At 62.7% G+C, this 55,420-nt stretch carries 55 protein-coding genes and 2 pseudogenes (2 of these 57 running past the window's edge); 18 read left to right on the top strand and 39 right to left on the bottom strand.

The window, feature by feature from the left end; translation table 11 throughout:
- A protein-coding gene (locus tag ACMZPQ_RS04520; RefSeq protein WP_197580594.1) for an HD-GYP domain-containing protein crosses the window boundary here: on the top strand, window positions 1-297 show its 3' end. It extends 321 nt beyond the left edge of the window; 297 of the gene's 618 nt are visible here — the last part of the coding sequence; its start codon lies off the left edge, out of view; its stop codon occupies window positions 295-297.
- A 187-nt stretch (window positions 298-484) separates the two neighbouring features.
- Here ACMZPQ_RS04520 and ACMZPQ_RS04515 read toward each other — a convergent pair whose 3' ends face one another.
- On the bottom strand, window positions 485-2,584 hold the full coding sequence (locus tag ACMZPQ_RS04515) for a M13 family metallopeptidase (RefSeq protein WP_197580593.1): 2,100 nt from the start codon (window positions 2,582-2,584) through the stop codon (window positions 485-487).
- A gap of 208 nt (window positions 2,585-2,792) precedes the next feature.
- Complete coding sequence (gpmA, locus tag ACMZPQ_RS04510) at window positions 2,793-3,542, bottom strand: 2,3-diphosphoglycerate-dependent phosphoglycerate mutase (protein WP_111112082.1); 750 nt, start codon at window positions 3,540-3,542, stop codon at window positions 2,793-2,795.
- Window positions 3,543-3,636: 94 nt separating this feature from the next.
- On the opposite strand from gpmA, the gene nfi reads away from it, so the two are divergent.
- Entirely contained in the window at window positions 3,637-4,311 is a 675-nt protein-coding gene (gene nfi, locus ACMZPQ_RS04505) for a deoxyribonuclease V (RefSeq protein WP_197580592.1), read from the top strand.
- Between the two features lie 36 nt (window positions 4,312-4,347).
- Here nfi and ACMZPQ_RS04500 read toward each other — a convergent pair whose 3' ends face one another.
- Window positions 4,348-5,328, bottom strand: coding sequence for a cation diffusion facilitator family transporter (locus ACMZPQ_RS04500; protein WP_197580591.1), 981 nt, complete (start codon window positions 5,326-5,328; stop codon window positions 4,348-4,350).
- A gap of 218 nt (window positions 5,329-5,546) precedes the next feature.
- Here ACMZPQ_RS04500 and ACMZPQ_RS04495 point away from each other — a divergent pair, with 218 nt between their 5' ends.
- Entirely contained in the window at window positions 5,547-6,473 is a 927-nt protein-coding gene (locus tag ACMZPQ_RS04495; protein WP_197580590.1) for a hypothetical protein, read from the top strand.
- A 45-nt stretch (window positions 6,474-6,518) separates the two neighbouring features.
- On the opposite strand, the pseudogene ACMZPQ_RS04490 reads toward ACMZPQ_RS04495, so the two are convergent.
- Window positions 6,519-7,955, bottom strand: a pseudogene (locus tag ACMZPQ_RS04490) (FepA family TonB-dependent siderophore receptor); the annotation flags it as partial.
- Here ACMZPQ_RS04490 and ACMZPQ_RS04485 point away from each other — a divergent pair.
- From ACMZPQ_RS04485 to ACMZPQ_RS04475, 3 genes and pseudogenes are all read left to right on the top strand, one after another.
- A pseudogene (locus ACMZPQ_RS04485) lies at window positions 7,936-8,259 on the top strand (HlyD family secretion protein); the annotation flags it as partial. The pseudogenes ACMZPQ_RS04490 and ACMZPQ_RS04485 sit on opposite strands and share 20 nt — an antisense overlap.
- The gene (locus ACMZPQ_RS04480; protein WP_312647882.1) at window positions 8,244-9,431 is read left to right on the top strand and encodes an ABC transporter permease; all 1,188 of its coding nucleotides are present in this window, start codon (window positions 8,244-8,246) and stop codon (window positions 9,429-9,431) included. The pseudogene ACMZPQ_RS04485 and the gene ACMZPQ_RS04480, both read left to right, overlap by 16 nt.
- Window positions 9,428-10,555 carry an ABC transporter permease gene (locus tag ACMZPQ_RS04475; RefSeq protein ID WP_414486145.1) on the top strand — a complete coding sequence of 376 codons (1,128 nt, stop codon included), beginning with the start codon at window positions 9,428-9,430 and terminating at the stop codon, window positions 10,553-10,555. Before ACMZPQ_RS04480 ends, ACMZPQ_RS04475 begins: the two co-directional genes overlap by 4 nt.
- A gap of 118 nt (window positions 10,556-10,673) precedes the next feature.
- Here the strand turns inward: ACMZPQ_RS04475 and ACMZPQ_RS04470 are convergent, their stop codons facing one another.
- Both ACMZPQ_RS04470 and ACMZPQ_RS04465 read right to left on the bottom strand, forming a co-directional pair.
- Window positions 10,674-11,042: a glycine zipper 2TM domain-containing protein gene (locus tag ACMZPQ_RS04470; protein ID WP_049462359.1), complete on the bottom strand. Its 369-nt coding sequence runs from the start codon at window positions 11,040-11,042 to the stop codon at window positions 10,674-10,676.
- A 165-nt stretch (window positions 11,043-11,207) separates the two neighbouring features.
- Window positions 11,208-13,430 carry a methyl-accepting chemotaxis protein gene (locus ACMZPQ_RS04465; RefSeq protein WP_414486150.1) on the bottom strand — a complete coding sequence of 741 codons (2,223 nt, stop codon included), beginning with the start codon at window positions 13,428-13,430 and terminating at the stop codon, window positions 11,208-11,210.
- A gap of 182 nt (window positions 13,431-13,612) precedes the next feature.
- Between ACMZPQ_RS04465 and ACMZPQ_RS04460 the strand changes: the two genes are divergently transcribed.
- On the top strand, window positions 13,613-14,005 hold the full coding sequence (locus ACMZPQ_RS04460) for a barstar family protein (protein WP_414486146.1): 393 nt from the start codon (window positions 13,613-13,615) through the stop codon (window positions 14,003-14,005).
- 20 nt (window positions 14,006-14,025) lie between these two features.
- Here ACMZPQ_RS04460 and ACMZPQ_RS04455 read toward each other — a convergent pair whose 3' ends face one another.
- On the bottom strand, window positions 14,026-14,283 hold the full coding sequence (locus ACMZPQ_RS04455) for a hypothetical protein (RefSeq protein WP_414486147.1): 258 nt from the start codon (window positions 14,281-14,283) through the stop codon (window positions 14,026-14,028).
- Window positions 14,284-15,112: 829 nt separating this feature from the next.
- Between ACMZPQ_RS04455 and ACMZPQ_RS04450 the strand changes: the two genes are divergently transcribed.
- From ACMZPQ_RS04450 to ACMZPQ_RS04440, 3 genes are all read left to right on the top strand, one after another.
- Entirely contained in the window at window positions 15,113-15,868 is a 756-nt protein-coding gene (locus ACMZPQ_RS04450) for a M15 family metallopeptidase (protein ID WP_197570732.1), read from the top strand.
- 65 nt (window positions 15,869-15,933) lie between these two features.
- Window positions 15,934-17,625 (top strand): YadA-like family protein, encoded by a 1,692-nt coding sequence (locus ACMZPQ_RS04445; RefSeq protein ID WP_197570731.1) that lies wholly within the window; start codon window positions 15,934-15,936, stop codon window positions 17,623-17,625.
- A gap of 131 nt (window positions 17,626-17,756) precedes the next feature.
- A complete protein-coding gene (locus ACMZPQ_RS04440) occupies window positions 17,757-18,203 on the top strand; it encodes a GIY-YIG nuclease family protein (protein WP_197570730.1) in 447 nt (148 codons plus the stop codon).
- 210 nt (window positions 18,204-18,413) lie between these two features.
- Here ACMZPQ_RS04440 and mobF read toward each other — a convergent pair whose 3' ends face one another.
- The 10 genes from mobF to ACMZPQ_RS04390 all read right to left on the bottom strand — a co-directional run bounded on the left by mobF (window position 18,414) and on the right by ACMZPQ_RS04390 (window position 31,397).
- Entirely contained in the window at window positions 18,414-21,404 is a 2,991-nt protein-coding gene (gene mobF / locus ACMZPQ_RS04435; protein ID WP_197570729.1) for a MobF family relaxase, read from the bottom strand.
- A gap of 62 nt (window positions 21,405-21,466) precedes the next feature.
- Entirely contained in the window at window positions 21,467-23,377 is a 1,911-nt protein-coding gene (locus tag ACMZPQ_RS04430) for a type IV secretion system DNA-binding domain-containing protein (RefSeq protein ID WP_197570728.1), read from the bottom strand.
- Window positions 23,355-24,380, bottom strand: a complete 1,026-nt coding sequence (locus tag ACMZPQ_RS04425; RefSeq protein ID WP_197570727.1) for an ankyrin repeat domain-containing protein — start codon at window positions 24,378-24,380, stop codon at window positions 23,355-23,357. The genes ACMZPQ_RS04430 and ACMZPQ_RS04425 overlap by 23 nt, the downstream gene beginning before the upstream one ends.
- Window positions 24,381-24,575: 195 nt before the next feature.
- Window positions 24,576-24,698 (bottom strand): hypothetical protein, encoded by a 123-nt coding sequence (locus ACMZPQ_RS04420; RefSeq protein ID WP_255211731.1) that lies wholly within the window; start codon window positions 24,696-24,698, stop codon window positions 24,576-24,578.
- 269 nt (window positions 24,699-24,967) lie between these two features.
- Window positions 24,968-25,498 (bottom strand): hypothetical protein, encoded by a 531-nt coding sequence (locus ACMZPQ_RS04415; protein ID WP_049441887.1) that lies wholly within the window; start codon window positions 25,496-25,498, stop codon window positions 24,968-24,970.
- A gap of 85 nt (window positions 25,499-25,583) precedes the next feature.
- Complete coding sequence (locus ACMZPQ_RS04410) at window positions 25,584-28,607, bottom strand: TraM recognition domain-containing protein (RefSeq protein ID WP_197570726.1); 3,024 nt, start codon at window positions 28,605-28,607, stop codon at window positions 25,584-25,586.
- Window positions 28,608-28,609: 2 nt separating this feature from the next.
- A complete protein-coding gene (locus tag ACMZPQ_RS04405; RefSeq protein ID WP_414486260.1) occupies window positions 28,610-29,104 on the bottom strand; it encodes a hypothetical protein in 495 nt (164 codons plus the stop codon).
- Between the two features lie 64 nt (window positions 29,105-29,168).
- Window positions 29,169-30,173 carry a hypothetical protein gene (locus ACMZPQ_RS04400; protein WP_495495824.1) on the bottom strand — a complete coding sequence of 335 codons (1,005 nt, stop codon included), beginning with the start codon at window positions 30,171-30,173 and terminating at the stop codon, window positions 29,169-29,171.
- Window positions 30,174-30,361: 188 nt separating this feature from the next.
- Entirely contained in the window at window positions 30,362-31,030 is a 669-nt protein-coding gene (locus ACMZPQ_RS04395; protein ID WP_099470577.1) for a hypothetical protein, read from the bottom strand.
- A gap of 34 nt (window positions 31,031-31,064) precedes the next feature.
- Window positions 31,065-31,397, bottom strand: a complete 333-nt coding sequence (locus tag ACMZPQ_RS04390) for a hypothetical protein (protein WP_130519073.1) — start codon at window positions 31,395-31,397, stop codon at window positions 31,065-31,067.
- A gap of 1,085 nt (window positions 31,398-32,482) precedes the next feature.
- Between ACMZPQ_RS04390 and ACMZPQ_RS04385 the strand changes: the two genes are divergently transcribed.
- Entirely contained in the window at window positions 32,483-33,520 is a 1,038-nt protein-coding gene (locus tag ACMZPQ_RS04385) for a hypothetical protein (protein ID WP_024957694.1), read from the top strand.
- 88 nt (window positions 33,521-33,608) lie between these two features.
- Window positions 33,609-35,162, top strand: coding sequence for an ATP-dependent nuclease (locus ACMZPQ_RS04380; protein ID WP_024957695.1), 1,554 nt, complete (start codon window positions 33,609-33,611; stop codon window positions 35,160-35,162).
- Window positions 35,163-35,195: 33 nt separating this feature from the next.
- Here the strand turns inward: ACMZPQ_RS04380 and ACMZPQ_RS04375 are convergent, their stop codons facing one another.
- The 9 genes from ACMZPQ_RS04375 to ACMZPQ_RS04335 form a co-directional block, all read right to left on the bottom strand.
- Window positions 35,196-35,555, bottom strand: a complete 360-nt coding sequence (locus ACMZPQ_RS04375) for a hypothetical protein (RefSeq protein WP_024957696.1) — start codon at window positions 35,553-35,555, stop codon at window positions 35,196-35,198.
- Window positions 35,545-35,760, bottom strand: a complete 216-nt coding sequence (locus tag ACMZPQ_RS04370; RefSeq protein WP_024957697.1) for a hypothetical protein — start codon at window positions 35,758-35,760, stop codon at window positions 35,545-35,547. The genes ACMZPQ_RS04375 and ACMZPQ_RS04370 overlap by 11 nt, the downstream gene beginning before the upstream one ends.
- Window positions 35,747-35,965, bottom strand: a complete 219-nt coding sequence (locus tag ACMZPQ_RS04365; RefSeq protein ID WP_024957698.1) for a hypothetical protein — start codon at window positions 35,963-35,965, stop codon at window positions 35,747-35,749. The genes ACMZPQ_RS04370 and ACMZPQ_RS04365 overlap by 14 nt, the downstream gene beginning before the upstream one ends.
- 337 nt (window positions 35,966-36,302) lie before the next feature.
- Window positions 36,303-36,527 carry a hypothetical protein gene (locus ACMZPQ_RS04360; RefSeq protein ID WP_024957699.1) on the bottom strand — a complete coding sequence of 75 codons (225 nt, stop codon included), beginning with the start codon at window positions 36,525-36,527 and terminating at the stop codon, window positions 36,303-36,305.
- Between the two features lie 322 nt (window positions 36,528-36,849).
- Window positions 36,850-37,404 (bottom strand): hypothetical protein, encoded by a 555-nt coding sequence (locus ACMZPQ_RS04355; protein ID WP_024957700.1) that lies wholly within the window; start codon window positions 37,402-37,404, stop codon window positions 36,850-36,852.
- A gap of 11 nt (window positions 37,405-37,415) precedes the next feature.
- Window positions 37,416-38,003, bottom strand: coding sequence for a ParA family protein (locus tag ACMZPQ_RS04350; protein WP_024957701.1), 588 nt, complete (start codon window positions 38,001-38,003; stop codon window positions 37,416-37,418).
- 196 nt (window positions 38,004-38,199) lie between these two features.
- Window positions 38,200-38,673 (bottom strand): hypothetical protein, encoded by a 474-nt coding sequence (locus ACMZPQ_RS04345; RefSeq protein WP_024957702.1) that lies wholly within the window; start codon window positions 38,671-38,673, stop codon window positions 38,200-38,202.
- The gene (locus ACMZPQ_RS04340) at window positions 38,670-38,915 is read right to left on the bottom strand and encodes a hypothetical protein (protein WP_024957703.1); all 246 of its coding nucleotides are present in this window, start codon (window positions 38,913-38,915) and stop codon (window positions 38,670-38,672) included. Before ACMZPQ_RS04340 ends, ACMZPQ_RS04345 begins: the two co-directional genes overlap by 4 nt.
- Window positions 38,912-39,139, bottom strand: coding sequence for a hypothetical protein (locus tag ACMZPQ_RS04335; protein ID WP_143568540.1), 228 nt, complete (start codon window positions 39,137-39,139; stop codon window positions 38,912-38,914). The genes ACMZPQ_RS04340 and ACMZPQ_RS04335 overlap by 4 nt, the downstream gene beginning before the upstream one ends.
- 133 nt (window positions 39,140-39,272) lie before the next feature.
- Here ACMZPQ_RS04335 and ACMZPQ_RS04330 point away from each other — a divergent pair, with 133 nt between their 5' ends.
- A complete protein-coding gene (locus ACMZPQ_RS04330; protein ID WP_197570724.1) occupies window positions 39,273-41,189 on the top strand; it encodes a type 4 pilus major pilin in 1,917 nt (638 codons plus the stop codon).
- Between the two features lie 39 nt (window positions 41,190-41,228).
- Here ACMZPQ_RS04330 and ACMZPQ_RS04325 read toward each other — a convergent pair whose 3' ends face one another.
- The 4 genes from ACMZPQ_RS04325 to ACMZPQ_RS04310 all read right to left on the bottom strand — a co-directional run bounded on the left by ACMZPQ_RS04325 (window position 41,229) and on the right by ACMZPQ_RS04310 (window position 45,073).
- A complete protein-coding gene (locus ACMZPQ_RS04325; RefSeq protein ID WP_197570723.1) occupies window positions 41,229-43,181 on the bottom strand; it encodes an ATP-binding protein in 1,953 nt (650 codons plus the stop codon).
- A gap of 119 nt (window positions 43,182-43,300) precedes the next feature.
- Window positions 43,301-43,795, bottom strand: coding sequence for a hypothetical protein (locus tag ACMZPQ_RS04320; protein ID WP_235645986.1), 495 nt, complete (start codon window positions 43,793-43,795; stop codon window positions 43,301-43,303).
- Window positions 43,796-43,869: 74 nt separating this feature from the next.
- A complete protein-coding gene (locus tag ACMZPQ_RS04315) occupies window positions 43,870-44,253 on the bottom strand; it encodes a hypothetical protein (protein WP_114618597.1) in 384 nt (127 codons plus the stop codon).
- Between the two features lies 1 nt (window position 44,254).
- Entirely contained in the window at window positions 44,255-45,073 is an 819-nt protein-coding gene (locus ACMZPQ_RS04310; RefSeq protein ID WP_114618596.1) for a hypothetical protein, read from the bottom strand.
- A 106-nt stretch (window positions 45,074-45,179) separates the two neighbouring features.
- Between ACMZPQ_RS04310 and ACMZPQ_RS04305 the strand changes: the two genes are divergently transcribed.
- The 3 genes from ACMZPQ_RS04305 to ACMZPQ_RS04295 all read left to right on the top strand — a co-directional run bounded on the left by ACMZPQ_RS04305 (window position 45,180) and on the right by ACMZPQ_RS04295 (window position 48,613).
- The gene (locus ACMZPQ_RS04305; protein WP_024958708.1) at window positions 45,180-45,566 is read left to right on the top strand and encodes a helix-turn-helix domain-containing protein; all 387 of its coding nucleotides are present in this window, start codon (window positions 45,180-45,182) and stop codon (window positions 45,564-45,566) included.
- Window positions 45,560-45,871: a hypothetical protein gene (locus ACMZPQ_RS04300; RefSeq protein ID WP_197570722.1), complete on the top strand. Its 312-nt coding sequence runs from the start codon at window positions 45,560-45,562 to the stop codon at window positions 45,869-45,871. The genes ACMZPQ_RS04305 and ACMZPQ_RS04300 overlap by 7 nt, the downstream gene beginning before the upstream one ends.
- 135 nt (window positions 45,872-46,006) lie before the next feature.
- Window positions 46,007-48,613, top strand: a complete 2,607-nt coding sequence (locus tag ACMZPQ_RS04295; RefSeq protein ID WP_414486243.1) for an AAA family ATPase — start codon at window positions 46,007-46,009, stop codon at window positions 48,611-48,613.
- Between the two features lie 33 nt (window positions 48,614-48,646).
- Here ACMZPQ_RS04295 and ACMZPQ_RS04290 read toward each other — a convergent pair whose 3' ends face one another.
- From ACMZPQ_RS04290 to ACMZPQ_RS04260, 7 genes are all read right to left on the bottom strand, one after another.
- Window positions 48,647-48,955, bottom strand: a complete 309-nt coding sequence (locus ACMZPQ_RS04290; protein WP_032960290.1) for a hypothetical protein — start codon at window positions 48,953-48,955, stop codon at window positions 48,647-48,649.
- Entirely contained in the window at window positions 48,955-49,140 is a 186-nt protein-coding gene (locus ACMZPQ_RS04285; protein ID WP_032960292.1) for a hypothetical protein, read from the bottom strand. The genes ACMZPQ_RS04290 and ACMZPQ_RS04285 overlap by 1 nt, the downstream gene beginning before the upstream one ends.
- A gap of 36 nt (window positions 49,141-49,176) precedes the next feature.
- The gene (locus ACMZPQ_RS04280) at window positions 49,177-49,428 is read right to left on the bottom strand and encodes a hypothetical protein (protein WP_049419319.1); all 252 of its coding nucleotides are present in this window, start codon (window positions 49,426-49,428) and stop codon (window positions 49,177-49,179) included.
- 455 nt (window positions 49,429-49,883) lie between these two features.
- Entirely contained in the window at window positions 49,884-50,255 is a 372-nt protein-coding gene (locus tag ACMZPQ_RS04275) for a hypothetical protein (protein WP_146033387.1), read from the bottom strand.
- On the bottom strand, window positions 50,252-50,491 hold the full coding sequence (locus ACMZPQ_RS04270) for a hypothetical protein (RefSeq protein WP_040008402.1): 240 nt from the start codon (window positions 50,489-50,491) through the stop codon (window positions 50,252-50,254). The genes ACMZPQ_RS04275 and ACMZPQ_RS04270 overlap by 4 nt, the downstream gene beginning before the upstream one ends.
- 1,040 nt (window positions 50,492-51,531) lie before the next feature.
- Complete coding sequence (locus ACMZPQ_RS04265) at window positions 51,532-51,918, bottom strand: H-NS family nucleoid-associated regulatory protein (protein WP_102944364.1); 387 nt, start codon at window positions 51,916-51,918, stop codon at window positions 51,532-51,534.
- A 361-nt stretch (window positions 51,919-52,279) separates the two neighbouring features.
- Window positions 52,280-52,843, bottom strand: a complete 564-nt coding sequence (locus ACMZPQ_RS04260) for a hypothetical protein (protein ID WP_139726863.1) — start codon at window positions 52,841-52,843, stop codon at window positions 52,280-52,282.
- A gap of 311 nt (window positions 52,844-53,154) precedes the next feature.
- Between ACMZPQ_RS04260 and ACMZPQ_RS04255 the strand changes: the two genes are divergently transcribed.
- Both ACMZPQ_RS04255 and ACMZPQ_RS04250 read left to right on the top strand, forming a co-directional pair.
- Entirely contained in the window at window positions 53,155-53,409 is a 255-nt protein-coding gene (locus ACMZPQ_RS04255; RefSeq protein WP_099470351.1) for a cyclase, read from the top strand.
- A 6-nt stretch (window positions 53,410-53,415) separates the two neighbouring features.
- On the top strand, window positions 53,416-53,694 hold the full coding sequence (locus tag ACMZPQ_RS04250) for a hypothetical protein (RefSeq protein WP_139726861.1): 279 nt from the start codon (window positions 53,416-53,418) through the stop codon (window positions 53,692-53,694).
- Window positions 53,695-54,348: 654 nt separating this feature from the next.
- Here ACMZPQ_RS04250 and ACMZPQ_RS04245 read toward each other — a convergent pair.
- Together ACMZPQ_RS04245 and ligD are read right to left on the bottom strand one after the other, a co-directional pair.
- On the bottom strand, window positions 54,349-54,918 hold the full coding sequence (locus ACMZPQ_RS04245) for a DUF488 domain-containing protein (protein ID WP_080473117.1): 570 nt from the start codon (window positions 54,916-54,918) through the stop codon (window positions 54,349-54,351).
- 106 nt (window positions 54,919-55,024) lie between these two features.
- Window positions 55,025-55,420 carry the final stretch of a DNA ligase D gene (gene ligD / locus ACMZPQ_RS04240; RefSeq protein ID WP_197570721.1) on the bottom strand. 2,151 nt of this gene lie beyond the right edge of the window, so 396 of the gene's 2,547 nt are visible here — the last part of the coding sequence; the start codon falls outside the window, past its right edge; it ends in the stop codon at window positions 55,025-55,027.

Here is a 55,420-nt window from a genome sequence, read left to right as displayed (position 1 = left end):
CTGGCCACCGGCCGCAGTGATGCCGTACCGGTCGCACGCCTGATACGCGCCCACCACGAAGCCTTCGATGGCAGCGGCTATCCCGATGGCTTGCGCCGCGAATCCATTCCGCTGGGCGCGCGTATCGTCACCATCGCCGATGCCTACGATGCGATGACCAGCGTGCGCCCCTATCGTGCCGCGATGGCACCGGGAGCGGCGCTGGGCATCATCGAGAACCAGTCCGGTGGCCTGGTCGATCCGTACGTTCTGCAGCGCTTCCACCGCATGTTGGCGCAGGAGCCGCAGCTGGCCTGATCGGCGGGCGCCGCACCTGTAGAGTCGACCGCTGGTCGACTGCTCTTCCTCCAGACCGCGAAAATCCCGCGCTACGCGCGATAGTCGACCGGCGGTCGACTCTACCAGGCCGCCCTCGCCACTGGGCCGGCAAACAAAAGGCCCGGCTTTCGCCGGGCCTTCTGCATCACGCGTCACGTACGATCGATTACCAGATCACCACGCGCTTGTCGTCGGCACGCACCATCGCGTCGCCGGCCTTGCACTGGAACGCGGCAGCGAAGGACGGCATGTTCGACGGCGCGCCGTTGGCACGGAAGTTCGCCGGGGCGTGCGGGTCGGTGTTCAAACGCACGCGCAGCTCACCGTCGGTGAAGTTGCGGCGCCACACGGTGGCCCAGTTCATGAAGAAGCGCTGGTCCTGGCTGTGGCCATCGACGTCGACGTTCGCCTTCGGGTCTTCCTTCAGCGCCATCTGCAGCGCGTCGTAGGCCACGGTCAGGCCACCGAGGTCGCCGATGTTCTCGCCCAGGGTCAGCTTGCCCTTCACGAACACGCCCGGCACCGATTCATAGCCGTCGAACTGCGCGACCAGCTGGTCGGTGCGCTGGGTGAAGGCCTTGCGGTCGGCGTCGGTCCACCAGTTGTCGAAGTTGCCGTTGGCGGCGAACTGGCTGCCCGAGTCATCGTAGCCGTGCATCATCTCGTGGCCGATGACCGCACCGATGCCGCCGTAGTTCAGCGCCGGATCGGCCTTGGCGTCGAAGAACGGCGCCTGCAGGATCGCGGCCGGGAACACGATCTCGTTCTTGGTGGCGTTGTAGTAGGCGTTGACCGTCTGCGGGGTCATGCCCCACTCGGTCTTGTCCACCGGCTTGCCGATCTTGTCCAGCATGTAGCGGTAGTTGAACGCGCGCGCGGCCTGCATGTTGCCCAGGTAGCTGTCGCCGTTGGTCTGCAGGCCCGCCCAGTCACGCCACTTGTCCGGGTAACCGATCTTGGGGGTGAAGCTGGCCCACTTCTCCAGTGCCTTCTTCTTGGTCTCTTCGCCCATCCACGGCAGCTGCTCAAGGCGCGCCTTCAGTGCTACCGACAGATTCTCCACCAGGTGCTGCATGGCCACCTTCGACTCGGCCGGGAACACGGCGTCGACGTACAGCTGGCCCAGCGCTTCACCCATGCCGCCGTTGACCGACTCCAGTACGCGCTTCCAGCGCGGCTGCATTTCCTTCTGGCCACGCAGGGTGGTGCCATAGAAATCGAAGTTGGCCTTCTCGAACTGGCTGCTCAGGTACGGCGAAGCATCATCGATGGTGTGGAAGCGCAGGTAGGCCTGCCAGGTGCTGGCCGGCACGTCGGCGAGCATCTTGTCCATTTCACCGAAGAAGCCCGGCTGCGCCAGCGAGAACTTCTGCGCGGCCGGCACCTTCAGGGTGTCGAACAGCGCGGTCCAGCTGAAGTTCGGGGTCAGCTTGTCGGCGTCGGCAGCGCTGAGCGGGTTGTAGCGCTTGGCCGGGTCACGCATTTCGATGCGCGACATCGAGGCCTTGGCCAGGCGGGTTTCGAAGGCCATCACGGCCTTGGCCTGCTCGGCGGCCTGTGCAGCATCCACGCCGGACAGGGTCAGCACCTGTGCGATGTAGGCCACGTAGGCGTCGCGGATCTTGGCCTGCGCATCGTCGAAGTAGTAGCCCTTCTCCGGCAGGCCGAGGCCACCCTGGCCGACGTAGGCGATGACGTTGGCCGAATCTTTGTAGTCGGCATTGGCGAACAGCGAGAACAGCACGCCCTTGCCCTCGGCCTGGCTGTCGCGCAGGTACCGGGTGATGGCGGCGGTGTCGTTCAGCGCAGTGATCTTGTCCAGCTGCGGCTGCAGCGGCGCTAGGCCAGCGGCCTCGATCTTGGCTTCGTCGTTGCCGGTCTTCCAGATGTCACCGATCTTGGCTTCCACCGAACCGGCCTTGGCCTGGCTGGCGGCGGCCTGCTGTACCAGCGTGTGCTGCACTTCCAGCGAGCGCTCGCGCAGGATCTCGAAGCTGCCCCAGGTGGTCTGGTCACCCGGCACCGGGTTGGCCTTCAGCCACTTGCTGTTGACGAAGCCATTGAGGTCGGTACAGGCCGAGATGGACGGGTCCAGATCGGCGCTGTTGAGCGAGATCAGCGGCGTCTTGATCTGCGACAGGTCGAAGGCCGGCTTGGCATCGGTGCCGGCGGTGGCGGCCGGCGCGGATTCATTCTTGCCACAGGCAGCCAGCGAGGCGGCAATGGCGATGGTCAGGCCCAGCGGGGCCAGGTTGCGGAAGTTCATGAGGCTCTCCTGCGGGTAATTTCACAGGGTAGCCGGGAAGGCCCGCGGCAGGGACCGGCCAAAGGTCACAGGGCACCGCCTCTGTAGCGTCGAGCCATGTTCGACTGCTCTCTGTTCCGGATTCATGCTCCCTGCGGCAAAGGCCAAAAGCAGTCGAGCATGGCTCGACGCTACAAAAGGAAAGGCCGGCTTGCGCCGGCCTTCTTCTTTACTTCGCCTTGCCCTGGTTGGCCACGGCTTCAGCGGCCTTGCGCGCCGCTTCCGGGTCGCCCAGGTAGCGGAACGACTTCACCGTCAGGTCGTCGTTCAGTTCGAACAGCAGCGGGATGCCAGTCGGAATGTTCAGCTCGAGGATTTCCTCGCGCGAGACGTTGTTGAGGTACTTGTACAGCGCGCGCAGCGAGTTGCCGTGGGCGGTGACCAGCACGGTCTTGCCGTCCTTCAGCTGCGGCGCGATGGCGTCGTGCCAGTACGGCAGCACGCGGTCCAGGGTGGTTGCCAGCGATTCGGTGCCCGGCAGCGCGTTGCGGTCCAGGCCCGCGTAGCGGCGGTCATGGATCGGGTGGCCCGGATCTTCCAGCTCCATCGGCGGCGGCGGGATGTCGTACGAACGACGCCACACCTTGACCTGCTCCTCGCCGTGCTTGGCTGCGGTCTCGGCCTTGTCCAGGCCCTGCAGGCCGCCGTAGTGGCGCTCATTGAGGCGCCAGGACTTGTTCACCGGCAGCCAGTCCTGTTCCAGCTCGGCCAGTGCACCCTGGAGGGTGTGGATGGCACGCTTGAGCACGGAGGTGTGGGCGACATCGAACTGCAGGCCTTCCTCGCGCATCAGGCGGCCGGCGGCGGCCGCTTCCCGGCGCCCCTGCTCGGTGAGGTCGACATCGACCCAGCCGGTGAAGCGGTTGTCCAGGTTCCACTGGCTCTGGCCATGGCGCAACAGTACGAGTTTACGGGTCACTGCAGGGTCTCCAATGCGAGGAAAGGCAGGCGCCCATTGTAGCCCCGGGCGCTGCTCACCGGACCGTGGCGCCGCGCATGCGATGCTGCGGCCAATGAATACGATGATCGATCCCGGGCGCTGGGAAGGCAGCGTCAGTGCCGCCCGCGCGCAGCAGCTTCAGCTGGCCGGCCGGGTGGAACGCCAAGACCGGCTGCCCCGCAACGTGCGCTGGCTGGCCGGGCTGGATGTCGGCTTCGAGGATGACGGCGCCACCACCCGCGCCGCCGCGGTACTGCTGGACGCAACGACGCTACGGCCTGTCGCGCAGGAAATCGCGCGCATTCCCACGGTGATGCCCTACATCCCCGGCCTGCTCAGCTTCCGCGAACTGCCGGCGCTGCTGGCGGCGTTGGCCTTGCTGCCGCGCACACCTGATCTGGTGTTCGTCGATGGTCACGGCATCAGCCATCCACGCCGGCTGGGCGTCGCCGCGCACCTGGGCGTAGTCACCGACCTGCCGAGCATCGGCGTGGCCAAGTCGAAACTGGTGGGCCGCTTTGAGGAACCGGCACCGGAACCCGGCGCGCATACGCTGCTTCTGGACGGCAATGAACAACTGGGTTGGGTACTGCGCAGCAAGGTGCGCTGCAAGCCGTTGTTCGTGGCCGGAGGCCATCGGGTCAGCGCGGACACCGCGCTGGACTGGGTGCAACGCACGCTGCGCGGCTACCGCCTGCCGGAGCCGACCCGGCTGGCGGATCGGCTGGCCTCGCGCCGGGACGAATGACCGCGCCGGGCATCCCGGCGCCGCCTTCGATTTCGATCAACGATGCACGTGGCCGCGATGGCCCTGTGCGTCCTCGCCGTGGTCGTGGCCTTCATGACCCTCGTGCTCGCTACGCTTGGCCGGCGCCGGCTCACCACAGGCTTCGCCGCAGTGGTCCGCTTCGATCTGCAGTGTCACGTGCTCGATGCCGAAGTCATCGTGCAGGCGCCCCCCCAGTTCACGGCGCAGCGCATCGGCATCGGTGCCGTCGCGCATCACGATGTGCGCGGTCAGTGCCGGCGTGCTGGAGGCCAGCGCCCACACGTGCAGGTCATGCACATCCAGCACCGCGGCATGGCCGGACAGGCTGTCGCGCACCTTGGCCACGTCCATGCCCTTGGGCACGCCTTCCAGCAGCACGTTGATCGCCTCGCGCATCAGCACCCAGGTGCGTGGCAGTACCCACAGGCCGATCAGTACCGCCAGGATCGGGTCGATCGGCTTCCAGCCAGTGACCTGGATCAAGATCGCACCGGCGATCACTGCCACCGAGCCGAGCATGTCGGCCCACACTTCCAGGTAGGCGCCCTTCACGTTGAGGCTCTCGCCGCTGCCGGCCTGCAGCAGGCGCATCGAGATCAGGTTGATGACCAGGCCAACCGAAGCGATCACCAGCATGCCGGTAGAGGCGATCTCCTGCGGTTTGCTGAAGCGCCCGACGGCTTCCCACAGGATGTACGCGGCAACCACGAACAGCATCGCGCCGTTGATCATCGCGCCCAGTGCTTCCAGGCGTGCATAGCCGTAGGTGCGCCGCGCATCCGGCGGGCGCCGGCTCAGCCGCACCGCCACCAGCGCGATCATCAGTGCCAGCGCATCGGTGGCCATGTGCGCGGCGTCTGACAGCAGCGCCAGGCTGTTGGTCCAGAACGCACCCACCACTTCGACGACGAGGAAGGTGGAGGTCAGCCCGAGCGCCCACCACAAGGGCTTCTCGTGGCGGATCTCGGATGGCAGGTGATCGTGGTCGTGGCCCATGGCAACAGCTCCTTTGCGATGGACGCAGGCTACGCTGGCGGCCGTGGGGAAACTATCACGGTGTTTATAACATTGCAGAATCCGCGCGGTTGGCTGCGGCTTGCACCCGCGCCGGGCAGCACTATGATGGCCGCATCCCCTCTGGACGGGGAACGGGCAGACGGATCGCTCCAGCGTTGCTGCCCGCAATGGACACCCACGCACAAGGAATCCGGATCATGTGGACCACCAAGACCCCCTGGGTCGCGCTCACCGTGGCCTGCGCATTGGGCATGGCCGCAAGCGCCTCGGCCAAGACCTGCCAGCAGAACTTCCGCTCGGTGGGCGACCCGCGCAATGGCCAGTTCTTCACCTCCGAGGTCACCCTTCCCGGCCTGAAGCCCCGCAGTGCATTGGGCCAGCTGCGCAAGGCGGCGCTGGACGAGGGCAACAACTTCGTCAGCGGTGATGTCATCACCGAGACCGAAGGCCAGATGTACGTCCTGCAGACCGACACGAAGATGCCGCTGGTCAGCATCATCACCGCCTCCAATGGCGGCACCGTGGTGGTCGGCACCAAGCTGTCACGCGGGCAGACCGCCAAGGAAGAGGACGCACGCAGCGCGCTGTGTGGTTGGCTGGACAAGCTCAGGACCGGCCCCGAGGGCGAGGCGATCGCCGAAGCCGTGCGGGTCTCCAGTGGCTTCGACAAGCCGATCCAGGCCACCGCGGTCGGCATGTCCACCCAGATGGGCAAGGACGCCAAGCGGCTGCAGCGGGAAATCAACACCGCGCCGCTGAAGTCATTGTTCTCCGGCAGCAGCACCCCGCCGGACACCGAAGCGATGTACCAGCCGTTGCTCGTCAAGTATTTCGGCCGCCGTTTCATCATCGATGGCCAGGTCTACACCGCCCAGGCCAACCGTTTTACCAAGACCGTTGAAGTGGGCTATCTGGTCACCAAGATGAAGGGCATCGGTGGCATCGGTGGACGCCAGTCGAACGACGACAACAACGCCAACTTCACCGTGCACTGTGCGCTGGCCCCGGATCAGATGGCGCTGGCCGCCACCCTGCGCGAGAACGACTGGGTGAAGCTGGAAGGCGTGGTCGACAAGATGGACACCGGTGGCGTCCATCTGCGCGATTGCCGCCAGGTGAAGTAGATTCCCAGGCTGCGCCGGGACTGACCCGGCGCAGCCCTCATCGGATCAGAACCCGAAGCGCAGGCTGGCCCAGTAGGCGCGGCCCGGCTCGTTGTAGGTCGCCGCACCGGCATCGCTGCTGTTGGCCTCGCGGAACAGGCGCTTGTCGGCCAGGTTGTTGACGCCGAAGCCGAAGCTGACCGTCTCGGTCACCCGGTAGCGCGCGCTCACGCCCCAGATGTTGTATGCCCCGCGGTCCTGCAGTGCCACCGACGGATCGCAGGTACCAGTGCAGCGCGGATCATTGTTGATGTTGGTGGTGGCCGGTTCCTGCTTGCCATAGAACGTGCCGGTCAGCAGCAGCGACAGCTTGTCGGTGGCCTGCCAGTCCAGCATGGTGTTGATCGTGTACTTGGGGATCACCGACAGCGGCTGGCGCGTGGTCTTGTTCTCGTTCTCCACCATGTAGGTGAAGTTGTTGCTCCACTTCAGGCGGCTGCCCTGCTCGCCCAGCAGCGGGATCACCAGGTTGCCTTCCAGCCCCTGCACGATCGCCTTCGGTGCGTTCTCCCAGCGGAAGATGCGGCCGCGGCCATCGGCGGTCAGGCCGATCTGGTCGTAGCCGGCCTGGATCTTGTCCTTGTAGTCGTTGTGGAAGTAGGTCAGCGACGCCTGCCAGCCACTCTGCGGCGCCCACTCCACACCCAGTTCCTTGTTCAGGCTGGTTTCCGCCTTCAGGTCCGCATTGCCGCGCATGTAGCAGCCGGCCCCCAGGCTAGGCAACGCATTCGGGCAACCATTGCCGCGGGTGTAGTACAGATAGTCCGGATTCGACTGGTAAAGGTTCGGTGCCTTGAAGGCACGCGCGATGCCGCCCTTCACCACCCAGTCGCTGTTGATGCGGAACTGCGCGTTGAGGCTGGGGCTGGTGTTGTTGCCGAACTGGCTGTGGTGGTCGAAGCGCAGGCCCGGGGTGACGATCCAGCGCTCGCCGAGGTAGATGTTGTCTTCCACGAACACGGCGGTGGTCTGCGCGTCGGACTTGCCGCGTGCGCGATCGGCCGACAGCCCCGGGATGCCGCCGCCGCTGCTGCTGGACTGGCTCATCGAGTACGGATCGGTCAGGCGGCTGTCCAGGTATTCAAAGCCCAGCGTCCAGATGTTCTCGGCACCACCCAGCATGGTCGGGAAGCTCACTTCGCCATCCAGCTGGTAGTTGCGCAGGCGCGAGGTCGACCAGTCGGTGCCGTTGAAGCTGCCTTCCGGGCCACCGGCCAGGCCTTCATTGATGCGCGAGTTGTTGACCGCCTCGACCGCGGCCGTGACCCGCGAGGTCACGTCGCCCCAACGGCCACGATGGGTGATCGCGCCGGTGTTGCGGTACATGCGGTTGGTTTCGGCCTTGCCGTCGGCCAGTGCGGCCAGGTCGACGCCGGTCGAGGTTCCGGTGGTGCTGACCGCGCGGTCGCCGGCGTAGATGTTGCCCTGGCGGCTGGTGCCGGCCGGCTATCCGGTGTTCACCCTGGTCGACATCGACCGCATGTGGGTGGCGATGAACCTGCGTGAATCGCAGATGCAGGGCCTGAAGGTCGGCAGCAAGCTGCAGGGCAGCGTGCCGGCACTCGGCGTGGACAGCGAATTCGTGGTCTACTTCATCAACCCTGCCGGCGACTATGCAACCTGGCGTACCACCCGCCAGTCGTCCGGCTACGACGTCCGCAGCTTCGAGGTGCGGGTGCGCCCGGTACGCCGCATCGAGGGCTTCCGCCCTGGCATGAGCGTGCTGTTCGCATGGCCCCAGCACTGAGCCCGGATAGCGGCGGTTTCGGCGCCTCGTGGCGGCGCGAGCTGTATGCGCTGCGCAGCAACCGCGCCGACCTGATGCTGGTTACCCTGCTGCCCCTGCTGATGCTGGTGGTAATGGGGTGGATGTTCACGCCTTCAGTGATGCGCGACATCCCGATCGCCGTGGTCGACCTCGACCACAGCAGTGACAGCCGCCTGCTGCTGCGCATGCTCGATGCCAGCCCCGGCGTGCGCATCGCCAGCCAGCCTGCAGACATGGAAGATGCGCGCTCGCAGCTGCGCCGCCTGGACGTGTTCGCCATCGTGCTGGTGCCGCGCGATGTCACCCGGCAAGCGTTGCGCGGGCGCCAGGGCACGGTGTTCGCCTATTACAACGCCACCTACATGACCACCGGCCAGTCCGCCGCGCGCGATATCGGCGATGCGGTCTCGGCCTGGAACGCACGACTGCTGCGCGAGCGCATCGGCCTGCAGGTCGGCCCGGGCAAGCTGCGGGCAGCGCCGATCGCGGTGCAGTCGGACATCCTCTACAACCCGGCACGCAGCTACGAGCTGTTCCTGCTGCCGCTGATCTTCCCGGCGGTGCTGTCGCTTGTGCTCGCGCTTGCCGTGGCCGGCAGCCTGGGGCGGGAGATCCGCGATGGCACCCTGGCCGACTGGCTGGGCCGCACGCCATGGACCGCCGCCGCCGGCAAGGTTGCACCGTACATCCTGCTGTTCTCGCTGTACGGTGCACTCGGGCTGGGTTACCTGGCCTGGCTGCGCGGCGATGGCGTGGCCGGCAGCGTGCTCCTGCTGCTGATTGCGCAGCCGCTGTTCTACCTGGCCACCGCGGCCTATGCCCTGTTCTTCGTCGGCGTCACCCGCGACATGGGCACCGCGCTGTCCGCGGTGGGACTGAGCATCGGCACCGCGCTGGCATTCTCCAGTGCCACCTTCCCGGTGCTGGACGGCCCCTTGTTCACCCGCGTCTGGCACCAGCTGCTACCGCTCAGCGCCTACATCAAGCTGCAGACCCAGCAGCAGTTCATCGGATCGCCACTGCTGGTTTCGCTGTGGCCACTGGCGACGCTGCTGCTGATGTCGGTGGTGGCTGGCGGCATCGGCGGCCTGCGCCTTATTGCCTTCGCGCGTACACCCGCGGCCGCGCGGCCGGCGGGAGCCGACGCATGAGCACGCTTTGGCGCAGCCTGCGGCAGACCCTGATGGCGGTGCTCTGCGACCGCTATGCGATCGTGGTGATGGTCGGCGCGGTGATCCTGTACTCGTTCTTCTACCCGGCGGCGTACCGTCACCAGGTGGCCGGCAATCTGCCGGTGCTGGTGGTGGACGAAGACCACAGCGCCACCAGCCGCGAGCTGCTGCGCAAGCTGGACGCGCTGCGAGTGGCTCGCGTGGTCGGGCAACCGGCCGACATCGACAGTGCGCGCCAGCAGCTGGAGGCCGGCCACGCCGAAGGCATCGTGCTGATCCCGGCCAACCTGGAGCGCGACATCCTGCGCGGCCATCCGGCCAAGCTGGTGCTGCTCGGCAACGGCGCCTACCTCGGCCGCGCCAGCTGGGTGCTGGGCAGCGTGGCCGATGCACTGGGTGCGTTCGGGCGAGAGGCGGCGGTCGGCCAGGCCGCCTTCATGGGCGCGCCGCAGGCCCCCCCGGTTACGCTGGTGCAGCGTCCGCTGTACAACACCCAGGAAGGCTACGGCAGCGCCATCGTGCCCGGCGTGGCCGAACTGATCGTGCACCAGACCCTGCTGATGGGCATCGGCGTGCTGCTTGGCGGCCGCCGCCTCGCGCTGGGCCGCCGCCTGCGCTTCGACCTGCCGACGCTGACGGGCATGGCGCTGGGCTTCGGCCTGATCGGCCTGTTCGGGCTGTTCTACTACGCCGGCTTCACTGCCTGGGTGCAGGACTACCCGCGCGGCGGCAATCCGCTGGGGCAGCTGCTGGGCGGCACCCTGTTCATCGCCGCCACGGTGGCGTTCGGGCTGTTCGTCGGCAGCTTCTTCGGCACCCGCGAACGTGCCTTCCAGTACATCATCGCCACCTCGATCCCGCTGTTCTTCCTGGCCAACCTGTCGTGGCCGGCGGTGATGACACCGCAACCGCTGGTGTGGCTGGCGCAACTGCTGCCGACCACCTCGGGCATCAACCTGATGGTGCGCCTGAACCAGATGGACGCGAGCCTGGCCGAAGTCAGCCACGAACTGATCACCCTCACCACCCTGCTGCTGCTCTACGGCAGCCTCGCCACCTGGCGCCTCCTCGAAAAAAAGGGGACGGAGGGGATTAAGTCGTAGACGGTCGGATCGGGGGATTACGACTTGATCCCCTCCGTCCCCTTTTCCAGAACGAAGAACGCCGGCGTGGGGCCGGCGTCCGTCGTAGTGCGATGTGGAAGGGTAACGGGTCGATCGATCAGCGATAAACGCGCTCACAGCGGCGTTCGACCACGCGATCGCCGTTCTTCTGCTGGCTGTTGCCCTGGATCTGGCGTCCCGCCGCGCCACCGGCCACGGCACCGGCCACCGTGGCCAGCTTCTTGCCATTGCCGCCGCCCACCTGGTTGCCGAGCAGGCCACCGATCACGGCACCCGTGGCTGTACCGGCAATGCGGTTCGGATCGCGCGAGTTGCGCTGTACTTCCACGTTCTTGCAGACCACACGGCTACCGTCGTTGAACTTGCGTCCTTCATCGCGCGGCCCGTAGGTCTGTGCACCCGCAACGGACGAAGCCGCCAGCAGCGTGCCCAGCACAAACAGTCGGGTCGAGGTCTTCATGGCCATCTCCTGAGGTCCGGTATGGCGCAAGTTTCCTCCCGTTGTTGGCAACCCCAAGTGAAATACGCGTATCGGCGGCCTCAACGGCCATCGCGCGTTCAGGAACAAAGCTGCGCCCACCGCGATCAGCCATCGCGATGGGCGCCGTCCCCCTGCCGGCATCCGATAACGCTAGAACTCTTCCCAGCCGCCCGCGTTGGCGGCCAGCGTCTGTTCGATGCGAGGCGACAGCATCGGCGGCCGTCGTGCCGGTGCCACGGAGGCCGCCACTGCGGCAAGCGCTCGCGGAACCGATACGGCGGCCGCGGCCGCGCCGGTGCGGAATACCGATACCGCCTCGGTCAGCAGGTTGGCCTGCTCCTCCATCGAACGCGCTGCGGCGCTGGCCTCTTCCACCAGCGCGGCGTTCTGCTGGGTGGTTTCGTCCATCTGCACTACAGCCTGGTTGACCTGCTCGATGCCTGAGCTCTGCTCCTGCGATGCGGCGGAAATGTCGGCCATGATGTCGGTCACGCGCTGCACCGAGGCCACGATCTCGCCCATCGTGGTGCCGGCCTGGCGCACCAGCGCCGAGCCGTCGGACACCTTGCCGACCGAATCCTCGATCAGGCCCTTGATCTCCTTCGCGGCACCCGCCGAGCGCTGCGCCAGCGTGCGCACCTCACTGGCGACCACCGCAAAACCCCTGCCCTGCTCGCCGGCGCGCGCCGCTTCCACCGCCGCATTAAGTGCGAGGATGTTGGTCTGGAAGGCGATGCCGTCGATGACCGAGATGATCTCGGCAATTTTCTTCGACGACACCTCGATAGCCGACATGGTGGTCACCACCTGGCCGACCACGTCGCCGCCCTGCGAGGCTACGCCATGTGCACCGATCGCCAGCTGGTTGGCCTGGCGCGCATGCTCGGCGTTCTGCTTGACCGTGGAAGTCAGTTCCTCCATCGACGCCGCCGTCTCTTCCAAGTTCGCTGCCTGCTGTTCGGTACGCCGCGACAGATCGGTGTTGCCCGATGCGATCTCGCCCGCCGCCAGGGTGATGCTGGACGCGCTGGCCTGGATGCGGCCGACGATCTCCTTGAGCTGATCGACCGTGGCGTTGCAGTCGTCGCGCATGCGGGCGAACACCCCGTGGAAGTCGCCGTGCATGCGCACGGTCAGGTCACCGCGCGAGATCGCCTGCAGCAGGGTCGAAACCTGCACCAGATTCTCGTCGGTGGTCTGCATCAGGCGGTTGAGCCCGGCCACCATGTCGCGGAAATCGTAGGCGAAGCGATCCTCATCGCCGCGCAGGCTGAAGTCGCCGGCCGCTGCGGCCGTCGCCAATCGGCGGATCTCGTTGTTGATCGCCGACAGGCTGGACTTGGTCTCGTCCATGGCCTGGGTGATCGCCGCCTTTTCGCCCGGCAGCGGATCCATGTCCACCGACAGGTCACCGCGCGCGTAGTGCTTCATCACTTCGATCAGGCGGTTCTGGACCTGCACGTGCGAACCGACCAGCGTATTGGTGTCATGCACCATGCGCCCGTAGTCGCCGGGGAAGGCACTCTCATCCATGCGGTAGCTTAGGCTGCCGGCATCATGCTGGCGGGCCAGCTCGCCCTGCGCGGCCATCACCGACTGCAACTGCGCCTGCATGCGCTGCATCGACCGCAGCAACTGGGTCACTTCATCGTTGCCGGACGCATCGATGGTGCTGTCGAGCCGTCCGCTGGCGATACCGTCGGCCAGCTTCACCGCCCCTGCCAGTGGACGGGTCAGGCTGCGGGTGATCGCCCACGCCGCCAGCGAACCCAGCACCAGGCTGAGTACCCCAAACACGATCGACAGCGTGCCGGTCCAGGATTCGGTTGCACGGTATTCTTCGCGGCTGCGCGCGGTCAGCGCTTCCTGATGCCGCAGCAACGCGGAGATGGATTCGTTCCAGGCGGTTGCCAGGCCGTGTTCGGCCAGCAGCTCCTGGGTCGCGCCGTCGAAATCACCGGCCTTCATCCGCTCATCCAGCTGCTGGGTAGAGGCATCGGTGGCCTTGCGTGCCGCGGCGATCTTCGCCACCAGCGCATCGCCGGTGGCATCACGCGGAATCTTGATGTACTTGGCCCAGATGCCGTCGTAGGTCTGCGAGAGTTCCTCTGCGCGCTGGTAATCCTTGTCGAAATCCTCGCCGCGCTTGATCACCATCAGCCGCCGGTGCATCAACACCGCGTTGTTGGTATCAAGCATGTCATTCAACAGCCGCATCTTCACCATGTTGACGTCCACCACCTTCTCGAACTGGGCGGACTTCAGCTGGTTTCCATACAGCACCAGGCCGACAATGGCCACGATGAACAGGAGCAGCAGACCAAACCCGGCACCCAGCCGGGATCCGACACGGAGGTTGCGTAAGGCGAGCATCTCAATTCCCTTGATCATGGCCGTACGATCGGTGGCGGCGCGATCCAGATAATCTTTAAGAGCTTTTCGGCATATACCTGAAGGAATATAGGGAACTGTGCATACAGGATTGTAAAATGCCCCTGAAACCCGCATTCATGGTTTAGATGAATACCTCGAACATTCCAACCCCGGAACCGCCCATGCCGCTGACCCTGCAGTTGGAAGGTAGCGCCATCCACGGCATTGACAGTTTCTTCACCGAACTCAACCGGGTGTTCATGGCCAACGAGAGCTGGCAACTGGGGCCCAGCCTGGATGCCCTCGATGACCTTCTGTATGGCGGCTATGGCGCACTGGCCGGGCACGCAGCGGCCACCGTGATCTGGCGCGACATCGAGCACAGTCGCGCCGCGTTGGGCCGGCAGGCCACCGCGCGCTGGCTTCAGGCAAAGCTTGAGCGACCGGATCATTTCAACAGCACCGCCCTCACCCGGCAGCTGGCCGAGCTGCAACGCGGTGATGGCCAGACCTACTTCGAGATCGTGATGGAGATCTTCGCCAGCCATCGGCAGATCACCCTGGTTCCGGCGTGATTGCGCGCGCTGTTGTGCCGCTAGAAGATCATCCGGATCAGAACCACTATTGCAGCCAGTGCCAGCAACAGGTCGAGCCAGGCCAGTGATCCGACCAGGGCCATGACGGCATACAGCAGGCTGTAGCTGGCAAGGATGAAGGCGGGAACCGTGAGCTTGCCGCCAACGGCCGCTGCACCCAGGGACAGCAACAGTGATGCCCAGGCGATGCCGCGAAGCAGCCATTGAAGGCCGCCCGTTGCAGTGCCTTGCGTGGACGCGGATCGATTGCCTTTCACTGCAGACTCCATAGCAGTCACGCGTCAGGTTGCGGCCGATTTGCCACTGGCAAACCACTCGCCCAAGCCACGCACCCTATTGGGAGACGGGGCCTGAAGCAATCAGATGCATCCTATAGTCTCCGCCAGGATCAGAACATGCCCGGCAACGCGGGCGGATTGGCAGCTTTTCCGGCAGCTCAGCTTAAACTTGGATGGCAGCGCGACGCCGGGCAGCCGCCCGCGCCGCAATCCCGTATCCATGGTCGGTCCGCCGCAGCCGCAGCGCACCGTGACACCCCGCCACGCCCCGTCAGTGGCCCGGACCGACCGCTACAACCCGTAGGAAGCTCTCTTGCAAACCACTGATTCAAAAGTGAAATCGTCGTCGACCAAGGCCAGTGCCGAACACACGCCGCTGATGAAGCATCATTAGCGTCTGTTCATTTTCGAGCGCGAAAGCCTTGCTGGGCAAGGCCCGGACAGCCAGGCCAATACTCTGACCTGACCGCCGCAACACTATCGCAACAACTCTTCCCTCTTACTTACGCGCTGTGCGGCCACCCGTCATCCCCAGGCCCAGTCACCGGCATCCGCCTTGACCGCCCAATGCCACGCGCCTTCTGCCCCTGTCACGCGATCGGCAATCGGTTTGACTTCTTGCCCTTGTGTGTGCTATGGCTTGCAACGGGGCAGGGTTTCTTACTCTTTTTCCCTGCCTCATTAAGCCCCCGAGCTGCAGGCCTCCTCCCCCGGTTGTTCGGGGGCTTTTTTTTGTTTTCGCCCGCTTGCGCTTTCCCGAAAATCTACTACCCCTGAAAGCATCCATTGTTCTTTCTGGGAGGAAAGCATGCAGCCCCGCGTTACCATCGCCGCCGTTCTGGCCTGCCTGGCCTTGGCCGGTTGTTCGACTGTTCAACCCAAACCCAAGCCCAGCAGCCCCTGGGTTTTCCAAACCCCGAAGCCGCACGGCGCCATTTACCGGTTCTTCCACCCTAAAAGCGAAAGGACGTGGAAAGGGGTTTCCCCAGCGCTGCGGGAAAAGGTGGAAGCCGTCCAGGCCCAACTGGCCGCGGAAGGGTTTGATGTGCGGCCCGTGGAAGGGTATCGAAGCCCCGAGCGCCAGGCGGCCCTGCTTGCCTCCGGGTCTGGCGTGACCAGCGTTGGGGCATTCTCCAGCTGCCACAACTTCGGGCTGGCCCTGGATGCCGCCGTGTTCGTCAATGGGGAGCCCAGCTGGAACCTCGACGATGCCCATGTGATGGCCGGCTATCAACGCTTTGGGGAGCTGGCGGAGATCGTGGGGCTGAACTGGGGCGGCCGATGGACCAGCCCGAAAGACTATCCGCACGTCGAGCTGAAAGCCGAGTGCGGCCAAGCCAAGTGGGCCTACCGGCAGGGGCGCAAGCCGGGCGCGTTTCCTCCAGTGACCGGGACACCCTCTTCTGAAGTGCTGGCCCGTGCGCTGGCACCGGCTTGGTGCCCTGCGGGGATGGAAACGGCGTGCTTGGCCTGGGGCAATGAAAACCGGATGGCCTGGAACTGGGCGCTCCCGGCGCGGGTTTGTTTTGCAACTTTCCCTAACACCTTGAAAAAGATCACCTGATCGACTTGCGGAAATGCAATCGCCTGTTATGGATGAAGTATCAGTCCATACTCCGGAGGGTTTCCATGTCTTCGCTTCGCGTTTCGATTTTAACGGCTTTGATGGGGGCCTCGTTGTTTGCCTCCCCATCGTTTGCTCAAACCGCCACGGGAACCGGGGCCACGGCTTCGGAACCCAACTCGACGGCGACCGGGGAATACGCCCAAGCCTCAGCCCCGAATGCCACTGCAACGGGGGCCTATGCCAATGCCTCCGGGAACGGGGCCATCGCCACGGGCGTTCAAGCCAACGCCTCCGCAGACAACGCGGTGGCGTCGGGCACGAATGCCCAAGCGTCCGGTGCGAACTCCATTGCGACGGGCCAAGCCGCGAATGCCGCGGCAGCGAGGACTGTTGCCATCGGCACTTTGAGTTTTGCTGGTGGCGAAGATGCGGTAGCCGTTGGACAACAAGCCGTCGCGACCGGTGTTAAATCGTTGGCTCAAGGGGTGCAGGCGCAAGCCAGTGGGGATCTTTCCATGTCCTTTGGCTATTCCAGCCGTTCGCGGGGCAATGCATCGATTGCTCAAGGCCACTTGGCAGAGGCAAACGCTGACCATGCCGTCGCCATAGGCACCTCTGCCGTTGCCGATGCATTTCAGTCACTTGCGTTAGGCGTTGGGGCTGAAGCACGCGGGCAAGACTGCGTTGCCCTGGGCTCACATAGCCGCTGCTGGGCCAGTGACGAAGTCAGCGTGGGATCCACGTATGAGGACGGGGGCCAGAGCACCCGCCGAATCACGAACGTTCGAGCCGGCACCTCAGACACCGACGTCGCAAACCTCGGACAGGTCCGTCAGGCGGCCCAAGCGCTGGGCGGCGGTGCCACGTTCGTCAACGGCAACTTTATCGCGCCCATCTATCAGTTCCGCAGCGGTGCCACGCATCAAACCGTGGGAGCCGCATTGGACGATCTGGACGGACGCGTGACTTCGCTCGAGCAAAACCCAGGCAGCGGCTCTGGCACGCCAGGCCCGCGCGGCGCGGATGGGTTGAGCGCTTACGAGGTGGCCTTGGCCAACGGCTTCCAAGGGAATGAACAAGATTGGCTGGCAAGCCTGAAAGGGGAGCCAGGGGTCCAAGGGCCTGCCGGCACCGATGGGGTGGATGGAACCGCCGGGACCGGCGCGGGCTGGACTGTAAGGGCGGGCAAGAACGTCGAGGTGACCGACAACACGGACGGCACCCAAACCGTGGCGGTCAGCGACAACGTGCAGTTGTCCGAGCAGGGCTCTGTCCAGGTCGGCCAGACCACGGTCAACGCCCAAGGCGTGACGATTCAAGGCGGCCCTTCGGTGACGACTGCGGGCGTCAACGCGGGCAATCAGCGCGTGACCAGCGTGGCTCCGGGGCGCATCGAACGCGGGTCCACGGATGCTGTGAACGGTGGGCAGGTCTACGAAATGCAGCAGGTGTGGGATGACCGCTGGGTCGATACGGACCGCCGCCTTCGGCACCAGGATCGCCGCATCAACGGCTTGGGCGCGCAACTCGGCGCGATGAGCCAGATGGCCACCGCTGCGGCGCAGAACGGGGGCACGGCCGTTGGCCAGGTGAACCTGAACGTGGGCGTGGGATTCTCGGGGGGCAGTGCTGCAATGGCCGTGGGCTGGGGTGCTCGGGTGTCTGAAAAGGTCAGCGTCTCGGCGGGCCTGTCCTTCGGCTCTGGCAACAAGCCGGTGGCCGGCTTCGGGTTGAGCATCAACTTGGGGCGCTAAACGATTGCGTGGTGGGAAAGGAGGTGATCGTATCTCGGCAAGGGCCCTTCGGGGCCCTTGTTCGTGCCATGGCTTGACGAATCGGTTCTTTCTTTTATGGGTATGTAGATATACCCATCGATGGAGGACCCTTGAACTGGAAACGCAATCAGAAATACCTGCCCCGCCCACGCCATCTCTACGGGTTGTTCTTTGACAACGGGTGCTGCTACGTGGGGCAGACCGTCGATTTAAAGCAACGCGAGCAGCAGCACCGCAGTGCTCGTGGGGGCTGGGGAGGTCGTCGATTCTCGTTCGTGCCGCTGTCGAGCATGACGGGCACCCAGGTCGATGCGGAGGCTCACGAATACGCTTGGCGCTACAAGGCCTATCAGCATGGCTGGCGAATCTACAGCAAGCCACCAGGCATTCTTATCCGCGATCCCCGCAGGCGCACCACGGGTTACATGAAGACCTTGACGGCGGGGTATGCGTGGCCCGATGCGGTTCCGCGCCGCTCTTCAGGAATCCGTCGTCCCCGGCATGGGGATTCTTCAAATGGCTGTTCCTCTACCCCTTCCTTTTCGGCGTGGCGGTGATGGTGCTGCAGGCCGTGGTCATGGCCTTGTAAAGCAGAGCGCCCCGGCGGAAGCCGCGGGCCACCCTGCCCCACCCTCAACGCGCTTTTGCTCCATGCCGCTTTTGACGTTGCTTTGGTGTCAAAAAGAACGCGGCCAGTGGCCGCGCCTCAAAGCAAAAGCGGTGTGGAGAGAAAAGCACATGGGCGGCCATGCCGCCCAGCCTGCTGCTCACAACGAGAAGCCCTGCGTGTGTTTCGGGGACTGCGCCGGTAGCTTGGGAGAGGCCTGGCGCGCCCGCCGCAACGGCTCCAGCACCTCCAGCAGCCAACGCGCCTTGCGTTCGCCCTCGCTCATCTGCGGTTGTGAGCGTTCCGCGTGCTCCTTCAGCAGCGCGTCGAGCTTGCCCTGTATGCCCGTTCGCTGGGCAGCTGGGCGTTGGGTGGTGGGACGTGCAGCTGCCTCAGAGAGCTGGACAACCGGCCGTTGCGGATCGTCTTTCAGTCCCGCGTCGAGCACGGTCTCTTTGAGTCGTTCCAGCCCCAGACGTTCATTCAACCGCTCCACGTCATCGGAGGTCGCATACATGCGGTAGGAACCTTTCGTGAGACGGGTAAAGGCCACCAAGGCGCTGTGGGCGTCGAGCATGCCCAGGTTCGCCAGGTGGTAGACCTCCCGCCTCCCTTGGCCCTGGCTCTTGTGAACCGTCCCGGCATAGGAATGCGTCATTGCTTTCATCTCATGGCTGTTGAACGTCAAGCGCCGCCCATCTCCCTTCGTCTCCGAGCGAATGGAAGCCGTGATGTCGTAGCCGCCCTTCCTTGAAGGCTTGATGTTCTCCACCACGGCCTGGGTGCCATTGATGACCCCCAGATCCTTGTTCTTCGCGGTGAAGACGATCTGATCGCCTTTAGACAAGGCCAAGTCGAACTTGCGCCCTTTGTCCCGGGCCTCGATCACCACCTCGTCCTGGCCCAGCCCTCCACGCACCTTCAACCCACACCGGATGCCGGCGTTGAGGGCGGCCACGTCGGCTCGGGTGTGGGCGATGACCAGCTTCTCGCTCATCGGTGCCGGGTCTTCGAAGTATTCGTGCAGCAAGCGCTCGCGGGCTTCCTTCTCAGTTGCCGTTTCGCGGATGGCGCCGAGCAACCGGGCCTTGATTTCGTTGCCCTTGTCGAGGGTCTGCGACCGTGAACGGCTGGCCTTCTTTAAGTCGATGACTAGGTCGTTTTCGTCGGTGGCGTAGAACGACAACGCGGTTTCTCGGTCTTCCTGTTTGCCCTGGCGTCGGATCTCCGTGAGTTTGGCATCACCCACCGCGCTCTTGGTCAACTGAAAGCCGGACCCAGCTCCGATGGGCTGAAGCTGTTCCACGTCGCCCTGCATGATGACCTTCGCCCCCGCCTTGGCGGCGTAGCTGAAAAGCTTGTGGGTGTTGCGCGCATCGACCATGCCTGCCTCGTCCACCACAATGACGTCTGTCTTGCGGAACTGCATCTTTCCTTCGTCCAGGTCATGGAGCATCTGCGCCATGCTCACGCTGAACATGCCGCTTTCCGCCTCCAGCTTCTCGGCCGCAGCGTTGGAAACGCACACGCCCAGCAGCTCGAACCCCTGGGTCTCGAACGCTGCCTTGAAGCATTCGGAAATGGTGGTCTTGCCGGTGCCGGCCAGGCCGGAAAGGTTGACCACGCCCCCGCTGCCGTGGGTGATGTGGTCCAGCGCGTGGCGCTGCTCCTTGGAGAGCTGAAAGCCCTTGGCCTTCTCGTAGTCTTCCACCACCCGGTCCACGTCGGCCTGGGGCACGTGGTGATGGGTTTCCTTGGCTCGGTCAATCGCGAAACCCACCACTTCTTGTTCGATCTGCAGCATCCACGGGGCGCAGTAGCGTTCCTGGGTGTGCCGCCGCGCCAACGAGTCGCCCTTGTCGTCGTCGTGCAGCCGCACGGGGTTGACCAGCACCAGGCCGTGCTCCTTCTTGAACGCTTCAACCAAGCCGTAGAGCTCTGGCACGGTGACACTGCCGGCGTATTCCTGGCCCAGGACCTCCAAGAGGTTGTGGTCGCAGAAAATGGCGTCCGTCTCGTGGAGCCGCTCCAGCAGTTCTGCCGGAGATTTTTGCTCCATTTCGTGCGCGTTGCCCTTGGCCTGCTTCAGGCTTTCCGTGGATACGTCGAAGCCTTTCAGCGTTTCGTGCCAGTGCGCGATGAGCTCCTGGTAAGGCGGCTCGTCCTTGTCTTTGCGCGTGGCCAACGTGGCCTGCTGATTAGACACGTTGTGCTTGGCCGCGTAAGCGAGGATTTCCTTGCGGCGGTTGCCGTAGCGATCGGTAACCTCCTCGTCCAGACCCGCGATCCGAGCGTAGACGCGCCCGGTTTCCTGGCCGTCGTCGTCCAGTTCACGGATGCGGTCCAATCCATACCCAAGCGCCTTCATACCTTGGTAGAGCTCGGTCTTGTAGACCTCGTCCATGGCTTTGCGGTAGCGGAATATCTCTTCAGCAGAGAGGCTGGCCTCGCCACCGTCAGTGCCCAGGCTGAGGTTGTAAAGCAAGTTGTGGGTGTGGAGGTTCGGGCCCATCTCCCCGGTCGCTTCGTCGGCTCGTGAGGCGTAGTGGTGATGGCTGCTCCAGATCAACCCATCCACCCCAATGACGTCTTTCCCGGCCTTGTTGCGCCGGGTTTCGGACATGGCTTCGAAGGCTTCCATCGCCCGCTGGACCGCGTTGCGGTGCGCGGCGTGAATGGCCTCTTGCTCTGCCGGATCGGACGCCAGTGCAAACGCCACGGAGATATCCAGCGGTGCGCTGATTGTCAGGTCAAAGCCGATGCGATGCCCACCGGCCAGATACGTGACCACCTTGCCGTCTTTGTCGCGCAACGGGGCCTTGCCGGTCTTATCAAAGCGGACTTTGACCTGTCCGCGATCCCCGGCTCCGTGGCATAGCGCTCGCCCGGTCTTGGGGTCAAATCCATCCGTCAGCGGAATCATCAGCTCTTCCGTGGCGCGGACGCCTGCCAGACCCAGGTGCTGGGCCAAGCCGCCGTAGAACTTCGATTGCGCCTCTTTGCTCGGCGCGGAGCGGCTGTAGTAGCCAACGGCCATGCTTGCCTGCTCGGCTTCTTCAGAGAGCTTTTCCTGGGCCAAGAGGTAGTAAATCGACGCGGAACCACCCTTGGTCCCCCCGGCGTTTCGCTTCAGCAGTGTGGCGTTGATCATGAGTCCTCCAGGTCCTGGTTATCCCTCCAGATCTACCAAAACCCAGCGACTCCACAACCCCACTACTTGCGGAAGATGGCTTCCAGTTCGTCGTCTGAAACGGCGCGGAGCTTCGGCGGCGTGGCACCACGTTTTCGCAGCTCCGCGGCGGCCTGGTCGGCGGTCATCTTCAGCACGCGCTGGACCTCGGCTGCGCTCTGCGCGTCGCTCTCAGGCATGGGTTTCTGCTCCACCGGGCGAGCGCCCTCCTCTGTCCAGCTCGCCCGTTCCTGCCCATCTCGAACCTTGGAATAGCTCACGCCTGGCCAGTTGAGCAGAAGCGGATCCCCGGTGGTCTGGACGATGGCTCGGATGCCCCAGCCCTCGGAGCCATAGGCGCTGCCATTGCGTGGGCCCAAGTCGTCAGTGAGCCGCCCCGGCGGAACAACGGCTTTCGACTCCTCGTGGACGGTTGCTTTTTCGTCGTGGGTCCGCCAAGCCACGGTGCGCTTGCCCAGGTTCCGGGAGACTTTTTCCCGGGTCTCGCCGATTTGGAGATGGCAAATAATGTGTGTGCCGACCAACCCTGAAAAGGCTTGCGCGGTCTTGTCCCCATAGACCCTCTCGACCTGTGACCAATCCTGCACGGCCATGCAGGCCACCACGCCTTTTGAGCGTCCCAAGGCCAGCAACGGCTCGATGTTGAGCTTGCCGGCGGAGGTGAGCTCATCGAAGAAGAACCCCAGGAATCGCCCGGTTTCGTCATCTGGCAGCGAGGGGCCGATGATCTCCGGCACCGCGCAGTTGATCATGGCGGAGATGTAGGCCTTGGTTAGCACCTCATCAGGACCTGATTGAACAATGACCTGCTTGCATCCCGTGTAGTCGTCCTTGATCCAGTCCAGCATGGAGAACATCTGCCCAGGCGTGCGCTCGGGCCATGCCAAGGCCAGGCGCTCGATAACCGCGGTGCCGTTGGCGAGCACGGCGATACAGCTGCTGGTGGTGTTCGAATCAGGATTGGAAATGAGAGCGGCGGCTCGGGGGTAGTAGAGCGACAGTGCTTTAGCCATCGGTTCAGCGGGGCGGGCAACCAACGCGGCCAACTCTGCCCACCCCCAGTTCTTGCCCTTCGTGGCCTGGAGTTCGCGCACGCACCCTTCCAGCAAGGCTTGCGCCGCAGACGCCCAGAATGCGCCGCTGCCCTCCTCCGGGGGGATGATGGATTGGGAAAACGCGGCAGCCTGGGTTTGCGTCGCTACGTCCTGGCCAACATCCCAAATCCAACTGCGCTTATCGAACGGACAGACAATCGCTGGCCGTTCAAAGATCGAAGTGAAGTCGCCCTTGATGTCGTAGATGAATGCCTTTTTGTCGAGCCGAACAACCTGTTCCAGCAGGTGCTTCAAGATGACTGACTTGCCCATTCCCACGCTGCCGTAGATGAACATGTGACGGGCCAGCAGCTTCTTGCTGACAGTCCAGTCGGGGTGCAATGACAAGGCATGCAGCTCGCCCCGCTGCTCCTTCTTCGTCAGCGAGCGTCGGCGGGCCTCGGCCAGGGCTCGTTCCCCCTGCAGCAGTTCAGCGCCGGACACATGCCAGGTATTTGAGCGCGGGATTAACCCCCGACGCGTCACCCAAGCCGACGCCCACCCGGCCAAGCCCGCCGCGACGCCGACCCGTGCCAACGTGCCAAACGTGGCTTGCTCCTTGGCCACCTCCCAGAACGCCGCGGCAGGCTCTCGGAAGGAGATGGTGCCGGTGGCAACGTTCCCCAGCGCTGCCAGGCTGCCGGTGAGGGCCTGGCCGTAGTTCATGAGGGTGTGGCTGCTGGGCACCTGCCAGCCCAACCAAAGCGCGGCTGGGTAGGTCAGTGCGGCGATGACCGAACCGGAAAGCAACGCCTGGGGCCAATAACGGACTTCGCGGCTCGGCTCGATGCTCGACGGGACCGTCCAGCTCCAGCAGTCATAGACCGTGGACTTGCTCAAGTGCCTTCTCCCGGTGAGCGTCGCCCGGCTTGCGCCCCTCACGATCCAACTGCCCAGGATCCGCGCCTGCAGCCATGAGCTCCAGGCAGCACTGCGCGCGTTTGTGCTGGGCCGCCACATGTAGGGGAGTTTCCCCGCGGGGGTTGCCCAATGCTGGATCCGCGCCGGCCTCAATCAACCGACGAACGATGCCGGGGTGGCCGTGGCGCGCGGCGAGGTGTAGCGGCGTCTCGCCGTTGGCGTCGGGCACATTGGGCTCGGCCTGCATGCGCAAACAGGCCTCCACCCCCTCCAGGTTCCCGGTCGTTGCGTTCTCGCAAAGCCACGTCTGCCAAGGGGCTCCGTATAGCCCCAAGTGCGGGGCGTGCGCATGGGCTGCTGCCAGCACCCGGCTACCATGCATCGTGGTTAGCGCTTCTCGATAGGTCGCCTTGACGTGGTCCGCCGCCAACCGGGCTTGGGCATCGGGGACCTCGTAGCGCTGCAGGAGCCTGGCGATGTCCAGGTGAGGAAGCGCTGGGACTGCCTGCGGCAACTCGGGCTGGGCTCGGAGGGCCTGGAGCTGCTTCGCTGCGGAACGGTTCGACTGGACCTGGTCGATGGATTCCCTCAGCTCTCTCAACAGCCCCTCCCGCTGCTCGGCCGGGAGCAAGGCGTAAGCGGAGGCCAGGGGTTTGTGGCCCAGCACGCCGGCATGGATGGCTGCGTCGAGCGGGTGAGCGGACAGGTCCGGATCGACCTGAAGCAATGCGGCGTGGCCGCCCTGCCCCAACTCAACGGAAATGCGGTTCGAGAAACGGCTGGGGGTCAGCACCCAGTCAAAACCAGCGTCGGTTTGGGTGTCCAACCCGGAAACCTGGGCCTCTCGGCAGAACCGCGTGGCCAGATCCAACGCCTCCCGCGCGTCGGCGGCAGCGGCGGCCGCGTGATGCTTCCCGTAGAACTGGGCCAGCGTCAGAGGGTGGAGAATGGGATAAAGCAACGGCTCGTGGGGACGATTCAAGAAATCGCCCCCACCTGGGTTGCCTACTGGATTGTCGTGTTGGGGTTCCATCCCCTTTGCATACCGTCTTTTTCGGTTTTGGCAATCAGCAAGCGATCTTGATGATGAAAGCCGCGCCAACCAAAACCGCGGTTTGCAGGAAAAGCGAGACGGTGTGCAGATCCATCTGCTCCAAATCCTCCCTGAACCAGGCCATCAAGCCAGCAACCCTGCCACGTTGGCGGCCACGTAGCTCACCACCGAAAACGCACCCAACGTCAACAGCAGGTTTCCCACGTTGTCCACGGCGAACTCGTAAGCATCGGCAAAAATATACATAGGGACCTCCCCCGGTTGTGTTTGACTGATTACAGTCAACCACATCTCATAAAACTGGCAACCCTAAAAATCTCGATTGATCGACACTTTTGATGTTTAGTCAAATCTTTTTTCTCTCTTCCCCAGATGATCAACCCCCACCCCGTTTCTTGCTTTGAGCCGCTTTTGCCGTTTGCTTTTATGGGTAGATCGATCCACTCACAAACAAGGGAACGCGCCCAAAAAAAAGGGCCCCGAAGGGCCCTGGATGCGGCGCGGGGAATGGACCGTCATTGACGGTAGATGTTCTTCTGGACTTGGGCCTCGTGCTTGTCCCAGTCGAAGTTCGCCTCATAGCGCTTCATGAAGTCTGCTTCCTTCTTCGCGCTGGCGGCGTAGTGCGCGTAGCCCAACTTACCAGGCCCCATGGTTTGCTGCCGCTGGGCCGCAGTTAGCATGGGGATGTTTTCCCCCAAGGATTGCCCTCCGTCCTTCTGCTGGCGCTTCTGTCGCCATTCGTCCACGGTGCTGAACACCACTTGGGCGTGCTTGTCTTTGGGCGCGTCTTCAGCGCGCTGCTGCACCTGTGCGTGCAACCGCTCACGCGCGTCGGTGATCTCGTCGGGCTTGGCTTGCTTGGCCCAGTCCAACACGGCTTGTTGCTTCTCCTGGATATCGGCCTGGTCCTTCGCCAGCGACTGGTCGAAGGCTGCTTTCTTCTGCGGTTGGTGGTCGTTTGGACGCTCTCCGGCCAGCTTGGCTCGCCGTTTATCGCGAGCGCCCAGCAGGTCGTTCAAGGCATCGAGGTGGGCATTGCTCATAAAGTCCTCCTTCAAGGAAATGGGTGGTTAGGTCAGCATTGATCGATTTTGGGAAAGGGCAAGGGTTGCCTTGCCCTTTTTGGGCTCAGTCGTTGGGCATCATCTCGGCCAAGTCCGTGCGGCTCACGCCTGCCCGGCAGAGCGAGACAATCGCATTGCCGCGTGCAGCGGTCAGGGCCGGGTATTCCTCTTCCAGGAAGAGCGGCAGGACCTCCCGCTTGCCCCCTGTGGGCATGTCGATGTCCCGTGCCAGCTCCTCTTGGCCCACCGTGTCCTCAGCCCCGACGCGCCATTTGCGCCCCGTCGCCGGATCCACGCAAAGCGCGCTCAAGCGGCCTGCGCCCTGCATCAGCATTTGCTCGTAGGCCGCTGCGTAGGGGTGGTTCGGGTCGTTGAGAACGCTGTGGCGGAAGTTGGTCAAGCCACCCGAGAAATCGATGCCACGCGTCGGCTCCTTGAAGGTGGTCAACTGAGCCTTGCCCAGCCGCTTCATCAAGTAGTTGCGTGTGACAAACGAGTGGTTGAGCGCGATGACCGATTGCATGGTGTTGGCCAGCAAATCGGCTTCGTTCTCCGACCCGTAGGTGTTGATAAGGCTGTCGTGGCCCTGCACCGCGATCACCGGCATCAACCCCAGGCTTCGGGAGGTGCTGAAGAGCAGCACGTCGTCCGAAGTCAGCAGCAAATGCGCCTCGTCCATCATCAGCAGCACGTCGGTTTGGCCCGGCAGCATTTCGCGCCACTTGTCGCCGTGCGCCCCGCGTGCCCGAATGCCGTTCATGACACGCTGCTTGAGCAACCGCTGCATCATGTCGCCCGCTTCGCCGAACTGGGTGGGGGGCAGGAACAAGCCCACGAACTTCCCGTAAAGCGCCTGAGAGACGTCCACTTCCCCACGTTCGACGGAATGCCACGGGATGTCATCTGCCGTCCGGAGCTTTTCACCCCGAAGCAGTTTTTCGATGAGCCCCCGCGAGTTCAACGTGAAGGACTGGCGCTGCTCTTTATGCATCGCAGGAACGCCCAGCAATGCCCATTCCAGCGAGCTTTGCAGCTGGGACATGGGACGCAGCAAGTCGGGATGGACGGTCTCGGACCGGGTGGCCAAGCGGTTGTGGTAGTCCCGGGAGTAGGCGGCATAGGCCTCCCGCTCTTCGTCAGTGCTAGACGTATCCGGGCGCTCCAACCCCAACCAGTTCACCAACTCCAGCACGCGAGCGCTGGCAATCTCCCCGCCACGCGGCGTCGGCACCACCTGCTCAACCATCGCCAACAGCTTGGCATGGTGGAATGGGGTGTAGAACCAGTTCCGGGAAGCCTCCGCCACAATCGCGTAAGTGCCCATTTGCTCTTCCACGCGAGCCAGCGCCGCTTCCAGGTCTTCCAACCCCAAGCCACGCTTCTCCAACTCCTCCCGCTCCAGCAGCATCATCAACCGGGCGTGCTCCAACCCTTCCAGCTTGGCGATGCAGAAGTCTCGGTAGGCCTGCTCGTGCTCGCATGCGGCCTTCAGGATGATGCCGGTGTGGAAGAGGAACGCGTCGCCGCCGTCGCTCCAGAGCTTGGACTTCTCATCGACCTTGCCACCGGTCGCGCCGCGAAGGGCCTTGGTGATTTGGTCGGGCTCCAGGCCCTCGTAGGGGGCCACCGACATGCCTGCGCGCACGACGATATCAAACGCGTCCTTGCCCAGATCGGAGATGATCGCGCCGTCCTTCGCGTCGAGGATGAGTGCTCCACCCCCGCTGCGCTTAGCCTCGAGAACGGCTTCGCCCGCGGCGCTCTCCTTCAGTTCCTTCCGCACTCCTAAGGCCAATGCGGACTTGCGATAGCGACGGGCCAACGGCCGCAGCACACTGAAGGACTTGCCCGAACCGATGCGCCCGTAGACGATCAGGCCTTGGGTCAGGTCGCGCCAGGACAGCATCATCACCGTGCCCTTGTCCGGCGCAAAGCCATGGCCGCGGTCGTTCAGGTGACCAGACGCTCGACCCACCTTCAAAAGCGGGGTCTTGTCGCGCAACGCTTCGGCAGCCTGCTGCTCGCGGGCCTTCACGTGGGACTTGGACAGGGCACCCTGGGTTGCCAGGTTGTTGTCCAAGTTTTGCAGGTAGAGGCGAGCGGCCGTTTGGACGAAGTTGCCTTCCGTGAACTGCAAGGCATACATGGCCGCGATCACAAACGCCACGGCCACGCCCATTCCATCGGGGAGAAGGGAGCCAATCCCCACCAGGGCCAAGATCACAAGCATCCACTTCATCATCTGAATGAAGCGCTCAGCGGTTCCCCCCAGCACGCCCCGGTGGGGATGCGAGGCCGCACTCAGGAAGGCCGCGAACAACAGCAGGCCAGGAATAGTCAAGATCAAAAGAACGATGCCAGCCATTTTGGCAAAGCCCGCAGCGGCCGCCATCACCTCCGTTAACTTGCTCATGGGGTCAGCCGCTGCTTGCTGGGCCTGCTCGACGCTGGCCGCGTCCACGTGGAGCGCGGACGACAACGCCGCCGAAGCGGTTGCAATCAGCACGGGCAGCACCATCAGGGCCAGGCCCTTGAAGGCTTCCTTCATCCCTTCCGCTTGCTTCAACGCAACAAAGTAAGGAATGGCAGCCAGCAGCACCACGTAACTAAAAGCGCCAATGAGCGAACCCAAGAAGTATTGAACCGCACCAATCAGCGGGAAGGCCAGATACATCAGCGAGGTTGCAGTGCTGTCGCCGCCCAGCGCCATGTCGTCCCCCAGCACGAAGCCTTCGGCACGACGTCCTTCCTTGGTGATGATCATGCGGGCCTGGGTGTTGCGCAGATCCTCCGGAACCTTCGGCCACCACGGATGGAACTGGTCCAGATCCAGTTCTTCGGGCACAACCAGTGCCATCTCTTTCTCGTCGAAAACCGCGCCCGCTTGGACCGCCATATCTACATCCTCTGGGGGAACGTCCAGCACGCGGCTCTTCACGCGGTCGCTCACGTCAAAGCGCCCGACCAAGTTTTCGTAGCGGTCATTGCCGTCCAGAATGATTTGCTCCAGCGTGCTCGACGCTTGATCGTCCTTCTTGAACAGCTTGCGGCCAATACCGACCGTCCAATCCATCAGCGATAGCAACATGCTCAGTGCCTCCCGTTGTTGTTGTTGTTGGTTTGAGATAGCGCCTGACACGCCACGATTTCCTGAGGCATGATGGTGCCGCTCGTCCATTTCTTTTTGCACTCGTTCAACGACAACGAGGGCGCAAGTTGGATCGCCGCCGGCGAAGGGCGTGTCCCTTTCGCTTTGTTGACGACCAATGCCCCAAAGCAAAGGGCCACGCACGCGGCGGAGGTGACAAGGAAGCCGGCTTTGGACACATGTTTTTCGCTGGCGTGCCGAACCTGGCTGGCGCGCAGGGCGTCCATCCTCCAGGCATCAAAGTCCTCGTCGTTTGCCACCGGCATCTTCCGGTCCGCCCGCAGGTAGTAATACGAGGTCAGGACGTTTTCCCTGCAATCGGAGAGCCCAAAGCTTTCTGGGTTACCAATGAAGAAGCGCCCATGCAGGTTGAGCCACTTCGATCCGAAGTGGAGCTTTCCGGGCTTTCGATACTGCGTAAACAACCACCCAAACATTTTTCCTCCCATCTTTCATGGATACACATTCTTTCTAGCAAGGCTTTCGATAAGCGCAAGCACTTCACCTGATCTTTTCTGCCCACGCGTCGATATCGCTGTTGGCTTGGTCCTGCCAATCGTTTTTCGGTTCGGGTTTGGCAACCGGCTTGGGGGCCGGTTTGGGCTTTGCAGCCGGTTTCGAAACTGGCACCGACTTTGACGCCGGGGCAGTTGCCGGGGTCTGGGCCTTAGGTGGCTCTGCCTGCACCGGGGCTTCCACAACCGGGGCAGTCACGGGCTCGGGCTCCTCGACCTGGGGCGGCGCGGATACAACCGGAGCAACTGGCACGGTGACGGGGGCCGGGGCAGTCACTGCTGCAGCCGGTTTGTCTTGGAGCGGAACGGTTTCGCTGGAGCGGTGAGTGGTCCACCACGCCAACGCCCCACCCAGCACAAGGACGGCCACGCCCGACCCAGCCAGAAGTTGCCAACCCTTCTTGTTGCTGTCCTTCGCAGTCGCCTCACCGGACGGCTTGGCGGGGCTGGCCTTGGGGGCTTCCGGTTTCACCGGGGCCCGGGTCGCCGTCGCCTTGGGGGCCGCTACCGGGGCTTGAGCCGGCTTGCTCGGAGCAGAGGCCGGAACAGACGGGACCACCAGCTCGACAGGTGCTGGAGCGGCAGGCGTTGCGTCCACGGCTTCACTGACGGCAGGCGCAGGAGCGCTGACCGGCTCTTTGATGACAGGCGCGGGGCCTGCTTCTGGTTCTGCTGTCGGCTCGGGAACCACCTCCTCAACAACCGGCTCGGGCGCTTCGGGAGCGGAATCGGTTTGAACGGGCTCGGGCTCAACCACCCGCGGCTCGGGCTGGGCAGTCGCTTCTTGCTCGGCCAACGCCTGGGCGCGCTCGACTTCCAGGCGCGCGTTCTCTGCGGCTTCGGCTTCCTTGCGCGCTTTGGCCTCTTCCGCACGCCGAGCCAACGCTTCTTGCGCCTCTCGCCCCTTCTCAGCGGCGACCGAGGCCGCTTGCTTGGTTTTGTCTGCCAAGGCTTTGCCAAAACTTGCAGCCAGTCGGCCTGCGGTTTTCAAGTTTTCTTTCGTCGCATCGCTGACGAGCTTCTCCGCGTCCGTGGGCGCGGTGGTCTTGGCTTGTGCTGCTTTGGCGAGCAGCTCGCGCTGCTTGCGTTGTTTGATGAGTCTTCGGGTGTCATGGTTCCTCCCAGGCGCTTGAAAAAGATTTGCGCCAGGGGGCTCTCGCCCCCCAGCTCTCGGTTGGCTTAGCGAACGTCGGGGATCGGCGAGACCGTGATGGCGTAATCGCCCCGGCCGCACTGGTCATCAAAGCAAGCGGCCCCGCGCCGGTTGCCCACGGAGTAATCGTCCAGGCCGCACTGGTCATCGACCGTGGCGTTCTGAAGCGCACCGCGCTTTGCCAGCTCAACGACCGGCACCTGGCACACGGCGGTGTCCGCACCGCTGAAGCTGACAGTCAGCTTTTCTTTGCTGGCCTTCAGCAACGCGGCCAGCTTGTCCAGCGTGGCAGCGGTCTTGGCGCTCACCGGTTGCATGTCAGCGGCCGGGTAACGGATGACCAGCTTGTCCAGGGCTTCGGCCTGGCCGTCCTTGGTTTCGACGGTCTTGGTATGCACCTGAGCATCCAGGCCAGCTGCCTTGGCTTCGGCTTCCAGTTCGCGGAACTCCTTGAGCTGGGCTTGATAGGACGCAATGCCTCCGACAATCGCCCCAGCAGCGCACACCGTCAGGGCCTTGTCTTTCTTGCCGGTCAGCAGGGCGATGCCTGCACCGGCAGCGCAGCCAATCCCGCCGGCCTTGAACAGGCGCAGCTTGTTGGTCTTTTGGGGTTCGGGCCGGGTGCTGTCCTGGGCAAACGAAAGCCCCGGAGCCAGCAACGCGGCGATGGTGAGAGTGAGGATGAAACGCTTCATGGGTATGCCTCCTTATGAGGTAGTGGGGAAAGGGTTAGAGTTTTGGAGGCAGGAACGCCGAGGTAGCAGCAGAAGCTCGACTGGGTTCGGCAGCCGGTTGCTTGGAGAGGGTTTCGGCGTCGGGTTCTTGCTGCGCCAGGAACTGGGAAAACGCTTGAAGGGTTTTCACCACCAGTTCTTCATTGGCCTGGAGTGCCGCGCTCTGCTCTGCTCGCAAGTCCGCCAGCGCGCTTTCTAGGGCAAGGGCATTCCGCGTTTCGGATTCGCGGACCGTGGCTCGGATGTCGCCCAACGCATCGGACGCTTCAAGCCCCTGAACCACGCCCCGGTTTTTCTCCAGGACCGCCAGGCGCAAATACTTGTTCAAGGAAACGCCTTGTTCTTTCGCGCAATACCGCGCGCTCTCCAACTCATCGGGAGCGATGCTGAAAGATTTGGTTAGAAGCGACGGACGACCCACTTAACCCCCTGCAATGAAAATCCACACCCATGGATTAGCAAAGGATTTAAGAAGCGCAAGTGGGCTAAGCCGTTTTTCTTCTGTTTTTCTGGGGTTCCGGCCATTTTTCAGCCGAACGGTTGGCCAAGTTGTTAGCCAAGACTGAAAACAAGGCGCAGCAAGGCCTGGGCGGGTGGAAAGGCGCAGCGTTTCTAGCCAAGCCGGAAAAACACTTCAGTGCGACTTGTGTATGGCCTACTCCCTTCACCCTTCGGAAAACCTTGAACGGTGAATGGGCAGCCAACCTCTTCCCTCGCAGTCCTCCCCAAGTTTTTGCTCCCCCGCTCTTGCCCTTCCGCTTTTCCCCGGTAGAAGTTTAGGAAAGCCCCAATCCTCAACCCAACCGGAGCCCCCTATGCCCCTCACTCCCGCCACGCCCAGCCGCTCAAAAAAGTTTTCGCCAGCCCCCGTAGCCTGCCTCCCCACCCATCCAGCTCCCCACCTCTCCACCGACGCCGCACCCCCTGTCTCAGAAATCGGGGACCGCCGTTTCCCCCACGCCCCAGCCCTGTCCCAGTTCGTTTTAGTCAAGCGGAGGCCAGCATGGGATCGCGTGAGTGGTTGGGTTCAGTCACGCTGCTCGGGTGTTCTGAAAGCCCTGCCTCCATCTGTTTTAGTCAACTTTGCTCGGGGGTTCTGGAGGACGACTGCAGGGGCTATTGGTTTTGGTTCGGGTGCCTGGAAAGCGTTGACCCCATCCGTTTTAGTCAAGCGAGTGGCCTCGGTTGAAGTTCACTGCCCCCCGGTATTCGATCAGCGGTTGGGGGGCCAGTGCTGGTCTGGAAATGTTTCGGGCAAGCGGGCTCTGGGTTTTGGATCGGCGGTCGCTGGGGAGGTTCGACAGGCTCGGCAAAGCGTTTTAGTCAAATCTTTTTCAAACTCCTGCAACGCCCCACTGCCCCTGTTCTGCGATCCGGTTGCTGGGCCTGCGTTGAACGGCTGGGGGGTGTTCCGTGTTTGAGCTGACCCCCTTCTTGGATGCCATTGCTCAAGCCGATGCCCCGCTGGAAGGCAAGGCCAACGGGTGGCAACGCAAGGCTGTTTTGGCCGAGTTCGGCAACGCCTGCGCCTTCTGCTCCGCTCCGCTCGACCTGGCCTCTCCCAAGTCGTGGACGGCTACGCCACTGGTGCCCGCGCAACTGGGCGGCCCCGTCAGTGTCGTGGAGAACTGGGTGCCTGCCTGCCGTCCCTGCGTTGCTGCCAAGGGCCTGCGAGATATCGTGTGCTGGAAAGAGTGGCAAGCGTCGGCGACCCCTGACCGCGTGGCGCTGCTGCTGGAACGTCGGCGCTCTGCGTTGCTGTATGCAGAGAACCACTTCACCCCGTTGAGCCGCCACTCGAAGCGTGAGCGGCTGCTGGCAAACCTGTCCGCCCGTTTCGACAAGCCCCGCTTCCGCGTCTACGCCTGGTCGGGTGAGGTGGATGGGGAGCGCGTTGGCCTGGTGGGCTGGAGCACGCGGTCAGGCGATGCCTTGGCACTGAGCGAGGCCCTGCTGGCGTTACGAATGAGGGACGGGGGCGAGGTGGTGGCAGAGGGCCAGGTGACCCTTCTACGGCTTCCGGTGGACGCGTTCCTGCGGGCCGTGTGGGCGCTCATCGAGGCCCATGGGATCGTCGTGCCGTTGGATGTGCCAAGCGATGGGCCGCTCAATGCAGATGACTGGCGGGAATGCTGGCGACACCGAGTCATGGACCCGGTCAGCAACCACAAGCGGGTTCCGATGACCAGCAGCCAGGCGCTGCCTCATGCTCCCCGCGTGCTGTCCACCAACCCGGATTCCGTTCGCCGGCTGGCCCAGCTGCGGGCCGCCCGCCGTGCTGACCGGGTGGAGGAGGCGGAGCTGCTGTATCGCGAGGCGATGGCCCGAAAGAGCAAATACCTGGAGCGTGTCAGACGCGGCTTGGAGGCCCCGATGCCGCTGGACGAATACCGGGCGTGGAGCGATGAGGTGAGGCAGCTGGGCGTGGACTGGGTGAAGCTAAAGAACTAAAGCCGCTCTCTCGCTATCATTGCCTCAGAAGCGGCACGGTGGGCATCGATTGAGTGCCCCGACAAAGGAATCGTCAAGGGACTACGAAATGGCAATCAGTCAGCAAGTGATTCATGGCTTGAACATCACGAAGCTCAAGGGAATCTTGGCTTTGGATGAGATTCGATTCGACGAGAAACCGCTCACTGCAATCCTCGGGCCGAATGGTTGCGGCAAGTCAACGGTATTGCACGCGCTCGCTTGCTGTTATAGGCCACCCGAAGGATCGGACGGCAAGAGCTGGCAGTTTCGGGAGTTCTTCACTCCCACATCCGATTCAACGTGGGCAGGCAGCTCGCTGATCATGCATCATTCATTTAGAGACGGCTTGACTGAGCATAAAGACATCAGCACCGAATACAGAAAGAAGGCGGACAGGTGGTCCCCTCGCTATTCGAGGCGCCCGGAGCGCGACGTTTACTTCATCGGAATAAAGTCCTGCGTTCCTCGCATTGAGGAAGAGACCTATAACTCAGCCATCAACTATCAAACAGAGGTGCACGCTGACGCCACGCTCATAAAAGCAAAAATGGGTGTAGTGTTCAACCGTGCCTATACCGAGCTCAATGTTCACAAGGCGCATGCCGGACGAAAATACAATGGCCTTGCACTCGATGGCAACAGGTATTCTGCGCTTGCCATGGGAGCGGGCGAGCAGAGAGTTCTGGAAATCCTATCCGTCGTCTTCAAAGCGCCGAAGTATTCACTCATCCTGATTGATGAGGTTGACCTCCTACTACACACCGCCGCGTTGACTCGCTTGATGCAGCTCCTACATGATCGAGCTAAAGAAAAATCGCTCCAGATAATCTTCACAACCCACAGAGAGGCGATTCTTGACCTCACGAAGATTGCCAGCATCAAACACCTACACACGGTCAAAAATCAGAACAAGACGTATTGCTTCTCAAATACGAAGCCTGAGGCACTCCACCGACTGACCGGGGAACGGGATCGGCCGCTTGAGGTTTTTGTCGAAGACGAAATGACCTTGACAATCGTGGAACACGAGCTTTTTTCGCTGGGAATGAAGCGCTATGCAAACATAACATCCTATGGCGCGGCGACAAACTGCTTCACCCTCGCTGCTGGATTGATGCTGTCCGGAGCACACAGCGTCGAATCTCAGCTGTTCTTGCTGGACGGTGATGTTTATGCAAGCGAACACCAGCGACGGGAACGTGTCAACGCGGTTCTAACTGGAACCGAAACCAGCGCGTCGGAGCGCCGTGAGCGTTGCCTCGAAGGCATCAGAAAACTTATCCCGGCGAATGATGCAGCTGCGGCGCCGGAGACGCAGCTGCATTGGATGATCCGTAGTCTGCCACCACAAGATGACATTGAAGGAACTGAGATCATTGAACTCGCACAAGGTATAGAAGCAGTCGATGATACGCACTCCTTCATCGAGCTGATTATTAGCACACTTAACATCAACAGGGCTGCCGGCCTATCGCGCATAGTTGATGTCGCTTCAAGGTCGCCGCATTGGCAACTCTATGTGTCGGAACTACGGGAATGGCTGGAGCTTAGGCAAGCCAGTGTTATCGAATCAGATACCAAGCCCTTGCCAGCAGTAATACCCTCCCCCTCTGCGGAGTAAGCAAAAACGGCTGCGATGGCCTTGCAGCATTCTTCACCAGCTCTGCTCCAAACACCGATCTACAAGTTGCCGCATCGCCTCGCCCAGCGAGATCCCCGCCGTTCGGGCATCCCGCACCAGGCCCTGGGCCACCTCTTCAGACACCTTCGGGTCCGGCAAAATCGCGCCGTAACGCTTCCCATCCGGCCCATGCTTGGCACGGACTCGGGGCCCGAACGGCTGCCGGATGTCGGCATGGGTGGCCACCAGGGCAGCCAATGCACTGCTGGCCGTGAGCCCCTGCTGGCGAGCGAGAGCCCGGAATGCGGCCGCCTTGGCCGGGGCAATGCGAACCGTGGGCAGCCGGCGCGGGGCCGGCTGCTTGGGTCGGATGGCGTAGGGGTTACGAACCACGAGCGATCTCCTGCAAAACGCTATTGCTCCTCTTTTTTAAATCTTCTTTGTGGAGCTTGAGAAGCTCTCGCATATCTAGGACATGCGCATCGCTTTCAATCAGAACGTTGGATGCATCGACGTAGATCAGCTCTTTCTTCGGTCCAGACAACCGGCGCGGGGCCGGTTGCTTGGATTGGATGGCATAGAGCTTAGGCATCTTCATCCTCGCCCTCCTGTCCGTAGGCCCAAACAAAACGCGTTTCATCCACGATGCGCATGTTGCGCCAGCCCAGTTTCTGCTCCAGATCTTCCATGCCGGCTTCGGCTTCGGCGAGTGTCGAGTATTCCGCGTTGTCGATGGGCTCCCAGTTGCTGCTCCAGCTGTTGGTGGAGTAGTCAGCTTCGATGGTGAAAGTGTTTTTTTGCATGGCGGTTACCTTTTTGGCTTTTTCGGTCAGCGGTATTGCTTTCCTATAAATCCAGGTTACGACAGGCCCTGAAAATGTAAACTCAAAAACAACACATTTATTTGACTAAAGTGTAGAACTGACGGGCAACCGCAGAAAACACAAAAACCCTGAAACGCCTCACGTTTCCAGCCAAGCACCGGGCCCGGCGGAAGCCGAGGCCCCACCCGCCTTTCCCCAACACGCTTTTGCTCTAGCCGCTTTTGCCGTCGCTCTTTCCACCCGCCGCCAGCCATAAAAAAGGCGGCCGATGGCCGCCTGTCTTTCACTACCACCCCAGGGATGGCGTAGAACCTGCTCATAGCTCTGCCATGATTTCCTTGTGATCCAACGCCTCGGAAACCTCGGCCAGGGTGGCATACCCGCAAAGACTGTCTTGGTATTTCCCGTCCGAAAGCTCCCACCGCAGCATGGCTTCGCAGTTGTTGGCGGCTTCCATTTTGACGTGGAGCCCAGCTTCTGAGAGTCGCAGCCCCAAACGGGCGGCGCGGTTTTCGAGGGTTTGGCGGCGAGGGGTTTTCATGATGAATCCTTGTTTGGTTTTCAGGTCAGCGGTATTGCCTCCCTACAAATCCAGGCTACGACAGAGCGTAAAAATGTAAACCCGAAAACAACACATTTATTTGACTAAAGTGCAGAAGTGACGGGCAACCGCAAAAGACACGAAAACCCTGAAACGCCTCACACTTCCAGCCAAGCACCGGGCTCGGCGGAAGCCGAGGCCCCACCCGCCTTTTCCCCATGCCGCTTTTGCTTTGAGCCGCTTTTGCCGTTGCTCTTTCCACCCGCCGCCAGCCATAAAAAAGGCGGCCCATGGCCGCCTGTCGTTCACTACCAACCCAGGGCTACCGTTGTTTCCTCGCCCGCCCCACAATCGCCTTCCGGACCTGTTTCCGCACCGGATCCAGGTCGTCGGTCGCCGTCGCCACCACCAAGCGCCGCTTGCTCCTTTTTAGTTCCTGGCAGGCCCAGGACGCCAAGGCGATGATCGCAGTGGTGATCACCGGGCTCTCTTCTCCCGTCAAATCCTGGAGCTGATCGCGGAGCTTGGGCGGCACGGTCACCATCGTTCTCTCGGTCCTGACGCCCTGGGCGTCTCGATAGTCAAACATCTGGCTACCACGCCCCACTTCGAGATACACCTTCTTCCCCGACCGGATAAAGGGCTGCTCTTCGCTGTAGTCGAAATAGGTCTTGCGCCCAGGCGCGTCCCCTGCAGCCACCATCAGCTCTGCCAGCTGCTCCTCGGAAAACTGGTCCAGATCAATGAGCGGCGCATACGTGCGTTGCGGCTTGGCGTGGACCACTTTCGCGGCTTTGGACAGGTCTTTGCGGGCTTTGGCAACGGCGTTCTTGGCGGGGGTCTTCTTGGCAGCCATGAGGTCCGGCAGGGGCAGCATTGGGAGCTCCATCATGCCTGCCACCGGCCCGGGTTGGCCAATCTTTTTTGGATAGCCTGACCTACCCGCAAAATGTCTTCTCGGGCCTTGTCCACCCCAGCTCCTCGCATGGAGAACACGGTTTCCCCCAGTTCGTAATAGCTGGCCAGTGCTGCGCGTTCGGGAATGACGATGGCGCCTGCCAGGCTGGGATCTTCCAGCCGGCGGCGGTGCTCCGCCCGCTTGAGGTTGACTCGGTTGGCGACCGGCAGGAAGGGCTTGCCCTGTCGTCGCAGGGTTTCAATCGTCCGCAAATAGACCACAAACGATCCACCATCGAGCAACGTGGGAACTAGATAGAGGTCCGCGTCCGGCAGCTGGTCTTTCACTGGGGCGCTGGGCGGCAGGTCTTGAATCTCCAGGTCGAAGCCTGAGGATGAGGCACGGCTCACGGTAAACGGGGTCTCCCCGTCGCTCATCGCAGACCAAGCGACCGAACCACATTGAGGGTCACGGTCGTTGACGAGCACACGGGATTGGCCGGCAAACGCGGCGGCGAGGTTGAGCGAAAGCGTGGTGCGCCCCACGCCCCCCTTGAAGCAGCAGACAACGAGACGCATCAGATGGGATCCTTTTATGGGTAGGTCGTGCAACACACTACGATGCAAACCTATTCCCGCAAGAGCCATGCAGCTAGGGGGTTTCAGCGGTGCAGACGTCTTAGGTTCAGCTCCCCGGGGCCCGGCGGGAGCCGTGGCCCACCCTACCGTGGTTTCCACCCCGCTTTTCGGCGGCGAGCAGCCGCCGGCCTGGGCGTCAGGCCATGGCTTTGTGGTTGCGACGGAGGTGGGCGTAGGCGGGATGAGGGCGATGAAGCGCGGTATTGGACCATTTGCCTGCCCGTTGGCGTCCAAACCATGCCTGCATCGCCGGGCAAAGAACGCCCCCGCAGACCTCCGCCAGCGTTCGGCCTTGGTCCACCCGTCGCCGCTCCAGCTTCCCGTTGTGCCCCCGTCGCACCACGAACCGCTCCCCGATCTGAACCAGCGGATTGGCCCCGGCGTCCATAAGCACCTCAATCATCGCCGCATAACGCGTCGCCAGGACCGGGTCCGACTGGATGGCCTTGGAATACATGAGGGAGGCGACGGCCAACGCGGTGATACCAGGATCGCCGGCCACGCCAGCGTCCAGGTCGGGCGTCCCCTTGAGTGTGTGGAGCCACCCATAGAAGGCCAGCGGGTCGTTGGTTTGGATGGCCCTGATGAGGCTTTCAGTCCCGGCACTCATTGCCCACCTCCCAGAACCCCGATGAGCACCAGGGCCACCAACGCGTAGAACGGCACCAGCACGATGCTCCACCACTGCCGGGATGCTTCCTGGGCCTTGCTGCCCAGTCGAACAGGAGCTGACACGCGATAGAGGCGCACCAGGGCGCGCCCGGCGGAGATGGGGTTGGCGACCAGGTCCCGGTAGAACACCGCGGTGCCCAGGAGACCGACAAACAGCAGGGCCATGTTCAAGAGGCTCATGCGAAGCGCTCCTCTTCCTTCTTCCAACGCCGCTCATGGCGGGCGCGGGTGGCCAAGCGCTGGATCCTGCGGTGCTTGTCGGCCAGCTGATTGAAGCCATTGGTGCCGTCCAGGAACCGCGCGGCCGTGTGGAGTTGGAAATGCGCCAGGTCAGTGCTGGCAGGCTCGACGGGATGAATCTTCATGTCTTCACTCTCTTTTTGTGGGTAGGTCGGTTTACCCATTAAACCGCTCCTACACCACGATCCAACCACATCGCCAACCGATGTCAACCCATTGATTTGAAGGATTTTTGACTAAAATCAAGAACTGCCGTCGGGGCTTGTCAAAACGCGGTTGTGTCGCATGCTGAAATGCATGACACCGCAAGCCCGCCCTCGCCGTCGTTCTCCCGCCCCAGGCTTTGGCCTGGTCGAGTTGCTGCTCGCATTGGGGGTTGCCACCGCAGTGGGCGCCGCCGCGTTTTGGGTCTACCCCCGCGTCACCACTCGGGTCAACGTGGCGTCGGACGTCGAGAACGTTCGGGACCTGGCCAGCCGCGTTGATCGGTCCCATGGCGTCATTGGCTCGTTCCGCGGCGTCAGCACGTTGAACGTGCTTGAAGATGGGCTGGCCCCCACAGACTTCCGCCAAGGCAGCGCAGCGACTATGAGCAACGCGTGGGGCGGCGCAGTGACCGTGTCCCCGGCCACGGTGCGCCTGGCAGGAGATGCCTTCACCGTGGGGCTGTCTGGGCTTCCTGCGCGGGCCTGCGTGCCGTTCGTCTCCGCCATCGCAGGCGACGCGAACGTGCGGGACGTGATCGTGGGCAACACCAGTGTTTTGCTGAGCAACCGAGGGAGCCTGGACGTCCCCGGCTTAGGATTGGCGTGCGGGGTCGATGGGGCCGTGGTCGAGATCGTCTATTACTCGGGCATGGTGGCTGGGTCGTCGGTCGCCGTGGTGCCCACGCTTCCCCTGCCCTCCACGCCCGCCGTCCCTGGCCCTTCAACGCCGACCCCGGCGGGGCCCGTCACTGGTGCGCCCAGCGTGAGCGATGCGGTGCCGGGCGTTCCTGGGAACGTGTCGCCAAGCCCTGCAGTTGCTCCTTTCCCGGCTCTTCCACCGCTTCCTGTTGCGCCCAGCGTTCCGGTGCCTCAGCCGCTCCCAACGCCGGTCCCCACCCCGGCTCCGCCGGCCTTGGTGCCGTGCCGGCAATCGGAAAGCTCGGCGGCCCGGGCGAGCTGTCCGGCGGGCACGTGGGGCACAGAGACGGTGCGCACGCGCCAGGTCTGCGCTCCCGGCGACGTGTATCCAAACTCAGACGCTGCATGGGAGCATCCCGAGGCCTGGGTTCAATCCCAGAGCGTGGTGGCCGTGACGGCGAGGGATTGCCAGGCCTGCCCTGGAGCCGCCCAAGAGGAACGGGATCAATGGCTGCCCACTTCGCAAGCCTGCCCGTCAGGCCAAACCGGCACGCATACCTGGGAGCGGCAGCAGGTCAGATCGCGGGACGTGTTCACCCACTGTCCGTTTGGCACCACGACCCTGCCCGGGCCCACTTACGGCGGCTGGTCCCACTGGGTGGATACCGGGGCTCGTCGCTACGAGGTCAACACGTGCAAGCCCACGGCCGCTCGCTGCAGCGATGGGAGCTTGCAGGTTGTGGCGTGGCACTCGGCCGATGGGCAGGACGTGCCGCCGCCCTCGGGTTCGAGTGGCATTTCTTACTGGTATCCCGACGCCGTGGTGCGCCTGACAGCAGCGGAGAAAGCAAAGCTCGACTGGGCCATCAACCACGTGCCCATCCACCGGGTCGAGACGCCTGCACCGATGCCCGGCAACTGGCCCGCCAACGTGAGCGAGTCGGCTTTCTATGAAGAGCAATGCAACGCGCTTTCGGACGCTGGGAACATCCGTTATGCCTACTCCTACGATTTTGAGTGCGTCTCCAACATGGGCATGCACTACTGCGACTACAACTGGACCAGCGGCGGCACCTCTTTGGCCGTGTGCCGCCAGGCCTGCGCGTCCGATCTGGTCGGCAAGAGCAACAACCCCTATCGCTGGGAGTGGCCTGAGTCCTCGGTGGTGGCTTCGACGCCCTACACCACCTGCACGGGCCAGCCTGGATGCACGCCCAACGGCGGTTTTGGCACCCAGCAAGGCCTGCCGGCGTGCAACGAGCACAACGTGGGCCAGACCATCGCTTTCAACTGGTATCGCCAGTTCTACAACCCCGTGCGGGTGGATTACCAGTCGCTGACGCTGACGTGCAGGGGACCTGTGAGCTAGCGGCCAGAGGCAATCGTCGGACACGCACGGAACAGTGCACTACTCAGCTGGGGGCACGAACGATGCTTGGCTGGGCGTCCCCATGACCTTCTGGACAAGCTCGTAACCAGAGACCTCCTCATAACGGGAGGGTATTCTTGCTTTGAGCCCATGAAGGCGCCGATTCGCCGTCAATGCGAGCTGGTTGTAAGTGGTCGCCGTGACGCGTCCACGCTGGGCTCCGTTGTATTCCCGGTTAGTGACGGTCGAGATATTGGATGCGACCGAATGACCGACCACGAAGGCATGGAAGAAGGGAACCCCTTCGATGCCTCCGCTGGAGACAAGCTCATCGACATACTCAGCCGCTTGATTCATCTCTTTGCGACCGATTTCAGAGCGCCCTTTCTTTAGCTCAATGAGTAGGACATCGCGCATCATCACCAGCTGATCCCTGGCAGTATCGAAAGTCTCCGTCCCAACAACAGAGAGTGTCGCATCGGATAGGACGACAATGTCAGGGCGTTTCGCTGCATTGGCAAACGCCTGTCCACCCTTTCTGACTTTGAACAAGCTGGTGGCGACGGTGCGCAGGGTATTGTTCGACGCATACTCCGAGCTATCGAACTCAGGACCAAACAGCCAACGCGCCTGCGTCACGAGCGGGTGGAGGGTGTGCAGCTCGTCAGCCTCCGGGTCGCCGCTGAGCTTCTCCATGGCCGCAATGATGGACAACCGACTGTCGATCTCGTCCAGAACGGTAAGTGCATCCTCCACCGTCCACTGCCCCAGCAACCTGTCGAGCCCGTCGATGTCGTGCTCACCCAGCTGCATCAGTTTGTCGAGGAAGCTTGAACCGCTTCGTGCCTTTTGAATCTTTATGACTGCCTTGACGACCTTGTTGAGCGTTTCAGGCGGTATGCCTGGTTGGTCATGCACCACCGCCTTCGTGAACTGCGCCACTTCAAGCATGGAACGCCTAGGCAGCGTGCGCAGATCCTCTCGATTCTTGTAGAGTGCGTCCTCTGAGTTTTCTTCAATCAAGTGGGCCGATAACTTTTCGACCATTTCCTGCGCATACCCGTTGGCCGCTTCGAAAAGGCGATCGGTGCGCTCGGTATTCTTGAACTTCGACCAGTCTGGTTCGACTTCGGACAGCCACTCTGCCCCACACTCGATCACGATGGCATAGCGCTTCGCAAAGCGCACCCGCCCATCCAGAACGGCCATTGGCCCAACGGTCCAACTCGGCAGCCCCACCAACCGATTGCTCACCCAGAATGCCACGCCTTGGTAACGCGTGGATTTGGCCGTGCGCGTTGTGTCCACCACATACGCGGTGACGCCAAAGCCTGGTTCAACCTGAATCTTGCGCTCTTCTAGAAGGCCCTCATGCTCAGACAGAGGGACGGACTGGCCGTTCACCGAAACGATGAACTGCGGATCGTGTAGGAAACGTCCCGACAAGACCGTTCTGATCCGATCTGGATCCGGGCGGTGGCGTTCAACCTCTACCAACAACCGGGTGCCATGGCCGGAACGGGTGCCTGTTTCATGGCTCTGGATGTAGAACGGGGACGGCTGATTTCGAGTGCCGATCACGAAGGTTGAGAGAACGCCGTTCGTCCAAGTTTCGACCGTGTAATAATCAGAGAAGCACAGAAGGCCATGGCGACCAATGCCGTTGCGCCCGAAGGCCATGCGCACCCAATCGCGACGCCCCGACGGAAACTGGACGTTCGCCCCTTGGCTTCGATGCCGGTTGTATCCCAAGGTCATCCAGCGCTTGCGAAACTGATCCTCGGTCATTCCATGGCCATCATCTTCCACCGACAGCAAGCCACCTGTTTCCTCCGGGATGATCACGGCAACCTTAGCCGCTCCCGCATCCCATGTGTTGGCCACCAACTCGGTTAGCGCTACATCTGGGTCATAGCCAATCCGCCCGAGTGACCGCAGCACGTAGTCTTCTTCAAAGAGAGCTTCGTTGGCTGCTTTGCCCTTCTTAGCCATGGGGATGTCCGCTAAATGCTTGATTGGTAATGGTTGCAAGACTATGCCGCCTTCTGCCGACTTTGGCAAAAAAGCTAAGCCCTACCCATCTCACCTGCCGCGACGCCAGCGGGCGCGTGTTAGCTGGGGAGTGCGGTTCTATCCCACGCGCGCTTGACCCACCCCAACACGACGGCCAGCACGCCGATCAGGAACACGCCATACAGCCACGCGCCGTAGAACGCCATCGTGGCCACCTCTCCATACACGGGATGCTCTGCATACTTGAACCCCAGAACGGCGGCCGCCACCACCGTCACCACGCCCAATCCGCCCCCGAGCAGCGCCCCTTTCAGGAAGCCGTGCTTCCGAAAATACGGCATCCGCCCCGTTCGGACGTGCCAGTCCCAGAGCCGCTGAGCCCGGAGATGGAGCGCCAGGCAAAATGCCAAAAACGCGAAGACGAGCGCACCGGGCACACAACAGACCACGCCGATGAAGAAGTCGCGCTTCATCACCTCCAGGCCGGCCGCCAGCCCAACCAGGCCCAACGGGCCCAAGATGACGCTAGGGAGGATCAGCGCGGATGGGCCCGGCGGCGCATACACAACTTGCTGCGGCGGATAGCGGTTCATATGGTCCTCCCCTGTTGGATGGCTGCACGCTTGATCGAGACCGGCGTGCAGTCAAGCGGTGGACTGCCGCCCGTTTAGCCCGCGGACGTCCCTTCGTCCTTCACCTCGACCGGCTGCCAGCCCTCGCCTTGCGGGCGGAACACTGCACGCAGCTTCGGCTTGAGGGTGCTCGGCTCATCCTTGGTGGGCTGGCCGCCGATGTAACCCAGGGCCTTTACCGACCCGCCGATCAAGCACTCTTGATCCCCATTCGGCTTCTTCTCGCAGTCGAGATCCAAGCCGCCCGCGTCGGTCACTTCAAACCGCCAAGAGCGCTGGAGGGTTGCCTGCCTCCCCTGCTCGGTGAAAAAGCCTTCCACGACCTTCACCCCATCCTCCTTTGAGGGGCCCTTGTCGCCAGAGCAGGCGGTCAGGGTCAAAAGTGCCGCTGCTGCGGCCACGATCAGTGCGTGCTTCATGTCATGCGTCCTTGTCTTTGGAAGGGGTGATGCCGATGATCTGGTTCTTGTAGCCGATCTCGAGGCGGTCGATTTGGAGAACGATGTCGGGCAGGCCGTTGGGCTTCAACCTGCCCTCCACGACCTTGAAAAAGATTCGGTCTCCCGTGGCGTCGCGCCCCACCCGTCGCAGCTCGGCCGCGTCTTCCGGCTTCAATCGCAACGCGGCGTGGTAGCGCCCGCCATGCTCGACCCCGACCACCGCACTGCCCTTGCCCAACGGCGAAGGGCCGATAACGGCCGTCGGAAGAAAGTCAGGCGAGCGGGGATACCAGTCGTGGTTCATGACCAGCACGTAGGCGTGGAGAATGTTGGTCTTGGGGTCGATCTCCACGTCGATGTAGGGCCGCAGGTAGAACGCATCGGTAGAGGCGATCTGCCGCGCCTTGGCCTCAAACGCAGAGGCCGGATCGCCCTGCAGGCCTACGCGTTTGAACTGGTGCCCCCATGAGCCAATGCAGTGGGTTCGCATCGCCGGTGCCAGGGCAGCGCCGGCCTTGGCCTGGGCAAAGAGGTTGTCTTCGCACATGCCGAAACCGGCCGACGCGGTGGCCGCCAAGCCCCACCGGATCCGGGTGTAGCCGTCGAGCACTGGAGGGTCGCCGTCGTCCCAGTAAGTGCCTGCCGGCTCCAGGTAACGCTTGGTCGCCGGGGCCGAGGCGGCGTCCTTGCCCGCCTGCATCAACCCCTTGCCAATCCTTCCCAAAATGCCGTCCTGGGCGGTGGCCGTCCCGCTGGCCAACGCCAGGCACACGGCCACGGCTGCAATCGCTTGCTTCATGCATCCCCCTGATCCCGGCCACCATGGCCTTATTTGCCATTTTGGCAAATGCGGTGCAGCATGGGAAGCGGCAGACTTGGGGATTGTTCCCGGTTCGTGATCGCCCATGCCTGCCCCTCTCGCCCCAGCTCACACGTTTGGCCGCCGCTTGCGCGAGGCCCGGCTGGCCAAGGGCCTGACGCAAGCACAGTTGGGGGCCGTGCTTGGGTTGGACGAGGAAAACTCCGCCGCTCCCAGGGTTTCTCGTTACGAGAGAGGAGATCGCGTGCCGGATCCTGCAACGATGGAAAAGCTGGCCCAAGCACTTGGCATGCCGGTCGCCTATTTCCATGCCACAAATGATCTAGTGGCAGAGACGTTGCTGGTGATGTCGCGGCTTGAACCCGAACAGCAGCGAGAGCTGCTGACGAAGGTGAGGGATTACGCCCAGAGCCGTGGCGTGGCCATCCTCCCGAGTAGCGACAACGATCTCAGGGAAGAGAAGACATGCTGAAACGACTTCGACGCTGGTGGCTGCAGCGGGATGCGCCAAGCCCGATGGCACCGGAGCAGTTGCAGGCGCTGATGGACATCAACCTTCTGGAAATCCAGTTGGCAGCGTTGGACGCCCTCAGGCCCTCGACGCCAGCCGCGGAGGCGACCAGGCTGCGATCCCATGCTTGGCTCGCGTCGGTCCGTGGCCAAGGCCCGGTCGGGACACCGAACTGGAGCGAACTGCGGGCAGAAGCGCGAGCACTGAACCGTGATCTGGCGGCCGCCCTGGCTGCCGCCCAGATCGATGCCCCCTCAGAGGCCTGATCCCTACCGTTCGGGAAAACCATTTCCCCATCCCCTACGACCATCACCGACTTGCCTCCAAATGTGACCCGCGTCACTATTGCGGAAGGGGAACGGAGCCTTCCTGGCTCTGGCCATTCACAGGGGAAGTGACCGATGGCGAACAAGAATGGGGCCGCTGCGCCTACGACTCTGGAAGAGTGGTTGAATGGCCGCCCAAGCTGGCTGCGCATGGCCGCTTCCACGGTGATCCAGCACCGCCGCATGCCGAACGAAGAGGAGATGGAGGCGCTGGCGGATCACTGCCTGGCCGAGGCAGCCAAGAAGCTGGATGCTCCCCACCCGGCGTTGGCACCGGGAACCATCTTGGGGACACCCACCGCCGCTGAGCTTCGCATCGACTCGGTCTCCTCCATCTGCGGCGTCAATGCCCTTGGCGAGGACGCGGCATTGGACCTCAGCCAAGGCCAGATGACCGTGGTCTACGGACCCAACGGGGCCGGGAAATCGGGCTACGCCCGTTTGATGAAGCACGTTTGTGGCGCGCGGGCCAAGGGATCTATCCACGGCAACGTGTTCAAGCAGAATCCCGATGCTGCCTCTGCCTTGATCAAAGTCACGGCGACCCGATCCGACGGCACGACATCGTCTGCTGATCTCACTTGGCAAGCATCCGACGGCCCCCACGCGACATTGAAAGCGGTGCCGGTCTTCGACTCAGCCACAGCGCTGGAGTTCGGAGACAGCGCCACCACCGCCACCCATCTTCCCCGAGCTATGCGGTTCGTCGGGATGCTCATCCACATCTCAGACGATCTCGCCACCCGATTGAAGGCCCGCGCCGCCAAGCTCACCAGCAAACTGCCCATCATCCCGGAAGACCACGCGCAGAGCAGCGCTGCAACGGTCCTCCGGAAGTTGACGGCGAAACTGACCGAAGAGGAGATCAACCAGCGTTGCGCCTTCCCCGCTGCACTGAACGATGAGCGTTTGGCACTGGAGACCGCGCTGGCCCAGGCGAACCCTGAAGTGGCCCACGCCAAGGCCGTCGGAGAGCTGGAACGCTTGTCGCAAATGGCCGCGAGCATCTCGGCATTGAAGGAGAGCTTGAACGACGAGAAGGCCCAAGCCCTCTTGGATGCCCGCAGCAATGCAGAGGTCAAGCGCCAGGCCGCCACCGCCTATGCCACGGCATTCCTCAACGGGTTGCCGCTCAAGGGCATCGGAGACGCCGTGTGGCGAACCCTTTGGGACGCTGCAAAGGCGTATTCGACAGGTCTTGCCTACCGTGACCACCCTTTCCCCCACGTTGGGGACGAATCCCGTTGTGTCCTCTGCCAGCAACCGTTGGGAGACGACGGCAAGGCCCGCTTGGCCAGCTTCGAGAGCTATCTCAACGACACCCTGCAGACAGAAGCCAAGAGCGCGGAAGACGCGCTGACGGCGCTGAAGAAAGCGTTGCCCAGTCCTCTCACCGATGTCGCCTGGCAGGCCCAGTGCGCTGCTATTGGCTTGGAAGCCCCCCAAGCCACTGAGCTGCTTGAGGCCATCCATGCGAGGTTGAAAGCCATGGCCGAGGCCACGGCGGCTCCGGCAGTGCAGTGGTCTACATGGACCAACGCCTACGATCAGAAGGTCAAGACAACCACCGCTGATCGCGACGCGCTGGCGGGCTTGCTGGACCCGACGGGGCGGAAAGAGAAAGAAGCCCGCCTAGCAGAGCTGAAAGCACAACAGTGGCTATCGGAGCAGCGCGATGCGGTATGGGCCGACGTGATCCGCCTCAAACGCGTGGGAACGGTGGAGGCTGCTGTTCGGTCTACCTCAACCAGCCAGTTGACGACGAAAAGCAATGACATTGGCGAGTCGGAGTTGGCCAAGGGCTATTGCGACCGCTTCAATGCCGAGTTGAAGGCGTTGGGGGGCCATTCGCTGCCCGTCCGCATGTCGTATCGATCCCAAGGCAAAGGGGCGTTCACGTTTTACGTTGAGCTGAAGGACGCGCAAGGCGCCCAGAAGAATCGGGAAATCCTGAGCGAGGGCGAGCAACGCATCGTGGCGTTGGCGGCCTTCCTGGCCGACGCGACAGGGCTTGAACGGGGCATGCCGGTGATCTTCGACGACCCCATCTCCTCCCTGGATCAGCGCTTTGAGGAGGCGGTCGCCAAACGCCTGGTAGATCTGGCCGAGCGTCGCCAGGTAATCGTGTTCACACACCGGTTGTCGCTGATGGTCCTCCTTCAGAGCGCCGCCAAGCAGCGGGCCAACCTCGATCAGTCTACGGTCAAGGTCGCGGTTGAATCGATCGCCCGCGATGGAAGCAGGACCGGCATGCCGGCACAGATCAATACGTTCTCTCTGAAGCCACAATCCGGCTTGAACCAAATGATCAGCAGCATCGGACAGCTTAAGAAGCTTGATCCGCCGCTAAAAGAACTTGCCCTGAAGACCGCCTGCAGCAACTTCCGAATCTTGGTTGAGCGCTCCGTAGAGGACGAACTTTGTTCGGGCATCATCAACCGCTATCAGCGCGAGATCAACACGCGCAACAAGCTACAGCGGCTCAGCGCAATCACTCCGACAGACTGCGCACTGATCGACGGCATGATGACCAAGTATTCTGCGTTTGAGCACTCTCAATCCATTGATACACCAACGTGGCTTCCAGAGCCGGACGAGCTCCTTAAGGACGTGCAAGACATGCTCGAATGGTGCAAGAAGTTCAGTAAGCGAGCGGAAGCGGCGGCGAAACCCAAGGCGTAGGCCGGGCCACCCTTTACTGCGGGCTCACGGTCATCAGAAGCGCCGCTTGGCAACGACTCCCCCGGCGACTGGCAGCGCTTGATGCAACTCGTGCGCGCGAAGAAACGCGTGCAGCCACTCTTCCGCGTCTTTGGCGCCGGTCAGTTCCCGAACCACCACGCCTGCGACGCAATCCCCAGTGACGGCGAACGGGTCGTTGTTTAAATCGCTGCTGGATAGAGGGGAATGGAAATCGGCCCCCTCGTGGAACGCCTGAAGCAGCTGCTGCCTGGCAGCAATATCCCGGCGCGCCGTCCATGCGAGGCGAACGAGCTCGGATGGTGGCCAGGGCGGAGGGATCATCAGAACTCGTAACCGTCCGGCACGCCCGAGGGGATGCCCTGCATGGGGCCCGAGTAGCCCACCTGCTGAACCAGGTTCTGGGCGGTTTGCGACATGCGATCCAGGCGTTCCGGGACTTGGTCCAGGGCGAACAGAACCATGCCAAAAATGGCGATGTTGAGCAGTTTGTTGAAAAGTTTGCGCACGAGCGGGGTCCTCCGTGGTTGTCAGGGGTTCTGGTTTCAAAAAAGTTGGTGGTGTTGGGCGATGCCGAACAAGCAAAGCGCCCAGGTGGCCGCAATCGTTGGAGGAGCCAGGCAAAGCGGCACGCCGAGGGCGATGTCCGACAGCTTGGCCTTGGGGTCGGTGACCATCTCCCATCCCAGCTTGGCCGCCCCCATCCCCGACATGGCGTCGAACAGGAATCGCAGGAGCGCTGAGGTGGTGGCGACGGAGGACCGGGCGGGCGCTTGGGTTTGGCTGCGGGTATTCATCAGAGCGCATCCAGTCGATCAGCAATGGCCAATCCGGCGACCAATCCAGCCAAGAGGCAAAAAGCAAAGAACGTCAACATGGGTTTTCCTTTGGTTAAAGAGCATCGGCGCCCTTCTCTGATCTCAAGGTAAAAGAAAACCAACTTTTCGCAATAGATTGACCCTACATTTTCCTGACTAAAACAAAAAACTGACGGACAACCGCAGAAAATACAAAAACCCTGAAATAACTCACATTTCCAGCCAAGCACCGGGCCCGGCGGAAGCCGAGGCCCCTCCTGCCTCTTCTCCACGCCGCTTTTGACGTTGCTTTTTCTCCTCAAGAGCTCAAAAGAACGCGGCAAAGCCCCGCCTGAAAAGCTCCCTCTGGCGAGGAAAGACCCTGGGCGGGGGCTCCCGTCCCAGCCTCCGGGTGGCTGTCCTTGGCCCCATCCCCCAAAAGGCAGTCCGATTCGTCAGGCGCTGGCGTGGATGCATCGCCAGACCAACTGGCGAAGGGCTTCTGTCTGACGAATGCCGATTCGGTTGGCGTCGATGAGCAAGGCCATAGCGACATCGGGAGCCACCTGCACACTGGGAAGCGCGGTTTTATAGCGCTCTCGCCCCTTTGCCTCTCCGGCCCACGGCGTCGGGCATCGAGGGGAAAACGGTTCTCGAATCTGGGCGTGTTGCTCGATGAGTTGAGCCAGTGCAGCGCGCATGCTCAGGCCTTGCGCGGCGGCCAGGGCTTGAAACGCGGCTTTGCTGGGCGCGTCAATCCACGTTTCATGGATGGTCTCCACAAGTGGCATGTTGTTCCGCTTGGGTTGTAGCGTGTAGCGGCTCATCCGCTCCTCCTCTTCTCCTTCAGGTCTGCTCTTACATACAACCCCGAATCCATAAAAACGAGGGCCATCTCACGAAACGAAACGCCCGCCGGAAACTCTTGACTCCAGACCACAATCCCATCTTTGAGGTAGCTGTATTCCTGGCGAGTCACTACGCCAAAGCCATCTTCTGAGTCGCACATGTATTTGACCCGGTGGCGGTAACCGGCGTTCTCGATTTCAATCAACTCTTTCATTCGAACCCTGCTTGTGAGGGCCAGAGGACGTAGCGCCTTCTCATGCGGTCCTCCGGCTGGGCTTGGCCATCCATCCTTGGGCGGCCGCTTCTTCAGCGGTCAGCAACGCGGAAGTGCCCAGGAAACGCGTGAGCTGGTAATGGCCGATGGTGTGGGGATACCGCTGGAGGTGGGCGTGCATGTCCTTGTCGAAGTAGCACGTGGACCCAGAGCGGCGTTGATAGGCGAAATAGCGGCGGCGACGCGTTGCTGGGGGTTTCATGCAGCCCCCCCGCAATCGTCGCAACGCTGCATTTCTGCCGGATACGTTGAGAAGGGGTAGGCCCCTTTCTGCCCCACTTCCCCGCAGCACCCGCACTGCATGAGCCCCCGGGCGGTTTGGCAAATCGCGACCTCCGGGCCTTGCCAAACCACGCCGACCACCACGGCTTCCCAGGAGCTGCCGCTCCGGGCAACCACAGTGAGCCTGTCGCCGTTCCGAACATTCGGGGCGGGCACCCGGGCGCCCCATTCGCCCGACTTGAGTTGGAGGGGCCTGGCGTGGTGGTGGGCCATTAGAAGACCCCCCGATAACCAAGGGCAACAAAGCCTGACCGGCCAATAGCGCAAGCAATCATTAGAAAACCTTTGAAGAGGGGGCATTCCCTCACTACCCACTCAAACTAAGCCCCCTCAAAAAAATCGCAATACTTTCACCCTGCGTTTTATCGACTAAATATCAAAACTGCCGGAAGGGCCGCGAATCGCTGAAAAACCCTGAAACGCCTCACATTTCCCGCTCAGCACCGGGCCCGGCGGAAGCCGAGGCCCCACCTGCCTTTCTCCCAATGCGCTTTTGCTTCATGCCGCTTTTGACGTTGCCTTTTCTCTCCAAGAGCTCAAAAGAACGCGGCCGGGGCCGCGCCTGAAAAGCCCCCTCCGGGGAGGTTAGGACATGGGCCGGGGCTTCCGCCCCAGCCTGCGCGTGGCTGCCATTCACTGAACGCCCACAAAAAAAGCCCCGGTTTCCCGGGGCTCTATCTGCAACGCTGTAATGCCGGTCAGGCCTTATACGGGTGCGCCGGCCATTCTTGGTCCGGGTTCTTCTTCTTCCACGCCTTGCCTTCAGCAGTTTCGGCCCACGCAAGGAATGCCTTGGGCTGCCGCCCGGTGCCAGCCCACGTGGTCCCGTCCGGGATCTGGAACTTCGGGGCGCGACTGATGCCGGCGCTTGCAGAAACCGCCTTGCGTGGCTCAAGCAGCGCCTTCAGATCGTTCTTCTGCTTCGTCGTGTAATGCTGCGCAAACTGCTGCAAGGTCTCGTAGACTCCTGCAAAGCTGGCCCCGGCTTCGGCCGCCAGCGCGTCGCCTTCGGCCTTTTCCATTTCGGCCACCAAGGCCTCCGCTTCAGCCTTTTTCTTGCGGATTTCTTCGAGCGTCAGTGCCACGGTTTTCCCTTGGATTTGGTCAAACCCCGATCCTGCCGTTTTGCGAGATTACTGTAAACCCTCAACGGCCCAACCCCGGCTCTCCAGTGGCGACTGCCACGGGGCTTCACCCTCAAAAGTCACTGAGGGCATGCCTTCCGCCGGCCACTGGAGCAAGCCCTTGGCGGTTCAGGGGACCGGCCGTGCCCACCTCCACGTTCCACCATGCAATGCCGCAATGTCCAGGGGCAACCGGGCGCCGGCAAAGCCTTGGGCAGCGGTCCCGCGATCCGGGCGTTCAGGCGGTCAACCAGGTGCAAGGCGTGCTTGTGGAAGATGACGTGGATGTTGCCGTTCTTAAACCGCCCGCCCAGGAACGGCTTCAGCAGCTCCCCACCTCGTGCGTCACCAAGAACCCTTCGGAGCCCCGTGTCTCATCGGATGCAGCCTGCTGGGTGGCGCGATTGGCCTTCATGGCCATCGTCTCGGCCCAGACACGCAATCCGATGTCCTGCAGAAGGATATCTTCCCTCTTTCTCGCGGTCGATTCGATGATCCAGTGGCGGCCATACGCGCCATGCATCAATGGCGCCCCTGGCCATCCTTTCCGGGCGACGGTCATGGCCAGTCCGGCGATCAACCGAACGTCAAAGCATCGCCTCGTTTCTTCCTCGGATAGTTCCAAGCGCGGAGCAAGCAATGCATCTCGGGCCTTCGTATCGGCCTGTATGACCCGCTCAAGCTCTGCTGGGGTTGGAGCCCCCATGCGCGTCCACACTTGCGCTGGCGAGCATGCCTTGACCCAGTTCCAAGCGCTTGCGGTGTCGTCAGACGGATCAGCCGGGTGCAGGTAGAGCCGACTTTCAAACACGGCCCGGAGGGTTTCCGGGTGCTTCCACTGGCGACCGTGGATGTAGTGTCCGCAAGCCAGGATCTTGTCGCACACGGGCACCACCACGGGTGCTGGCACGGTCAGAAATCGTTCAACGCCCGCCGCACTATTTCGGCCACGCTGACCTGCACCGATCCGCTTTTTCCGGCGGTTGCGCCATTGGTCGGCCCTCGGAATCGGTGGCCGATACCATCAATCGCGCGGACATGAAACTCTACGACCGCCGAAAGCGGGAACGGCAGTGAGCCTGCCCTCAGATCCGGGCATGGGGCCAGTTGTGGGCTGCCCTCCTTACGCCGATGATCGCCTTTAGCGTAGCAAGCGGCCCTTCAGTGCCGCCCAATCTCACCGATGGAGAGGGCAACATGGATAAGCGGGTGTGCTTTGATTTCGAGATTGATTTCAGCAACGGGGGCGGGATTCAGGGCCAAGGCTTCCGGCTGGACATCGCCGGTGATGACATCACCGATGAGGCGTTGGCCGACTACATCGTGCGCGACATGCGCCTGCTGATGGTGGGCGAGGTTCGCATCCTCAACAAGGAAATCATTGAGGAGCCTCATAAGCGCCCGGCGCACGGCCAAGACGGTTCAACTGTCCACGACCCAAAGGACGGGTGAGCGGCCATGCATCCTGATGTTCTCGGCTGGACTGCAACCGCCGTGTTGATAGCCACGTTGGTCCGGCAAATGATCAAACAGTGGCAGTCTCCCCATCCGGAAACGGTCTCCAAATGGCTGTTTGTCGGTCAGATGACCGCGTCGACCCTGTTCACCGCCTACAGTGCACTTTTGGGGTCAACGGTGTTTGTGGTGACCAATGCCCTGCTGCTGTTCACGGCCGTGGTGGGACAGGTCCTGGCTTGGCGTCGACGTCGGCGAACCGGCGCGCCGCCTCCCTGCTGACCCAGTATTGGCTGCACCAAGGAAGGCCGTCGTAGGCGTTTAGCAGCCACTCTTCGTCAGATCCCAAACGGACGTCGCCTGACATGCTCGACCCGGCCTCCGACCGTGACCAGCGTCGAGATGGCCCAGTCGCTGGAAGCGGACACGGGCGGAAGCAACAAGATCTCAACGCCGGCCCCCATCGCCGCGCCTTTCCATACCTCCACTGTGCCATCCTCGCTGGGACTGCGGTGGAGGCCCCAATCCGAGGCGAAATCCGTCAGCGCTTGCCGTCCATGTATCCTATCGAGCGCGCTGCAAAGCGAATCATACTGAGCACTCCTCACTCCCCTCCCCCTTGCATCGTTTTCTAACCTGCGCTTCACCATCCATCCCAGACTACTTCATGGCAGACATGAAGATCGAAAGCCAGTCTGAATCCCTCAGGAGAACGCCAGCTTTCTGACGGGGCAGCCTCCGATCCATTACCTGAAGCTGGGACCAGGGACGACCGCCTAAGCCGATTCAGGCAGGGTTGCGCGGCTGCCCGTCGTCTATCAACAACACCGTGCGGCAAGCGCGCGCCAACTGCAAGGCAGCCGACATGTCCGCATAGCTTCGATAGGGAGAAAATGCGCCGGGCGGGCCCGACACGCGATCGCCCTACTGGTTGGTTCAGAACAGCTCCGTCTGAGCCGGTGGGTAGACAAGCGCTGGCCCGACGGCCTGCGCCATCGGGTTCAGCGGATGCGGTTTGGGTTCGGCGTGGGACACGATGTGCAGCACCTCATGGCCCCGGTGCGTCAGCAGGTCGGAGATGAGACGTCGGTGGCAACGCCACCACGGTGCCTCCGCGCACATCAGCGCGGTCCGATGTTCGCCCCCCAGTGCAAGCACCTTCGATAGCCCGCCGGCGAACTCGGCGGTCGCCATGTGGTCTGCGTAGCCCTGAAACGCGGCGTTGTCCCACGCACCATTGGGCGAATCCGGCTGCACCTTGCGCCGCCCGCCCAGTTCAGGAATCCAAAGATACTCCACGCCGTGCGCTGGCAGCGTTTTAGCCATCTGCTCGGATGCGAACCAAGGGTGACGACGCGATCCTGGGAAACGACGCACGTCCGCGATCGCCGAGATGCCTTGTGCGAACAGCAGGCGTAAGAACTCGTCCCAAGGTCGAGTGGAATGCCCGATGGTCCAGACGGTCACCGGGGTCGGAGCGGGAGCATCGCACTGCATGAGGCTCATTGGACAGGAGCCGGCATCAAGCCCGCGTGCTCATCACGTGCTCGGCAGCTGCCAACGACGCTCGCGTCTGCCCGTCTACGCTCGGACACGACCGCGGGGATAGCGGCTAGTCGTTTCGGGCCCATTTCGACAAGTTCTGCTTCAACGCATCGATGCCCTCCCAGGGATCCTTGCGGCGACGTTTCAGCTTGCCCGGCACGTCCTTGATCGTGAACGCGTCAGCCCGTTTGAGCTTGGGCAGCTCGCTCCACGCCAGAGGCATCGCGACAGGCGCGCCCGGTCTACCCCGCAGGGAATACGACGCCACTGCGGTGGCACCTCGACCGTTACGCAGGTAGTCGACAAAGATCCGCTTGTTTCGAAGGGCTTTGGTGGCGGTGGCCAGGAAGCGCTGCGGTTCGGACTGCGCCAACGCGTCGGCGAAGCCTTTGGCGAAGCGCTTGGTCAGGTCCCAGTCGCACCCGGGATTCAAGGGCACCACGACATGAAGGCCCTTGCCTCC

The organism is Stenotrophomonas maltophilia (assembly GCF_047497515.2).
GTDB lineage: Bacteria > Pseudomonadota > Gammaproteobacteria > Xanthomonadales > Xanthomonadaceae > Stenotrophomonas.
The sequence above is the reverse complement of the archived record's forward strand: the minus strand, read 5'-3'. Positions and strand labels throughout refer to the sequence as shown.

Coding starts and splice junctions, on each gene's coding strand:
- ACMZPQ_RS04330 (WP_197570724.1), top strand. CDS start 39,273: ATGACACCGCAAGCCCGCCCTCGCCGTCGTTCTCCCGCCCCAGGCTTT.
- ACMZPQ_RS04345 (WP_024957702.1), bottom strand. CDS start 38,673: ATGAGTGCCGGGACTGAAAGCCTCATCAGGGCCATCCAAACCAACGAC.
- ACMZPQ_RS04465 (WP_414486150.1), bottom strand. CDS start 13,430: ATGCTCGCCTTACGCAACCTCCGTGTCGGATCCCGGCTGGGTGCCGGG.
- ACMZPQ_RS04305 (WP_024958708.1), top strand. CDS start 45,180: ATGCCTGCCCCTCTCGCCCCAGCTCACACGTTTGGCCGCCGCTTGCGC.
- ACMZPQ_RS04445 (WP_197570731.1), top strand. CDS start 15,934: ATGTCTTCGCTTCGCGTTTCGATTTTAACGGCTTTGATGGGGGCCTCG.
- ACMZPQ_RS04255 (WP_099470351.1), top strand. CDS start 53,155: ATGGATAAGCGGGTGTGCTTTGATTTCGAGATTGATTTCAGCAACGGG.
- ACMZPQ_RS04395 (WP_099470577.1), bottom strand. CDS start 31,030: ATGAAGCGTTTCATCCTCACTCTCACCATCGCCGCGTTGCTGGCTCCG.
- ACMZPQ_RS04405 (WP_414486260.1), bottom strand. CDS start 29,104: ATGTTTGGGTGGTTGTTTACGCAGTATCGAAAGCCCGGAAAGCTCCAC.
- mobF (WP_197570729.1), bottom strand. CDS start 21,404: ATGATCAACGCCACACTGCTGAAGCGAAACGCCGGGGGGACCAAGGGT.
- ACMZPQ_RS04480 (WP_312647882.1), top strand. CDS start 8,244: ATGGCCCCAGCACTGAGCCCGGATAGCGGCGGTTTCGGCGCCTCGTGG.
- ACMZPQ_RS04275 (WP_146033387.1), bottom strand. CDS start 50,255: ATGAGCCGCTACACGCTACAACCCAAGCGGAACAACATGCCACTTGTG.
- ACMZPQ_RS04325 (WP_197570723.1), bottom strand. CDS start 43,181: ATGGCTAAGAAGGGCAAAGCAGCCAACGAAGCTCTCTTTGAAGAAGAC.
- ACMZPQ_RS04450 (WP_197570732.1), top strand. CDS start 15,113: ATGCAGCCCCGCGTTACCATCGCCGCCGTTCTGGCCTGCCTGGCCTTG.
- ACMZPQ_RS04340 (WP_024957703.1), bottom strand. CDS start 38,915: ATGAGCCTCTTGAACATGGCCCTGCTGTTTGTCGGTCTCCTGGGCACC.
- ACMZPQ_RS04360 (WP_024957699.1), bottom strand. CDS start 36,527: ATGAAAACCCCTCGCCGCCAAACCCTCGAAAACCGCGCCGCCCGTTTG.
- ACMZPQ_RS04290 (WP_032960290.1), bottom strand. CDS start 48,955: ATGATCCCTCCGCCCTGGCCACCATCCGAGCTCGTTCGCCTCGCATGG.
- ACMZPQ_RS04315 (WP_114618597.1), bottom strand. CDS start 44,253: ATGAAGCACGCACTGATCGTGGCCGCAGCAGCGGCACTTTTGACCCTG.
- ACMZPQ_RS04515 (WP_197580593.1), bottom strand. CDS start 2,584: ATGAACTTCCGCAACCTGGCCCCGCTGGGCCTGACCATCGCCATTGCC.
- ACMZPQ_RS04415 (WP_049441887.1), bottom strand. CDS start 25,498: ATGAGCAATGCCCACCTCGATGCCTTGAACGACCTGCTGGGCGCTCGC.
- ACMZPQ_RS04245 (WP_080473117.1), bottom strand. CDS start 54,918: ATGAGCCTCATGCAGTGCGATGCTCCCGCTCCGACCCCGGTGACCGTC.
- ACMZPQ_RS04500 (WP_197580591.1), bottom strand. CDS start 5,328: ATGGGCCACGACCACGATCACCTGCCATCCGAGATCCGCCACGAGAAG.
- ACMZPQ_RS04350 (WP_024957701.1), bottom strand. CDS start 38,003: ATGCGTCTCGTTGTCTGCTGCTTCAAGGGGGGCGTGGGGCGCACCACG.
- ACMZPQ_RS04420 (WP_255211731.1), bottom strand. CDS start 24,698: ATGTATATTTTTGCCGATGCTTACGAGTTCGCCGTGGACAACGTGGGA.
- ACMZPQ_RS04495 (WP_197580590.1), top strand. CDS start 5,547: ATGTGGACCACCAAGACCCCCTGGGTCGCGCTCACCGTGGCCTGCGCA.
- ACMZPQ_RS04250 (WP_139726861.1), top strand. CDS start 53,416: ATGCATCCTGATGTTCTCGGCTGGACTGCAACCGCCGTGTTGATAGCC.
- ACMZPQ_RS04335 (WP_143568540.1), bottom strand. CDS start 39,139: ATGGGTAAACCGACCTACCCACAAAAAGAGAGTGAAGACATGAAGATT.
- ACMZPQ_RS04355 (WP_024957700.1), bottom strand. CDS start 37,404: ATGCTGCCCCTGCCGGACCTCATGGCTGCCAAGAAGACCCCCGCCAAG.
- ACMZPQ_RS04280 (WP_049419319.1), bottom strand. CDS start 49,428: ATGAATACCCGCAGCCAAACCCAAGCGCCCGCCCGGTCCTCCGTCGCC.
- ACMZPQ_RS04380 (WP_024957695.1), top strand. CDS start 33,609: ATGGCAATCAGTCAGCAAGTGATTCATGGCTTGAACATCACGAAGCTC.
- ACMZPQ_RS04370 (WP_024957697.1), bottom strand. CDS start 35,760: ATGAAGATGCCTAAGCTCTATGCCATCCAATCCAAGCAACCGGCCCCG.
- ACMZPQ_RS04300 (WP_197570722.1), top strand. CDS start 45,560: ATGCTGAAACGACTTCGACGCTGGTGGCTGCAGCGGGATGCGCCAAGC.
- ACMZPQ_RS04475 (WP_414486145.1), top strand. CDS start 9,428: ATGAGCACGCTTTGGCGCAGCCTGCGGCAGACCCTGATGGCGGTGCTC.
- ACMZPQ_RS04320 (WP_235645986.1), bottom strand. CDS start 43,795: ATGAACCGCTATCCGCCGCAGCAAGTTGTGTATGCGCCGCCGGGCCCA.
- ACMZPQ_RS04270 (WP_040008402.1), bottom strand. CDS start 50,491: ATGAAAGAGTTGATTGAAATCGAGAACGCCGGTTACCGCCACCGGGTC.
- ACMZPQ_RS04460 (WP_414486146.1), top strand. CDS start 13,613: ATGCCGCTGACCCTGCAGTTGGAAGGTAGCGCCATCCACGGCATTGAC.
- ACMZPQ_RS04410 (WP_197570726.1), bottom strand. CDS start 28,607: ATGTTGCTATCGCTGATGGATTGGACGGTCGGTATTGGCCGCAAGCTG.
- ACMZPQ_RS04365 (WP_024957698.1), bottom strand. CDS start 35,965: ATGCAAAAAAACACTTTCACCATCGAAGCTGACTACTCCACCAACAGC.
- ACMZPQ_RS04310 (WP_114618596.1), bottom strand. CDS start 45,073: ATGAAGCAAGCGATTGCAGCCGTGGCCGTGTGCCTGGCGTTGGCCAGC.
- nfi (WP_197580592.1), top strand. CDS start 3,637: ATGAATACGATGATCGATCCCGGGCGCTGGGAAGGCAGCGTCAGTGCC.
- ACMZPQ_RS04295 (WP_414486243.1), top strand. CDS start 46,007: ATGGCGAACAAGAATGGGGCCGCTGCGCCTACGACTCTGGAAGAGTGG.
- ACMZPQ_RS04470 (WP_049462359.1), bottom strand. CDS start 11,042: ATGGCCATGAAGACCTCGACCCGACTGTTTGTGCTGGGCACGCTGCTG.